Origin of the sequence: Pseudomonas fragi, assembly GCF_002269505.1 — a bacterium.
GTDB lineage: Bacteria > Pseudomonadota > Gammaproteobacteria > Pseudomonadales > Pseudomonadaceae > Aquipseudomonas > Aquipseudomonas fragi_D.
This window is the reverse complement of the sequence record NZ_NQKQ01000009.1, coordinates 56,909-112,692: the sequence shown is the minus strand read 5'-3', so window position 1 is coordinate 112,692 and position 55,784 is coordinate 56,909. Positions and strand designations below refer to the sequence as shown.

Annotated in this window: 56 protein-coding genes, 1 tRNA gene and 4 pseudogenes (2 of these 61 running past the window's edge); 25 read left to right on the top strand and 36 right to left on the bottom strand. The window is 59.0% G+C overall.

Translation table 11 applies throughout. The features are described from left to right. A protein-coding gene (locus tag CJU81_RS10470) for a DUF4174 domain-containing protein (protein WP_095036523.1) crosses the window boundary here: on the bottom strand, positions 1-474 show its 5' portion. The gene continues 63 nt to the left of window position 1, outside the view; 474 of the gene's 537 nt are visible here — the first part of the coding sequence; its start codon is at positions 472-474; the stop codon falls past the left edge of the window. A gap of 226 nt (positions 475-700) precedes the next feature. Between CJU81_RS10470 and CJU81_RS10465 the strand changes: the two genes are divergently transcribed. The 3 genes from CJU81_RS10465 (at position 701) to CJU81_RS10455 (ending at position 2,603) form a co-directional block, all read left to right on the top strand. Beyond that, positions 701-1,240 (top strand): DUF3455 domain-containing protein, encoded by a 540-nt coding sequence (locus CJU81_RS10465; RefSeq protein ID WP_095036522.1) that lies wholly within the window; start codon positions 701-703, stop codon positions 1,238-1,240. A gap of 77 nt (positions 1,241-1,317) precedes the next feature. Next, positions 1,318-1,884 (top strand): sigma-70 family RNA polymerase sigma factor, encoded by a 567-nt coding sequence (locus CJU81_RS10460; protein ID WP_176464823.1) that lies wholly within the window; start codon positions 1,318-1,320, stop codon positions 1,882-1,884. After that, entirely contained in the window at positions 1,881-2,603 is a 723-nt protein-coding gene (locus CJU81_RS10455) for an anti-sigma factor (RefSeq protein ID WP_095036520.1), read from the top strand. Before CJU81_RS10460 ends, CJU81_RS10455 begins: the two co-directional genes overlap by 4 nt. On the opposite strand, the gene CJU81_RS10450 is transcribed toward CJU81_RS10455, so the two are convergent. Together CJU81_RS10450 and CJU81_RS10445 are read right to left on the bottom strand one after the other, a co-directional pair. Then, positions 2,590-3,174, bottom strand: coding sequence for a DedA family protein (locus tag CJU81_RS10450; RefSeq protein ID WP_095036519.1), 585 nt, complete (start codon positions 3,172-3,174; stop codon positions 2,590-2,592). The genes CJU81_RS10455 and CJU81_RS10450 overlap by 14 nt on opposite strands. 46 nt (positions 3,175-3,220) lie before the next feature. Next, positions 3,221-4,267, bottom strand: a complete 1,047-nt coding sequence (locus tag CJU81_RS10445) for an EamA family transporter (RefSeq protein ID WP_095036518.1) — start codon at positions 4,265-4,267, stop codon at positions 3,221-3,223. Between the two features lie 279 nt (positions 4,268-4,546). Here CJU81_RS10445 and CJU81_RS10440 point away from each other — a divergent pair. Then, positions 4,547-4,633 (top strand) — tRNA-Leu (locus CJU81_RS10440). A 544-nt stretch (positions 4,634-5,177) separates the two neighbouring features. On the opposite strand, the gene CJU81_RS10430 is transcribed toward CJU81_RS10440, so the two are convergent. The 3 genes and pseudogenes from CJU81_RS10430 to CJU81_RS23765 form a co-directional block, all read right to left on the bottom strand. Continuing rightward, a complete protein-coding gene (locus CJU81_RS10430; protein ID WP_254924858.1) occupies positions 5,178-6,386 on the bottom strand; it encodes a CyaA/EF/ExoY family adenylyl cyclase toxin in 1,209 nt (402 codons plus the stop codon). A 31-nt stretch (positions 6,387-6,417) separates the two neighbouring features. Continuing rightward, positions 6,418-6,708: pseudogene (locus tag CJU81_RS10425) on the bottom strand (transposase); the annotation flags it as partial. A 180-nt stretch (positions 6,709-6,888) separates the two neighbouring features. Beyond that, a complete protein-coding gene (locus CJU81_RS23765; protein ID WP_141232591.1) occupies positions 6,889-7,299 on the bottom strand; it encodes a hypothetical protein in 411 nt (136 codons plus the stop codon). 645 nt (positions 7,300-7,944) lie between these two features. Between CJU81_RS23765 and CJU81_RS10420 the strand changes: the two genes are divergently transcribed. Both CJU81_RS10420 and CJU81_RS10415 read left to right on the top strand, forming a co-directional pair. Then, positions 7,945-8,691: an outer membrane beta-barrel protein gene (locus CJU81_RS10420; protein ID WP_095036517.1), complete on the top strand. Its 747-nt coding sequence runs from the start codon at positions 7,945-7,947 to the stop codon at positions 8,689-8,691. Between the two features lie 199 nt (positions 8,692-8,890). Then, positions 8,891-9,307 carry a hypothetical protein gene (locus CJU81_RS10415; RefSeq protein WP_095036516.1) on the top strand — a complete coding sequence of 139 codons (417 nt, stop codon included), beginning with the start codon at positions 8,891-8,893 and terminating at the stop codon, positions 9,305-9,307. Positions 9,308-9,663: 356 nt separating this feature from the next. Here the strand turns inward: CJU81_RS10415 and CJU81_RS10410 are convergent, their stop codons facing one another. From CJU81_RS10410 to CJU81_RS10380, 7 genes are all read right to left on the bottom strand, one after another. Further along, on the bottom strand, positions 9,664-11,877 hold the full coding sequence (locus CJU81_RS10410; RefSeq protein WP_095036515.1) for a TonB-dependent receptor: 2,214 nt from the start codon (positions 11,875-11,877) through the stop codon (positions 9,664-9,666). Positions 11,878-11,988: 111 nt separating this feature from the next. After that, positions 11,989-12,975, bottom strand: coding sequence for a siderophore ABC transporter substrate-binding protein (locus tag CJU81_RS10405; protein ID WP_095036514.1), 987 nt, complete (start codon positions 12,973-12,975; stop codon positions 11,989-11,991). An 11-nt stretch (positions 12,976-12,986) separates the two neighbouring features. Beyond that, a complete protein-coding gene (locus CJU81_RS10400) occupies positions 12,987-13,748 on the bottom strand; it encodes an iron ABC transporter ATP-binding protein (protein ID WP_095036513.1) in 762 nt (253 codons plus the stop codon). Beyond that, positions 13,745-14,695 (bottom strand): iron chelate uptake ABC transporter family permease subunit, encoded by a 951-nt coding sequence (locus CJU81_RS10395; RefSeq protein ID WP_095036512.1) that lies wholly within the window; start codon positions 14,693-14,695, stop codon positions 13,745-13,747. The genes CJU81_RS10400 and CJU81_RS10395 overlap by 4 nt, the downstream gene beginning before the upstream one ends. Beyond that, positions 14,692-15,633: an ABC transporter permease gene (locus CJU81_RS10390; protein WP_095036585.1), complete on the bottom strand. Its 942-nt coding sequence runs from the start codon at positions 15,631-15,633 to the stop codon at positions 14,692-14,694. Before CJU81_RS10390 ends, CJU81_RS10395 begins: the two co-directional genes overlap by 4 nt. Beyond that, positions 15,633-17,399, bottom strand: a complete 1,767-nt coding sequence (locus CJU81_RS10385) for an ABC transporter ATP-binding protein (protein ID WP_095036511.1) — start codon at positions 17,397-17,399, stop codon at positions 15,633-15,635. The genes CJU81_RS10390 and CJU81_RS10385 overlap by 1 nt, the downstream gene beginning before the upstream one ends. Continuing rightward, positions 17,393-19,180: an ABC transporter ATP-binding protein gene (locus tag CJU81_RS10380; protein WP_095036510.1), complete on the bottom strand. Its 1,788-nt coding sequence runs from the start codon at positions 19,178-19,180 to the stop codon at positions 17,393-17,395. The genes CJU81_RS10385 and CJU81_RS10380 overlap by 7 nt, the downstream gene beginning before the upstream one ends. Positions 19,181-19,373: 193 nt before the next feature. Here CJU81_RS10380 and CJU81_RS10375 point away from each other — a divergent pair, with 193 nt between their 5' ends. From CJU81_RS10375 to CJU81_RS10360, 5 genes are all read left to right on the top strand, one after another. Further along, positions 19,374-19,997 carry a TetR/AcrR family transcriptional regulator gene (locus CJU81_RS10375; RefSeq protein WP_095036509.1) on the top strand — a complete coding sequence of 208 codons (624 nt, stop codon included), beginning with the start codon at positions 19,374-19,376 and terminating at the stop codon, positions 19,995-19,997. Positions 19,998-20,148: 151 nt separating this feature from the next. Then, a complete protein-coding gene (locus tag CJU81_RS24035) occupies positions 20,149-20,316 on the top strand; it encodes a hypothetical protein (protein WP_176464822.1) in 168 nt (55 codons plus the stop codon). Positions 20,317-20,536: 220 nt separating this feature from the next. Next, entirely contained in the window at positions 20,537-20,806 is a 270-nt protein-coding gene (locus CJU81_RS10370) for a hypothetical protein (RefSeq protein ID WP_095036508.1), read from the top strand. A gap of 177 nt (positions 20,807-20,983) precedes the next feature. Beyond that, entirely contained in the window at positions 20,984-21,193 is a 210-nt protein-coding gene (locus CJU81_RS10365; RefSeq protein WP_095030710.1) for a hypothetical protein, read from the top strand. A 91-nt stretch (positions 21,194-21,284) separates the two neighbouring features. Next, positions 21,285-21,830, top strand: coding sequence for a DUF4410 domain-containing protein (locus tag CJU81_RS10360; protein WP_095036507.1), 546 nt, complete (start codon positions 21,285-21,287; stop codon positions 21,828-21,830). A gap of 24 nt (positions 21,831-21,854) precedes the next feature. Here CJU81_RS10360 and CJU81_RS10355 read toward each other — a convergent pair whose 3' ends face one another. Both CJU81_RS10355 and CJU81_RS10350 read right to left on the bottom strand, forming a co-directional pair. Continuing rightward, a complete protein-coding gene (locus CJU81_RS10355) occupies positions 21,855-22,670 on the bottom strand; it encodes an alpha/beta fold hydrolase (protein ID WP_095036506.1) in 816 nt (271 codons plus the stop codon). A 110-nt stretch (positions 22,671-22,780) separates the two neighbouring features. Further along, a complete protein-coding gene (locus tag CJU81_RS10350; RefSeq protein WP_095036505.1) occupies positions 22,781-23,674 on the bottom strand; it encodes a LysR family transcriptional regulator in 894 nt (297 codons plus the stop codon). A gap of 105 nt (positions 23,675-23,779) precedes the next feature. Between CJU81_RS10350 and CJU81_RS10345 the strand changes: the two genes are divergently transcribed. Genes CJU81_RS10345 through CJU81_RS10330 form a run of 4 tightly spaced genes read left to right on the top strand, consistent with a single transcriptional unit; the run spans position 23,780 to position 26,971 of the window. Then, positions 23,780-24,460 carry an RraA family protein gene (locus CJU81_RS10345; RefSeq protein ID WP_095036504.1) on the top strand — a complete coding sequence of 227 codons (681 nt, stop codon included), beginning with the start codon at positions 23,780-23,782 and terminating at the stop codon, positions 24,458-24,460. Next, entirely contained in the window at positions 24,460-25,122 is a 663-nt protein-coding gene (locus tag CJU81_RS10340; protein WP_095036503.1) for an RraA family protein, read from the top strand. The genes CJU81_RS10345 and CJU81_RS10340 overlap by 1 nt, the downstream gene beginning before the upstream one ends. Next, positions 25,122-25,760, top strand: a complete 639-nt coding sequence (locus tag CJU81_RS10335; RefSeq protein ID WP_095036502.1) for an RraA family protein — start codon at positions 25,122-25,124, stop codon at positions 25,758-25,760. The genes CJU81_RS10340 and CJU81_RS10335 overlap by 1 nt, the downstream gene beginning before the upstream one ends. Then, a complete protein-coding gene (locus CJU81_RS10330; RefSeq protein ID WP_095036501.1) occupies positions 25,757-26,971 on the top strand; it encodes a pyridoxal phosphate-dependent aminotransferase in 1,215 nt (404 codons plus the stop codon). The genes CJU81_RS10335 and CJU81_RS10330 overlap by 4 nt, the downstream gene beginning before the upstream one ends. A 135-nt stretch (positions 26,972-27,106) precedes the next feature. Here the strand turns inward: CJU81_RS10330 and CJU81_RS10325 are convergent, their stop codons facing one another. The 9 genes from CJU81_RS10325 to CJU81_RS10285 all read right to left on the bottom strand — a co-directional run bounded on the left by CJU81_RS10325 (position 27,107) and on the right by CJU81_RS10285 (position 35,273). Next, on the bottom strand, positions 27,107-28,510 hold the full coding sequence (locus tag CJU81_RS10325; protein WP_254924863.1) for an efflux transporter outer membrane subunit: 1,404 nt from the start codon (positions 28,508-28,510) through the stop codon (positions 27,107-27,109). Positions 28,511-28,632: 122 nt separating this feature from the next. After that, positions 28,633-30,672, bottom strand: a complete 2,040-nt coding sequence (locus CJU81_RS10320) for a MacB family efflux pump subunit (RefSeq protein ID WP_095036499.1) — start codon at positions 30,670-30,672, stop codon at positions 28,633-28,635. A 58-nt stretch (positions 30,673-30,730) separates the two neighbouring features. Continuing rightward, positions 30,731-31,858: an efflux RND transporter periplasmic adaptor subunit gene (locus CJU81_RS10315; RefSeq protein WP_095036498.1), complete on the bottom strand. Its 1,128-nt coding sequence runs from the start codon at positions 31,856-31,858 to the stop codon at positions 30,731-30,733. A 228-nt stretch (positions 31,859-32,086) separates the two neighbouring features. Next, entirely contained in the window at positions 32,087-32,581 is a 495-nt protein-coding gene (locus CJU81_RS24235) for a DUF4113 domain-containing protein (RefSeq protein WP_254924855.1), read from the bottom strand. A gap of 176 nt (positions 32,582-32,757) precedes the next feature. After that, on the bottom strand, positions 32,758-33,243 hold the full coding sequence (locus tag CJU81_RS10305) for a GNAT family N-acetyltransferase (protein ID WP_176464820.1): 486 nt from the start codon (positions 33,241-33,243) through the stop codon (positions 32,758-32,760). A gap of 11 nt (positions 33,244-33,254) precedes the next feature. After that, a complete protein-coding gene (locus CJU81_RS10300) occupies positions 33,255-33,692 on the bottom strand; it encodes a GNAT family N-acetyltransferase (protein WP_095036497.1) in 438 nt (145 codons plus the stop codon). 4 nt (positions 33,693-33,696) lie between these two features. Further along, complete coding sequence (locus tag CJU81_RS10295; protein ID WP_095036496.1) at positions 33,697-34,182, bottom strand: DUF2867 domain-containing protein; 486 nt, start codon at positions 34,180-34,182, stop codon at positions 33,697-33,699. Positions 34,183-34,227: 45 nt separating this feature from the next. After that, complete coding sequence (locus CJU81_RS10290; RefSeq protein WP_095036495.1) at positions 34,228-34,623, bottom strand: GFA family protein; 396 nt, start codon at positions 34,621-34,623, stop codon at positions 34,228-34,230. Beyond that, positions 34,620-35,273 carry a class I SAM-dependent methyltransferase gene (locus CJU81_RS10285; protein WP_254924854.1) on the bottom strand — a complete coding sequence of 218 codons (654 nt, stop codon included), beginning with the start codon at positions 35,271-35,273 and terminating at the stop codon, positions 34,620-34,622. Before CJU81_RS10285 ends, CJU81_RS10290 begins: the two co-directional genes overlap by 4 nt. Positions 35,274-35,416: 143 nt before the next feature. Between CJU81_RS10285 and CJU81_RS10280 the strand changes: the two genes are divergently transcribed. The 3 genes from CJU81_RS10280 to CJU81_RS10270 are packed head-to-tail and all read left to right on the top strand — an operon-like array spanning position 35,417 to position 39,193. Next, on the top strand, positions 35,417-36,835 hold the full coding sequence (locus CJU81_RS10280) for an FAD-binding oxidoreductase (RefSeq protein WP_095036494.1): 1,419 nt from the start codon (positions 35,417-35,419) through the stop codon (positions 36,833-36,835). A gap of 52 nt (positions 36,836-36,887) precedes the next feature. Further along, positions 36,888-37,826 carry a LysR family transcriptional regulator gene (locus CJU81_RS10275; RefSeq protein WP_095036493.1) on the top strand — a complete coding sequence of 313 codons (939 nt, stop codon included), beginning with the start codon at positions 36,888-36,890 and terminating at the stop codon, positions 37,824-37,826. Between the two features lie 38 nt (positions 37,827-37,864). Then, positions 37,865-39,193, top strand: coding sequence for an MFS transporter (locus CJU81_RS10270; protein ID WP_095036492.1), 1,329 nt, complete (start codon positions 37,865-37,867; stop codon positions 39,191-39,193). 9 nt (positions 39,194-39,202) lie between these two features. On the opposite strand, the pseudogene CJU81_RS10265 reads toward CJU81_RS10270, so the two are convergent. Next, a pseudogene (locus tag CJU81_RS10265) lies at positions 39,203-40,232 on the bottom strand (LLM class oxidoreductase). Positions 40,233-40,246: 14 nt separating this feature from the next. After that, the gene (locus tag CJU81_RS10260; RefSeq protein ID WP_095036491.1) at positions 40,247-40,870 is read right to left on the bottom strand and encodes a glutathione S-transferase family protein; all 624 of its coding nucleotides are present in this window, start codon (positions 40,868-40,870) and stop codon (positions 40,247-40,249) included. A gap of 139 nt (positions 40,871-41,009) precedes the next feature. Here CJU81_RS10260 and CJU81_RS10255 point away from each other — a divergent pair, with 139 nt between their 5' ends. Continuing rightward, complete coding sequence (locus CJU81_RS10255) at positions 41,010-41,897, top strand: LysR substrate-binding domain-containing protein (protein WP_095036490.1); 888 nt, start codon at positions 41,010-41,012, stop codon at positions 41,895-41,897. On the opposite strand, the gene CJU81_RS10250 is transcribed toward CJU81_RS10255, so the two are convergent. The 6 genes and pseudogenes from CJU81_RS10250 to CJU81_RS10225 form a co-directional block, all read right to left on the bottom strand. After that, positions 41,872-42,366 carry an AAA family ATPase gene (locus CJU81_RS10250; protein ID WP_095036489.1) on the bottom strand — a complete coding sequence of 165 codons (495 nt, stop codon included), beginning with the start codon at positions 42,364-42,366 and terminating at the stop codon, positions 41,872-41,874. The two genes, CJU81_RS10255 and CJU81_RS10250, sit on opposite strands and share 26 nt — an antisense overlap. Positions 42,367-42,525: 159 nt before the next feature. Then, positions 42,526-43,725: a collagen-like triple helix repeat-containing protein gene (locus CJU81_RS10245; RefSeq protein WP_095036488.1), complete on the bottom strand. Its 1,200-nt coding sequence runs from the start codon at positions 43,723-43,725 to the stop codon at positions 42,526-42,528. A gap of 276 nt (positions 43,726-44,001) precedes the next feature. After that, complete coding sequence (locus CJU81_RS10240; protein ID WP_095036487.1) at positions 44,002-46,839, bottom strand: TonB-dependent receptor; 2,838 nt, start codon at positions 46,837-46,839, stop codon at positions 44,002-44,004. Positions 46,840-46,936: 97 nt separating this feature from the next. Then, positions 46,937-47,902, bottom strand: a pseudogene (locus CJU81_RS10235) (FecR domain-containing protein). Beyond that, positions 47,899-48,405, bottom strand: coding sequence for a sigma-70 family RNA polymerase sigma factor (locus CJU81_RS10230; RefSeq protein WP_095036486.1), 507 nt, complete (start codon positions 48,403-48,405; stop codon positions 47,899-47,901). The pseudogene CJU81_RS10235 and the gene CJU81_RS10230 overlap by 4 nt, the downstream one beginning before the upstream one ends. Positions 48,406-48,478: 73 nt before the next feature. Beyond that, positions 48,479-49,087 (bottom strand): LysE family translocator, encoded by a 609-nt coding sequence (locus CJU81_RS10225; protein WP_095036485.1) that lies wholly within the window; start codon positions 49,085-49,087, stop codon positions 48,479-48,481. A 66-nt stretch (positions 49,088-49,153) separates the two neighbouring features. Here CJU81_RS10225 and CJU81_RS10220 point away from each other — a divergent pair, with 66 nt between their 5' ends. After that, positions 49,154-50,077, top strand: coding sequence for a LysR family transcriptional regulator (locus tag CJU81_RS10220; RefSeq protein WP_095036484.1), 924 nt, complete (start codon positions 49,154-49,156; stop codon positions 50,075-50,077). Between the two features lie 16 nt (positions 50,078-50,093). Here CJU81_RS10220 and CJU81_RS10215 read toward each other — a convergent pair whose 3' ends face one another. Then, complete coding sequence (locus CJU81_RS10215; protein ID WP_095036582.1) at positions 50,094-50,789, bottom strand: tRNA (adenine(22)-N(1))-methyltransferase; 696 nt, start codon at positions 50,787-50,789, stop codon at positions 50,094-50,096. 277 nt (positions 50,790-51,066) lie between these two features. On the opposite strand from CJU81_RS10215, the gene CJU81_RS10210 reads away from it, so the two are divergent. The 4 genes and pseudogenes from CJU81_RS10210 (at position 51,067) to arsH (ending at position 53,527) form a co-directional block, all read left to right on the top strand. After that, positions 51,067-51,414, top strand: coding sequence for a metalloregulator ArsR/SmtB family transcription factor (locus CJU81_RS10210; protein WP_095036483.1), 348 nt, complete (start codon positions 51,067-51,069; stop codon positions 51,412-51,414). Between the two features lie 24 nt (positions 51,415-51,438). Further along, positions 51,439-52,722 carry an arsenic transporter gene (locus tag CJU81_RS10205; protein WP_095036482.1) on the top strand — a complete coding sequence of 428 codons (1,284 nt, stop codon included), beginning with the start codon at positions 51,439-51,441 and terminating at the stop codon, positions 52,720-52,722. Continuing rightward, a pseudogene (locus CJU81_RS24225) lies at positions 52,716-52,820 on the top strand (arsenate reductase ArsC); the annotation flags it as partial. The gene CJU81_RS10205 and the pseudogene CJU81_RS24225, both read left to right, overlap by 7 nt. Positions 52,821-52,831: 11 nt before the next feature. After that, positions 52,832-53,527, top strand: a complete 696-nt coding sequence (gene arsH / locus CJU81_RS10195) for an arsenical resistance protein ArsH (protein WP_095031030.1) — start codon at positions 52,832-52,834, stop codon at positions 53,525-53,527. A 56-nt stretch (positions 53,528-53,583) separates the two neighbouring features. Here arsH and CJU81_RS10190 read toward each other — a convergent pair whose 3' ends face one another. The 3 genes from CJU81_RS10190 to CJU81_RS10180 all read right to left on the bottom strand — a co-directional run bounded on the left by CJU81_RS10190 (position 53,584) and on the right by CJU81_RS10180 (position 55,048). Next, positions 53,584-53,892, bottom strand: coding sequence for an AzlD family protein (locus CJU81_RS10190; protein ID WP_095036481.1), 309 nt, complete (start codon positions 53,890-53,892; stop codon positions 53,584-53,586). Continuing rightward, on the bottom strand, positions 53,889-54,599 hold the full coding sequence (locus tag CJU81_RS10185) for an AzlC family ABC transporter permease (protein ID WP_095031056.1): 711 nt from the start codon (positions 54,597-54,599) through the stop codon (positions 53,889-53,891). Before CJU81_RS10185 ends, CJU81_RS10190 begins: the two co-directional genes overlap by 4 nt. 122 nt (positions 54,600-54,721) lie before the next feature. Next, on the bottom strand, positions 54,722-55,048 hold the full coding sequence (locus tag CJU81_RS10180; protein WP_095036480.1) for a DUF2834 domain-containing protein: 327 nt from the start codon (positions 55,046-55,048) through the stop codon (positions 54,722-54,724). Positions 55,049-55,161: 113 nt separating this feature from the next. Here CJU81_RS10180 and CJU81_RS10175 point away from each other — a divergent pair, with 113 nt between their 5' ends. Further along, on the top strand, positions 55,162-55,784 hold the 5' portion of the coding sequence (locus CJU81_RS10175; RefSeq protein ID WP_095036479.1) for a helix-turn-helix domain-containing protein. 247 nt of this gene lie beyond the right edge of the window; 623 of the gene's 870 nt are visible here — the first part of the coding sequence; its start codon is at positions 55,162-55,164; its stop codon lies beyond the right edge, outside the window.

Genomic DNA, 55,784 nt, shown 5'->3' with positions numbered 1-55,784 from the left:
GACGCCCTTCGCCGGGGGTTCCACGGCAACCGGTGCCTGGGTTTGCTGTTCGGCAACGGGCAAGGCATCAATGGTTTTAAACAGCTCGGCCAGGTCAACATCACCCACCGTCTCGACTTTCTTTTCACCATCCTTGCCGATCAGGATCACTTTGGCCTTGTCGATGATCATCCCCGGTTTGAGCCCGCGAATCAGCGACATGGTGCTCTGGGGTTCAAGGTCCTTGCCATCACGTTTGCCGGTAATGCCCACGATCGTATAAAGCACCATGTTGCGCTGCTCAAAAGCCTGCTTGTTGGCCGGCTCTTCAAGGGCTTTCTTGAGATTGACCAGGGTGGGGTCGGCGTCTGCACGGGCAACGATAACCAGCGGACGCAACTTGCCGCGATCCTGTTCAAGTGGATTGGGAACTTCAACGGCCTGCACGGTGCCAGCAACCAGCACAGTGGCAAGGATCAATAAACGGATAAACATCCAGATCTCCTTTTACTATCGGACCGGCTTCGCGAGCGTGTTACCAATGCCTTGAAACCCTTGGCGTTGAGCTTGTATTTCAGAGCTTAGGCCAAGGGATCAGTCACGCAACCGGGTTCCCGGACTTTGCCTTTCATGTTTATTTTTTGCAACTGCATCCAAATCCTCCTCCTGGGGGTAGTACCTGTAACAGCAGCGCGCTGTTATCCCATCAGGAGAAAGCAACATGAACGCAAAAACCTTGATCAGCCATGCCAGCCTGACACTTGCCGCCGCGATGATGATGACAGCCACCGGCGCCTGGGCACAGTCGAATTTGCCCGAAAACATTAGAGTTCCCGATGGCCACAAGATGGCGATGACGACAGTTGGTGTAGGTGAAATAACTTATGAATGTAAAGAAAAAGCCAATTCAGCAGGCGAAATGGAGTGGTTTTTTGTAGGCCCAAAGGCACAACTCAATGACACAAATGGTAAACAAGTAGGTACCTACTTTGGCCCTCCCGCGACCTGGCAAGCCCTGGACGGTTCCAGAGTCACAGGCACCCAGCTCGCAGTAGCTCCAGCCGGGGCTGGCAACCTGCCCTATCAACTGGTCAAGGCCAATCCGGCAGAGGGCAAAGGCGCCATGAACGGTGTGAGTTACATCCAGCGTGTGGCACTCAAGGGCGGTGCGGCACCTGCCAGCGCCTGCACTGCCGCCAACAATGGCCAGCGACAAATAGTGCCGTACCAGGCCGATTACATTTTCTGGGCCAGCCGCTAATGCGCTACATCGTCTACGCTGCTTCGATGGAGTCCGGGCAATGACCGGAGATGTCCCATCTGCAACGGCGGAACACTGTGACGCTACCTGAGCCAATTTTCGACTATGAAGCCTGCCTGCTGGCCTGCGCCCGCGGCGAGCAGCAGGCGCTTGTGGCCCTGTATGCCCAGGAAAGTGCCCGTTTGCTGGGGGTAGCCAAGCGCATTGCCCGCGACAGCGCACTGGCTGAAGACATCGTGCATGACGCCTTTATCAAAATCTGGCTGCGCGCCTCCAGCTTCGACCCCGGGCGCGGTTCTGCACGAGGCTGGATCTTCAGCCTGACCCGGCATATGGCCCTGAACGCTATGCGTGAAACTCGCCTGGAAATTCAAGTCAGCGAAAACAGCGAGCTGGCATTGCAACCCCTGGCCACACTCGATGGTCGCCTCCAGACGCAGGACCCATTGCACTGGCCAGACGGCTGCGAGCGCATATACGGCTGTCTTGAGCAACTCGACCCGGCCCGGCGCTCCTGCATTGTGCATGCCTATGTTGACGGCTATACCCATGCAGAAATCGCAAACAAACTGGACACCCCTCTGGGCACCGTAAAAGCCTGGATCAAACGCAGCCTGAGCGCCTTGCGCGAGTGCATGGGATGACTTCTACACCTGACAATAGCGACCCGGCCGATCTCGATGCCCTGGCGGGCGAATACGTGCTGGGCACGCTCAATGGGCTACAACGGCGTGCGCTTGAGCAACGCCTGCCCCATGAGCCCGATCTTCAGGCCGCAGTCGATCGCTGGGAAGCGCGACTGCTGCCCCTCAACGACCTTGCCCCGGCGCAACAGCCCTCAGAGCGACTGTGGCCGCGAATCGAGCGCAGCCTGAACGCCTTGAATGTCCCAGCCCCGCCAACACAGGCCAGTACCCGTTGGTGGAACCTTCTGCCGTTGTGGCGCGGCCTGACGGCCGCAGGCCTGGCTGCAACGCTGGCACTGGGCACGGCGTTGTGGTCCGCGACACCTGCCATCTCACCGCCCGCCTATGTGGTGGTTCTGGTGGCACCACAAAGTCAGACGCCAGGTTGGGTCATCCAGGCCAACGATCGTGAACATATCCAGCTGATCCCGCTTGGCGTCGCGCAAGTGCCTAGCGACAAGGCCCTGGAGTTCTGGACCAAGGGCGACGACTGGGCCGGCCCGGTATCCCTGGGGCTGGTCAAACCGGGGCAAGTATTGTCGCTGCCATTGGACCGCCTGCCGCCGCTGGCGTCCGATCAACTTTTTGAGCTGACCCTGGAAGGTCCCAACGGTTCGACAACAGGCAAGCCGACAGGACCGATCCAGTTTATCGGCCGTGCTGTCAAAGTGATTTAACGGCTTTGGTTTTCGCCCTGTAGTGACGGGCAACAGCCACCGCCACCATCAATGCGACCACGCCCAGGGCGATCGGCAAGCGATAGGGCTTGAGGTCGCCCAGCACGCCTTCGAGAAACTCCCCGGCCCAATATCCGCCACTGGCAAACAGCGTTGCCCAGACGGCCGCGCCCAAGGCATTGATGCAGAGAAACTTCAACGGCGAAACCTTGCTTGCACCGATCACCATGGGCCCGATCAGGCGCATGCCATACAAAAACCGCACTGAAAAAATCGACACCGTCGGATACTGGCCAATCAGTTGCGTCACCCGATCAATAGCGGCCTGCTGCCTGTGCAGGCGCGACAACAGGCGAGCACCGAAATAACGCCCGAGCCAAAACAGCAACTGATCACCCAGCATGCCCGCCAGGCTGGCATAACCAATCACCGGCAACAGCTTGAGTACATGCTGGTGTGCCGCCATGCCCCCGAGGATCAGGATGGTTTCACCTTCGAGCAAACAGCCGATAAAAATGGCCAGGTAGCCATAAGTTGCCAGCAGGTAATTGAAGTCGATGTGTTCAAACATGCGCGATCCATAGCTCCATTGAAATCAGGGTGTAAAACGTAATGACTCAGTGCCGGTGGCGATGATGGATATCCGGGAAATGCGGATGGTTATGGCTGATCACAGGATGCTGATGTGCATGGCTGTGAGCCTTGCCCGCCGGTATATCCCCGGCATGATCATGCTGGTGATGCTCATCGTGGGTATGGCGATGGGAGTGCTCCAGCGGCTGATGCACATGCTCATGCTCATGGCGTTCGGTAAGATGCAGCCAGACCCCGACAATCATGCAGGCCGCCGCCAGCCAGAACAGCAGCGATACCGACTCGCCCAACACCACAATGGAAATCGCCGCCCCCAGAAAAGGCGCCGTTGAAAAGTATGCCCCGGTGCGCGCGGCCCCCAGGCCACGTAACGCCAGGACAAAAAGGACCAGGCTCACACCGTAGCCTAAAAAACCGATCAGCAGGCTCGGGCTCAGCACCCCAAGCGCTGGGACCTTCGCCCCCAGAGCCAATGCAATCGTACAGTTTACCAGCCCCGCGAACAGGCCCTTGGCGCCCGCGATATACAGGGCATCAGAAGCAGACACCTTGCGCGTCAGATTGTTATCGACCGCCCAACAGAAACAGGCAAACGCCACCGCCAACGGCCCGAGCCAGGACAGTGACACTGCCGCAGATGCCCCGGAAGGCCAGGACAACACCACGCCGCCAGCAATGATGGCCAACATCCCCAGCACGATTCGCCGGTCTGCGTTTTCCTTGAACACCAGCCAGGCCAGTAGCGCAGTGAGCACCGGTTCAAGATTCAACATCAGCGAAGCCGTTGCACCGCTGGTGAGGCTCAAACCGAACATCAAGGCCACAGGCCCCAGGATCCCGCCAAACACAATCGCCCCGAGCAGCCAGGGCCATTCACCGGCACCCAGGCCCGAGCGCTTCCAGCCCCGATCGCGGGCACAGCGTACCAACAACAGCCCCAGGCCACTGCCCAGGTACAACAGCCCGGCCAGCATCACCGGCGATACCTCGGTGCCCAGCACCTTGGCCAGTGGCGTACTGGCCCCGAACAGCGCTGCCGCCGCCAATGCGTAAATCACACTTGTATTCATCAAGGCCACTCATGTCCCAGCTGTGCAAGCAGCCTAGCCTACTCGTGAATACGCGCAGGAGCAGCGCTGCAAATGCCCCAACAAACCCGGCCTGATGCATATACCTATGATTTTTCGACGGTTTTATCCAACTGCAGAGTAAAAAAATGTACACAAATGGACGTTATCGACCTTGCCTCATGGGCGCAGGCTCTATATATTCGTCCACCTGTTACGCAGGCTCTTGAGTACTTTGCTTGTTAAAGCACCTTCCTTCGTGACCCGCTTTATAGCGCTACCGCCCGAATGGCGAAATTGGTAGACGCATGGGACTTAAAATCCCCCGTTCGTAAGGACGTGCCGGTTCGATTCCGGCTTCGGGCACCAAACAAATCAAGGGCTTGCATGAGATTCTTCGTGCAGGCCCTTTGTTTTTTGCACCGCAAAAATTCAGACCGCTCCGCAATTCCCGATTTTAGCCCCTCCCCCTGGCGTCCTGCCAACATACCAAAATTCAAGGCACCCCGACCGCAGCCAAACCCCAGGCACCTCCGTTCAGAGTCTCTTCCCAAGCGTCCACCTCGATTAAACAGTTGCGCATCTGGGCCTCTTGGCTGATTTCGGTCAGCAGATCATGTACCGTTTTATCCAGTGTCTCATCGTTACGATATGGAATACTCAGCTCATAGTTGCCCCACTTCGGTGGCTTCATGCCATAGGGTTCAGGCTTTTTTTGGGGGGGCAAGGGAACAAAACCAACTTCTTATCCAAGGGACTTTTTGAATATATTTCCCGTTACTCGCTGTCAGTTGCAGCCCCTGTCTGAAAGACCATACGTGGTCACTTGCAACATAATTTGTCACGCCCAAGTCTTAAAATACGGGCCGAGCCTCACAGAATGTCCGCTATGTGGATCAGCCCGGGCCTGTTGTCAGATGCGATTGAGCAACCTCTGAAAGTTTGTGAAATCCGAGCGTCTGACGCTAGTTATTTCTGGCTCCCATAACGGGTTGAGCGGAATGTAGTATCCGCTGTTTTTCGCTTGCTGGACCAGTGCGGTCATTTGCTGAAGGTTCTCGATCACACAGATTTCATCAAATTTCTCCAGCTTGGTAGGCAAAAAGAACGTGGCAGGGTAGTTGGCAGTGGCTTCGCTGGCCGGACTACCTGAATCCGCGTTGTGATGAACCACCCGTTCCCCCTCGCCGACCAAGGCCGCATTGATTACAGGAATCATTGCGGCAATACGGCTCGTGGCATTGCCAATATCAGGGTCTTCCTTGTGGTAAAAGCTGCTGGCGCTTGCATAGTCTTCGCGCAGTTCGATTGCCAAGTTCCTGGGGCGCGAGTGCGTTGCCCGGTCGGTGTATCCGTTGATGCGAGCTTTGAATACATCGTGCGCGATATCCGGGACCGGCAGATTATCTTGCGGCCCCAGGTCGCTGATATGTGGTCCGACCAGATGCAAGTCATAGTCGGCCGTCAGTGCCTTGCCCTCCGGCGTTTTCGCAAGGACTTCCAGCGGCTGTCCTTGATGGTTAATTTGGTACAGGCCAGCGACCACACCGGGTGCGGGGATGGCTTCGAACTTGTAAAATACTCCGCTGGGCGCTTTTGCGCTGAAGCTGATTCTCCCCTGCGCATCCGCAGAATGCATGTCCGTGATGAGATCACCGGCCAGCAGCGTGCGCATGCGTTCGCGGGAAATTGCCAGCGGAACGGCAACGGCATGACCGCCTTCGATGCATTGACGATTCTTCCCGTTGAATTTCTCGATACGCGCCGGGTCGGATGTCAGGCAGCATTCCAGTTTGCTGAAAGCCTGATCGACACAGATCATCCCGGATTGGGGCCCCCAGTTGGCGCTCTTGCCTTTGATATGGAAGTCTTTGGTTGGGTGGCCATCTTCAATCAGCCCGGTCGCCACGGCTTCAACCGGACGGATACCAATAATGCAGTTTTTCTCTTTCGCGACGTTCTGCAAGGGCATTAAGTGGCTGGCAGCAATGCCTGTCCGATGTTGAACGTTTTCAATGACCTGCAACAGGTCTGGTGCAATGACGCGTCGATCTATTTGGCCCTCTAATGCCCGAAGGCTGGCGCCACAGGGTTGAATACAATGGAGCATAAAGATGTTCATTCCTGACTCCTTAATTTTACAAATACCAACGTTAGGTTCTGTACGAAAAGTCATGTCGTAAACATCCCATGGTGCAGGCCAGCGAGACCATCACCGCATAACTTTTCGCGAGCTTGTCGAAGCGCATAACGATACGGCGGTTCTCTATCCGCCAGCCAAACATACGCTCGATGATATTGCGCTGTCGGTGCTTGGGGCGATCAAACAGTCTCGGTAAGCCCGGCCTGTGTTTGAGCTTCATGCTGCACAAAGGAATCACCGACCACATCCGATACCGGTCGCAGTAACGACGCAACGCTTCGGCGTCATAGCCTTTGTCCGCTCTGTTAGTGACCTCCGCTGCAGCGAGGTTCATAAAAGATGTCTGCAACCAAATCCCAGGCTGCGTCGGGAAGTTCGTACCGTTTGGCCACCGTGGGTTGCTGCCTTAAATGATCGCGGACTTTACTGAATCTCGGTGTTTATGGGTTTCAAATTGGTTTTGGCTGATTTCGTACAGAACCTAGATGTATTTGCTCACACGAACTACATCAACCAAGTCAGCCTTCTTATTTCTGTGTTTCCCGGGATTCCATGAAGAACCTAAAACATGCGGACAACATCCCCCCAGATCCACCCCGCATGGCCAGTCGCACTGACTGGCGGGAACATCGTCAAATGGCCAACCAAAATCCCCCTTCTCAAATTCACCACCCTCGACAAACACCCTGTTGTCCAGTGATTGCATCACGGTACTCAGCAGCTTGTCGCGAGCTTCAGTAGAGCGTTTTGGGTATTTCTGCTCAATAGTCATTGCGATTTCAGCGACTCTATCAGGCGGGAGCTTCTGGCTGATGGGCAGAGCGGCTGATTGCGCTGTACAGCCTGCCAGCAGCAGTAAAGTGCAAAGAGGGAGTAAAGTTTGTGTTGCCACTGGAATGTCCTTACCCCTGAAAACCGGGGCTTAAAAAGCTACCATTGTTTGGCTACGCCTCATAAATCAAAACCAGTTTCCACGTGCTACAAACAAACAAGACATATTATAAACACTTGACCATTATTCGATGATGTAGCCGCATCATCGCTGGGCTTTTACGACTGAGCAAAATATCAGTGACAATTGACCAGTCAATTACTCCTGATACCGTTCGCAAATTGGCATCAAATTCATCCAGCGATGCAGATGCGATACATTGCCCAATGCACTATTGCAACTAACAAAGACATCAACTGAGCGAAATCATTGAGTTAAGCCTGGCATTCAATTCCGGCTTAGGGCACTAAATAAATCAATGACTTGCATAAGATTCTTCATGCAAGCTTTTTGATTTTTGTCCTGCAAAAATTCTGACCGCAGTACAATTCTGTTTTTTATCCCCTTCTGCAGCCAACACACACCCAACATAATTCAGAGCAAGCACAGCGGCTTCAGGACAGAAAAAGACTACTGCAGGCCGGCAGAATCAAAACTTGATTCGAGGCAGATTTTAGCTTTTTATGGGTTGTTTCTGAACTTTTCAGGGCCGTTATATCTAAACGCTCGTAAACATTTTTATCAACGTCATGGAGACATTCGCTAATGCTTACTGCAAAACTGCTGCGTCACACCTGTGCTCTGGCGCTGCTCAGCGCACCACTGGCAGTGATGGCCGCCCCTAGCACCGACCCACTCTTCACCATCGGTCTACTGGGTTCTTACAGCAATTTCAAGTTCGAAGGCGGTCGAGAGTCCGATAAGGAACATATGGGCCAGGGCGGTGTGTTCGCCAACTTTGGCAACAAGATGACCGAAGAATCGGGCTTCATCTACCAGATCGGTGGTGAAGCCAAATACAGCAAAAAAAATGACAACAAGCTCAAGGAAGCCCAAGCCGATCTCGACCTTGGCTGGCGCGCCGCACTGGATGCGCGCAACTTCGTCGACGTGATCGTCGGTGGTGGTTACAGCTGGACCCGTTTTGAGCCTGAGATCAATGATCTGGACACAACACTGACCCTGAAATCACCATTTGCCAAGGCAGCACTGGGCTACAACCACCAGTTCGACACCTCTACCCTGCGCGTGGAGGTGGGTGCCCGTCGCTCAATCGATGGGCGCGCACGCCTGAAGGTCGACGACTTCGGCAGCGATAGCGTCGACATGAAAGACCGCACCAACCCGTACGCAGAAGTTTCGCTGCTGATGAACCAGAAGGGTTCCATGCCGATCAATGCGGGGGTGTACTACACCCGTACGGAGTACAAAATCGACGGGGACTCGCCGGTTGCCGACAATACCAAACTCAAGCGTGACGAGTTCGGCGTGAAGGTCGGCCTGGCGTTCTGATCCCAACTGGCAGGCCCCTTCAATTGTAGGGGCCTGCATCGGTTGGACCGATAAGCACGGCAGGCAACAGGCTCTAGCAAAAGAGAAGGCGCCATACCGTTATCGAACTTAATGCCCGATAACCCGTCAAATCCAGTACAGGCAGGATTGTTACCCTCCTGCATACGTCTCTTTATCCTTTTCGATTGAGGTTAATGACATGCGAATTACATTACCCGCCCTGGTGCTGGGCATCGTGATCTCGCAGGGAGCAATGGCCGCTGGCGATGGATCTGCCGCTGTCGGAGGTGGTGTTGGCGGTGCTCTAGGCAATATTGTCGGTCAACAGCTGGGCGGCTCTTCGGGAGCAGCCATCGGCGCAGGTGTCGGCGCCGCCGCAGGCAGTGCAGTGGGGGCGCCCAGAGGCAGTAAAACCGAAGCCGCCATCGGTGGCGGAGTCGGTGGTGCTGGCGGCTCGCTTATCGGCGGTAAACTGGGCGGTTCCACCGGCTCGACCATTGGTGCCGGGCTGGGTGGTGCCGCTGGTGGTGCAGTCGGCAATAACCTTGGCGACGACGGCCACAGACACAGCTCGGGCGGCAAGGGTAAGCACAAGCACAAAAACAAGCACCGTTGACTAGCCAGCAGTCAATGGTCAAGAGCCCGACTTAGTGTCGGGCTTTTTTTTTGTGCAATCCATAATTTACCCTGCTGAAACCGGCCCTCTGAAACGCAACCTGCACCGACCCGGGGACTAGCGCGACACGACCTGACAGATCAAACAATCGCTCAGAAGAACAGCTCATGGAAACCTCATTGGTGTGGCCGGGATGGCCCTGTGCCCGAGCGCGATTCTTGTGCCGCTAGGGTCGATTCACTACGCCCGGTCAGACGATGAAACCAGGGGCCAGGGTCTGATCATCAGGGAGCAGGCAAGAGCCCTGGCCTGAGCTTTTAGCGGCACGCTGCCAGAAGCTCAGGCCCCCATCCTCCCTAGAAATCAACCGAAGCTGACAACTCGACCGTGCGCGGCGCACCCAGGCCCAAGCTGGACAACAGCGGTGTGCCCCAATAGGCCTTGTTGGTGACGTTGGTCACGCCGGCACGTAACGTCACCGGACGGCTGGCAAAACGGGTGCTGTAGCGTGTGCCCAGGTCGTAAACGGTGTAGCCAGGTATAGATTGCGCGTTGTCGGCGCTGATGTATTGCCTGGATACCGAGGTGGCGTTGGCCGTGAGCGTCAGGCCTTCGACCACCGGGGTGTCCCATTCCACACCCAGCTTGCCCTGCAGCTTGGGCTGGCCGATGGCGGTCTTGCCCTCGTTGGTGCCGCCTTGGGCTTTGGTGATCTTGGGGTCAACATGGGCCACGCCGCCCATCAGGCGTACGTTGTGCAGCGGCGAGCCGAAAAAGCCCCACTCGACACCACGGTTACGCTGCTCGCCGCCAAAGGAAAAGATATTGGTGTCCGGGTCCAGGTAGCTGCTGGGACGGGTGATTTCATACAGGCTCAGGGTGTGGGTGAAGTCGCCGAGGTCGACTTTGATGCCCACTTCCTTCTGCTTGGATTTGTAGGGGGCGAACACGTCACCGAAGTTTTTCGCCGTCATCGGGGCTGCTGCGCCCTCGCTCAGGCCTTCGATGTAGTTGGCATACACCGACACCTGATCGGTGATTTTGACCAGCAATGCCGCCGCCGGCGTGGTGGCGCCTTCGTCATAGCGGTTGGTGCGTGCCCCCGTGGACGTGCTGAAGCTGTCGGTGAGCACTTGCTGGCGACGCACGCCAAGGGTCAATTGCACCTGGTCTTCGAGCACTGACAGGGTATCGGCCAGGCCATAGCTGGTCAGGCGGCTCTCGGTGTGGGCAATGTACGGGAAGCTCTTGGCCGCAGCCGGCCCCCACTGCGGGTGGTAGATGTTGGTGATCCAGTCCGCACCCGGCACCGAACGGCGCCCGTAGTCCTTTTGTGTGTCGCCGTAGTGCGTGGCATTGAGGGTCCACTGATGCTTGATTGCGCCAGTCTGCAGGTTACCCTTGAGGCCGACTTCGCCGGAGGTTTTCTCCAGGTCCATTTTCAGTTGGCCCATGGAGGTCTCGAAGTCGCCCGCGTCGTTGAATACCTTGGCCAGCATGGTGCCGCTGTACTCATAGTGAGTCGTGCTCATGCCATAGGCGGCATAGGCCATCAGGTTGTCGCTCAGGTCGAACTCACCGCGTACGATCGCCCCGCGGTCTGTGGTCTGCACATAGGCCCAGTCAGGATTGAGCAGGGTATTGGCCTTGGGCGGTTTGGGCACAGCCACGCCTGAAGCCAGGTTGATGCCGCGGTTCTGCCCGCGCACACCGTCTTCACTCTGATACAGGTCGGCAGACAGGCGTACGCGCTCACCACGCCAGTCCAGGCCCAGGGACGTCAGCTCGGCTTTCTGGCGCTGATGGTTGATTGCGCCGTCACCGTCACGGTACACACCGTTGAAGCGCACGCCGAACTGCTGGTCTTCACCGAAGCGCCGGCCCACATCGAGATGGCCACCGAACTGCGCATCGGACATGTAGGTGCCCGTCAGCTGGGTCAGCGGCTCGTCGCCCGCGCGCTTGGGCACCAGGTTGACCGCCCCGCCTACCGAACCACCCGGCGGCATGCCATTGAGCAGGGCCGACGGGCCTTTGAGCACTTCGATGCGCTCATACATTTCCGGGGAAATCCGGTAATACGGAGCCACACCAAATAACCCGCCCATCATCACGTCGCTGATATTGCTGGCGAAGCCACGGATCGAATAGTTCTCGCTGAAGGTTCCGGTCAGGCCGTTGCTGAACACCGAGGGATCGGTCGCGGCAATCACCTGGGTGATGTTCTGCGCCTGACGATCAGCAATGTACTGCTCCGTGTAGCTGATGGTGCTGAACGGGGTTTCCATAAAGTCCTTGTTGCCCAGCAGGCCAACCCGACTGCCATAGGCCACCTGCCCGCCTGCATAGCTGGGCGGCAAATCAGCCGGTGTGGCCATGTGGCCCTCAACCATCGTGGCAGGCAGGGTTGATGCGCTCTGGTCCTGCTCGTCGGTCGTGCTCCCGGCATGGGCTGCCAGGCTCGTCATGGCCAGGGACAGCAACACCGCATGTACCGCCGCGGCAGTACGATTCAAGGCAAAAACTGCGCGCGGTGGCGCAATGCGAGTTTGAAAATGACAGTTACTCACGCGATGACTCCGTTAGGCTGAGAGGGATGATTTTTATTAATCTGAATCTAAGAAATGGCTTTAATGAGAATCACTAAGTCCTTGTGGCGACCTGGCAAAGCCCGCCAGGCGTTAGCCCTGATAGCCCTTGATGACGTCATCGATAATTTGCTTCAGGGCGCTCGGACTGGCGCCGGTGACGTACCAAGCCTGGGCATCGACCACGATCACCCGGCCGTTTTTCCAGGCATTGGTCTGGCGCAACAACGGGTTGCCCATGCTCTCGATAGCCACTGCCGGGCGGTGTTCCATCACAGCCGTGCGGTCCACGACGTAGATGATGTCGGGGTTGGCCTGCTGGATAAATTCGCTGGAAACCGGTTGGCCATGCAGCCCCGCTTCTGCCGTCGGGCTGGCGGGTTTGACCCCCAGGCCGGTGAAGATAAAGCCGTAGCGCGACTGCACGCCGAAGGAGCTGAACGCACCGTTGTTATGCAGCACCACCAGGGCTCGTTCGGGGCGCTCGCGGGTGATACCTCGCGCTTGCTCGACCCTGGCGTCCAGTGCCCGGGCTTTCTGCTCCGCTAGCACCGATTTGCCGAAAATCTGCCCCAGGGTCAGCAGGTGCTGCCTGATCACCTCGATATGGCGGGTCTCGCTGTCGCGGTAATCGACATCGAAATGAACGGTCGCGGCCATCTCGCTCAAGGCTTGATAGTGGTTGGCCTGCAGCGAAGTGATAAGGATCAGGTCCGGCCTGGCGGCATATACCCGCTCCAGATTGGGCTGCACAATCGAACCGAGATCCACGACGCTTGGTGCATCCCGATAGCGGGCAAGGAAGTGCGGGATAAAGTCCTTGGGCATGCCCGCCACCGGGATACCCAGTTGATCGAGGAAGTCCACCTCGTTCATGTCCAGCGCAACCACCCGCTGCGGTGCACGCTCGATCACCGTGGTGCCCAACTGGTGCTGCACCGTCACCGGCGCATAAGACGTTTGCGTCGCAGTGGCCACCCGTGGCGGTTGTGCCGGTTTGTCATTGCAGCCCTGCAGCGCCACGGCTGCGCCGAGCAGCAGGGCCAGCGGCCACAACCGGTATGTGTGATGGATCATCATTTCGCGTCTCTTTAGGGGTTGAAGTAATTGCACAGGCTCCCGCGAGGGCTGTGGGTGATCTCGAAATCGAGGCCGTAAAGTTCGCCCAGCCGCGCTTCGGTGATCACCTCGTCAACGCTGCCGGCGAACTGCACCGCGCCCGCCTTCATCGCCACGAAGTGGTCGCAGTAGCTGGCGGCGAAGTTAATGTCATGGACCACCAGAATCACCGTGCGCCCCTGTTCGTCGCACAGTCGGCGCAGCGCCCGCATGATCTGTACGGCGTGCTTGATGTCGAGGTTGTTGAGTGGTTCATCGAGCAGCAGGCAATCGGTTTGCTGGGCGATGGTCATTGCCAGGAACGCCATCTGCCGCTGCCCGCCGCTGAGTTCGTCGAGGTAGGCATGGCGTAGCCCCTGCAATGACAAAAAAGCGATGGCCTCGTCGATCTGTCGTTGATCTTCGCGGGTCAGCACGCCACGGCTGTAAGGAAAGCGGCCGAAGGCAACCAGTTCTTCAACCGTGAGGCGCAGGTTGAAGTCCGGTGACTGGCGCAAAGTGGCCACGCGCCTGGCGTAATCACCCACCGCAATGCTGGCAACTGCATGCCCCTCGAGGCGCACTTCACCGGCCGTGGGCTCCGTCAGCCGCGCGATCATCATCAACAGCGAGGTTTTACCCGCGCCATTGGGGCCTATCAACGCCGTCAGCCGGCGGGCCGGAAAACTCGCGTCGACACCACGTAGCACGGTGTTGTTGCCATAGATTTTATGGATGTCATGGACAGTAATCATGGTGCTCCTCGAGTGCGCACCATCAGCACCAGGAAATACCCGCCGCACACCAGGTTGACGAGGATGCCGACGGTGGTTTTGTAGTTGAAGACATGCTCGACCAGCAGTTGCGCGGCGATAAAAATACCGATGGCAATCACGCTGCCCAGCGCCAGCGTGGCCCTGTGCCTGAAGGTTGGGGCCAGCGCATAGGTGATATTCGCGACGAAGATGCCCATGAACGCGGTGGGCCCGAGCAGGCTGGTAGACACCGCCACCAGGGTCGCAATCAGCGCCAGGTGCAGACGCACGTTGCGGCGATAATCGACCCCCAGGGAAATCGCCTGGTCACGCCCCAGCGCCAGCACATCGAGGGTTGCCAGGGCTCTGCTGCCCGCCAGGCACACTGCACCCGCCACCAGCCCCGCCAACAGCAACTGCTGCGGTTGGGCGCGGTTGAACGAGGCCAGGCTGAAGCCCTGCAGGACCGAAAACTCGCCGGGGCTGACCTTGAGCTGGACAAACTGGGTGAAGGTGCCGATCACCATCGTCAGTACCAGCCCGATCAGCAGCAGGAAATACACGTTGTTCTTGCCGTTGCGCAGCAGGTAGCGATGGATAAGCCACGAGTAACCCAGCAACAGCAGCACTGACACCAGGAAGTTGCCGTTACTGCCCAGCAACACCACGCTGCCGGTGCCCAGCAACAACACCAGCATGGCTTGCAACAGCAGGTAAACGGCCTCGTAGCCCATGATCGCCGGGGTCAGTATCCGGTTGCCGGTGAGGGTCTGGAATATGATCGAAGACCACGCGATGCACACCCCGCCAATCACCATGGCCGTCAGCCGGGCGATCCGCTTGGGGATCACATAGTCAAAGTCCATGCCCGAGCGCAGGAACATGAAGGTCAGCGCCAGGGCCATCACCAGCACCCATACCCCATGCCGGGGTTGCAGGCGCCTCATCGGTGCCTCCAGATGATCAGCACCAGGAACAGCACACCGCCCACGCTGCCTGCCATCAGGCCGATGGGCACTTCGAACGGGTAGATCAGCAGCCGCCCGAGGATGTCGCACACCAGCAACATTGCTGCACCACCCAGCGCAACGATGGGCAGCGTGCGGCCCAGGTGGTCGCCGTAACGCAGCGCCACCAGGTTGGGAATGACCAGCCCGACAAAAGGAATCGCCCCCACCGTAATGACGCTGGCAGACACCGTCACAGCCACCAGCAGCAAGCCCAGGGCCACGGTTGCCGAATAGTTCAGGCCCAGGCTCGTGGCCATGCCCTCACCCATGCCCACCACGGTAAAACGGTGGGCATACAGATACGTCAGAGCAACAATCGGCAAGATCAGGTAGATGATCTCGTAGTTGCCCTGCACCACCCTGGAGAAATCCCCCAGCAGCCAGCCCTGCATGCTTTGCATGATGTTGTGCTGGTAGGCATAGAACTCGGCAATGGCGCTCAGCACGCCGCCATACATCAGGCCGATAACCGGCACCAGCACCGTGCTCTTGAAGCGGATACGGCGGATGATCAGGACAAATATCAGCCCCGAGGCGAAGCAAAATACCAGCGCAAACAGCATGCGCCCTGTGGTGCTGGCCCCGGGTACCAGTGCCAGCGATACGAGGATGCCAAGCTTGGCCGCGTCCAGTCCGCCCGAGGTGCCGGGCTCGACGAACTTGTTGCGCACGATGTGCTGCAGGATCACCCCGCACACCGCCAGGCCAACCCCGGTCAGCACCAGTGCCGCCAGGCGCGGCAAGCGGCTGGCCGTGAGCGTCAGCCAGGCATCGCCCGACATCGACAACAGCTGCGACCACTGCAGTTGCCGGGCCCCCACCAGCAATGAGGCGGCGCAGAGCATGGCAAACAACCCCAGCCATCGTGCCCGCATCATTGCAGCTCGCTGGCGCACGCATGCGCGACCCGCCAGCCCTTGGCAGCCCGGCGCTGTTCAAGAAACTGTGCGTAACGCCCATTGGCGCACAACAATGCAGCGGGCGTGCCCTGCTCGATCACACGGCCGTTATCCAGCACCACGATCCGGTCGGCCATCGATACCGTAGACAGCTGATGCGCAATCACTACCAGTGTGCGCTGCCCGCGCAACCTGGCCAGGGTCTGGGCGATCACTTGCTGGTTCTCGGCATCCAGCGCCGCAGTGGCTTCATCCACCAGCACAATGGCCGCATCCTTGATCAGTGCGCGGGCAATCGCGATACGCTGGCGCTCACCGCCCGACAGCCGTGCACCGCCCTCGCCCACCGGCGTGTCGAGGCCTTGCGGTAAACGCCCGAGCAGCTCGCCGAGCCCGGCCTGCTGCGCCGCAGCGAGGATTTCTGCAGCGCTGGCAGCAGGTTTGCCGATTCGAATGTTGTCGGCAATGCTGCCCTGAAACAGGTAACTGTCCTGGAATATCTGACTGATCTGACCCGCCAGGTGGCTGCCGGACATGTGACGCACATCCACCCCACCGACCAGCACACTGCCTTCGCGGGCATCAAAAAACCGCGCGATCAGCCTTACCAGTGTGGTCTTGCCCGAGCCCGATGCACCGACCAGTGCGGTCATGCTGCCCGGTTCAATACGCAGGCTGACGTCATGCAACACATCGGGCTGATCGGGTGCATAAGCCATGCTCACATTGCGCAGCTCAATCGAGCCATCCCGTGGCGGCTGCGGCTGCTCCGGCTCCGGCAAGGCCGCAACGGCAAGAATGGCCTGCACGGCATCAAGCTGGCCGCTGGCACTGCGCAGGATCTCGGCATAACTGGCCACGTCCAGCAACGGCTCGATATAGCGGCTGCTCAACAGCAGCGCAACGATCAGCGCAATCACCGCAGCGTGATCCAGCGTGCTGCCCAGCAGGCCGTTGAGCCACAGGGCGGCGGCGATCAGCAGGGCCGCAAAAATCACCTGCACGACCCAGGCATTGAGCACCACCGACAGTGATGACTGGTAGATCAGGCGCAGCCCGGACGTGCGCTGACGCTCAATCGCCTGCTCCAGCAACTGCGTGCCGCCACCCTCACCATTGAACGCGCGCAATACCGATTGCGCCTGGGCAAATTCGACCATGCGCTGGCTGGCATCAGCGAAGTGCCGGTGGAACGCCCGGTCAGTACGCTGCCCCAGGCGCGCACTCAACAGCAGCGCCACCGCCAGTACCGGCAGCCCCAGCAGCGCAATCAGCCCCAGTGGCCAATGCACGGCAAACAGCGCGACGACGATCACCAGGGGCGTCACCGCACCAGTGATCACCGGAGTAAACACGTGCGCCGGCAACTGCGCCACCGCCATCATGCCCTGGGTAATCACATGCCCCAGTTGGCCGGTGTTCTGCGCGCTAAACCAGCCCAGAGGCAGGCGCGCCACATGGTCGCCGATGCGCTGGCGTGCACCCTGCAAAATAGCCACGCCCACCGCCACACCGGCGCGCTCCACCCGGCGCCGGCAGGTCCAGCACACAGCCATGCCAGCCAGCGTCAACAGCAGCCACAACGCCGCGCCGCGCACATCACCGGCGAGCAAATGCCCCAGCACCGGCACCAGCGTGGTGAGGGTCAGCCCGCTGAGCAGGGCATAAAACACCGCCATGCAGACATAACGATGCAACACCGGCACATCGTCGCCCAACAGTTGTACAAGGGGCTTCAGCATGACGGCACCGCCTGTTCTTCAGAATGCTGGTAATCGCCCTGCGCCCACAAGCGGGCATAGAGCCCCTTGCGGGCAAGCAATTCGGTGTGGGAGCCCTGTTCGAAGACAGTGCCGTTGTCGAGCACGATGATCTGGTCGGCATGCATCACGGTGTCGAGCCGGTGTGCGATGACCAGCAAGGTGCGGCCTGCGGCAAAGCGCGAGAGCGCATCCTGGATGGCCACCTCACTTTCGGCATCGGCCGCCGCCGTGGCTTCGTCAAGCACCAGTACCGGAGGATCAAGCAAGACGGCGCGGGCAATGCTGACCCGTTGCAACTCACCGCCGGAAAACTGCGCATCCTCACCCACCACCGAGTCATAGCCGCGGGGCAAGGCAACAATGCGCGCGTGGATATTGGCAGTGCGTGCAGCGTCCTCAATCTGCTGGCGGGTGGCCGACGGTCTGCCCAGGGCAATGTTGTCGTGCACACTGGCGTGGATCAGCCGCACCTCCTGCAGAACGAAGCCGATATGCCGGTACAGGGTGGCCGTCTCAATCTGACGCAGATCCACGCCACCCAGGGTGATGCGCCCTTGCGTCGGGTCAAAAAAACGCAGCAGCAGGCGCGCCAGGGTTGACTTGCCCGCACCTGAGCACCCCACCACCGCTGTGGTCGTGCCGGGTTTGAGCACCAGGTTGATATCCGCCAGCCCCCGGCCCGCGCTTTCATAGCAGTAGCTAACGTGCTCAAAACGAATTTCGCTGCCCCGGGGCGTCTGCTGCATGCCCGCTGCCGGTTGCTCCAGTACCGGCGTATCGAGCAGGGCCTGAACACGCCGGGCCGCGCCCACAGCATTGTTAAGGTCATGGGTGATGTAGTGCAGCAACAGCAAGGGGCCGCACAAGCCCGGGGTCACCAGGGCGAACGGCAGCACATCCAGCGGGGCCAGCCAGCCCAGCGCAACGAACAAAGTGCCGAACGTCAGCACACCGCCCAGCACCGCGACCGGCGCAATCATTGCGTTGGCATTGGCCATCGATCCCACCAGCGGTCGGGTGAAACCGACAAAAGCCCGGGCGAAAGCATCAACGGCCTCACGGTAACTGGCGTGTGCCTTGCCGACAGCCCCGAACGACTTCACCACCGGGATGCCATTGACGAACTCGACCACGGCATTGTCGATACGCCCCATGCCCTCGACAAACGCCTGCATGTTGCTCTCGCTGGCCTTCATGGCCCGGGTGAAAAACAGGAAGAACCCCGGGAACGGCAGGATCGAGACAATTGCCATGCGCCAGTCCATCGCAAACAGGTAGACCAGCGAAAGCACAATGGCGCCGACCGCTCGCCCCACCGTGGTGTAGAAATGCGCCGTCAGGCTGTGCAGGGTATTGATGTCATCCTGTATCGCCTGCTTGACCTCGCCCGATGCCCGGCTGGTGAACCAGCCCAAAGGCACGCGGCTCAGACGCTGCACGATGGCCAGGCGCAGGTGATGGGTGATGCGGTTATCCGCCAGATGGGCCAGCAGCTCCCCGGCGGATATCAGCAGCATGCCCGCGCACAGGCTAGCCACGCCGGCGCCTACTGCCCACCACACCTCATGAGCAGTGAGTGCGTTGTCACCCATAACCCGCCCGGCGACATGCGCAATACCTGCCAGCGGCACCAGCGTCAGCATGGCGCCAACGCCTGCGAGCAACGCGGCAATCAGCAGCCGCCCACGAATCGGGTCAAGTACCTGGCTGACAGGGCCACGCATCTTGGGTTTGGCCGCAGCCGTGTGAGGAGTTCCCATGCAAATCCAGCATCCGCAATTTCAAAGGAAAGGAATGCCTCAGGCATTCCAGTTAGGCGCAAACAAGGGGGGTGTCTGCGCATCTGATAGTGGCTCGCAAATGAGAACCTTAATTAGTTGCATGACTATAAACTAATTTGCGAAATGCTGACAAGACAGCTACAAGACACTCCTCACCGATCAAGGAACGGCCATGAAAGCGTCACCACCACCCGCGACCCGCGGGCGCCCTCGCACCATCACCCGCGAGCGCATCGTCGAAGCAGGCATTGAGATCGGCTTGCCGGGTATCACTTTTGTCGGCGTTGCTGCAGCGTTGGGGGTCAGCCATATGGCGCTGTACAAACACGTTGCCAACCTGGAGGCGCTGAAAAATCTGGTTGCCGAAGAAATCTTCACCCGCTGGCAGATACCGCGGGTCGACGCCGGTCAGCGTGGTGAACTCAAGGAATACCTGACGGTGTTTGCCACCTCGGTGCGCCTGTTTGTAAAGGCCCACCCTGGCCTGACGCCCTACGTGATTCGCCGGCTGGCGGCGACCCAGCCGATGCTCGCCAAGATCGACGAGCATCAGAGCCATATCGCCCAGGTCTACGGCATTACCAAGGCACAGGCTCGCTGGCTGCTGGCAACCGTGGCCTTTCACGGTATTGCCGTGGCCGACACGGTGTATTCAGTCACCGGCCAGCCCGTTGAAGAAGCGCAGCGCCTGGCCGAAGAAACCGAGATGGAGGCCGAACTGGACCGCGGCATGCGCGCACTGATCGTTGGCGCTCTGGTGCTGATGGATGAAGAGGACATCAACGCAAAGCCATAGGTTTGACATCATCTAAATCAATGACTTGCATAAGACTCTTCATGCAAATCATTGTGTTTGCGCAGTCATTTCCAGGGAACTACTGAGCGAAATCGAGTCCAATCAGGTTCATGTCGTTCAGGATGTAGATGATGAAAGCGCAGGCACACCGATGAGCAGTAAAACCAACCACGGCTGGGCCTGGGCGTACCACAAGATCCGCGGCCTGCAGTGCACACGGGTGACGGCGGCCTTCAGGGCCACCCTGTATGTGCTGCGGGGCGATACGGGGACCTTCCACAGCGATGCCAGCTGGCAAAAAAACCGTATCCGCCGCTGATGGCAGCATGCCGTCCAGCGGCTGAGCCATCGTGCTGGCAGGTGCACTGCTAAGCTCGATTATGCAGTGCCTAATGGTAGTTTTTTGCCATCTCCCCCTGTGCGGTTCACTGGGGTGGCGGGTAAAAACATTCAGGAATGGATTCCGGAAACCATCGAATATACGGGGCGCATTCCGAAAAGCCAGACGAGTAGGAACTTGAAATAGGGAGATTTAAAGTATGTCGGCTCAAGAGAATCTGGTAGGTGGCTGGACTGCCTACAGCAAACTGACTCCAAAGGATGAGGAAGTATTCAAGCAAGCCCTGGCCGGGTTCGTGGGGGTCAATTACACCCCTGAACGGGTGTCGAGCCAGCTCGTCAATGGCACCAACTATCGATTCCAGTGCAAGGCAACGTTGCCTGGCTCGACAAGCACCTGGCAGGCGATAGTGGAAATCTACGCGCCCATCAACGGCAAACCGCACATCACCCAGATCCACCGGATCTAAGCGCGCGTAAAGCCTTCGGGGCCTGCCTGCGAGCATGCCTCGAAGGTCACTCTGCGGCCCATGCCTTTCAAGCAAAGGTTTGGATCGCTGAGCAAATCCCCGTAACCTGTCTGCTGAATAAACCCCTGAGCACCGCCCCTCTAGCCAGGCTAACTGGCGCAGCAGAAGTTTTTCACCATGCCCAAGAAACAAGCCGTACAAAGCCCGACAGCGACTGCTGCAGATATCGAAAAATCCATCCAGGCCCTGAACAAAATGGCCGAACGCCTGTGGGGCGACGGCCGCGAAGCCGAGGCCAAAGCTCTGCTCGATGCACTGGACGCTCTAAACCGGGCTCTGGACCGAATTAGGATCGGCGAAATTGGCCGGGCAGCGACGTTGCACTGATAAAGAGGCAGTTTTTTTGCCTGTTCAGGTCGTGAAATATTCGAGGCGTTGAGGTATAGATGGCGCTTCTCCCTCTGAATATGGACATTCAATGAACACCTCAAGACTCTCGTTTGCCCTGTCCTGTGCGGTTGCCATCTCACTATTGAGTGGTTGCGCTGCGTCGGTAAAAAGTGGCGGCAGCCAGACCCTGTCTATCGAGGAAGCGGCCAAACAGAATCTGGTCGTCAACTATGCGGGCAACAGCATGGTTCAACGAAACGAGGACTGGGCCCTCCTGAAACAGGACTGGAGCCAGGCATTGCAAAACGAAGCTGACGCCGCCGGGTATCGCCTCGCCTACACAGGGGCGCTCAAACCTGATGGCAAAGACGGTGTGGGCATCAAGATCAACGTGAGCAATTTTCGCTACATCACGCCGGGTGCCCGCTACGGGGCCGGGATGATGGTGGGCAATGCCTGGGTCAACTCAAGTGCGGACTTTCTCGATTTGAAGACGGGCCGGTTGATCGGAACCCGAACCTACGATACCTCGTCATCGGCCTGGGAAGGCGTCATGTCGGCCATGACTCAAGAGCAGGTCGAGGCCATCGCCAGACAGATAATTGCCGATATCAAAAGCGCCAAGGCCATGTGACTCAAGGACTGAGACCGAGCTGCCTCAACCGTTGCAGGACGTATGGAAATCGGCGATCTGCTGCCACATCGCGCCGGGATTGGAATACATCGGAAAGTGACCGCAAGCCGGAATCTGCGCCAGACGCACACCGTGATCCTGAATATGCGGCAGATAGGACAGTGACCGGTTTTGTTCGCCGTACATAAACATTGTCGGGCACGGGAGACCGAGAAAGCTGCCCATCAGATCGGCGTTATCGGACAGTTCGACCATTGAACGAAAGATCCCGCCGACAGCGCCGGCACGCACCTTGTGCCTCAGGCTCGCCGAATACAATGCGCTGGCATAGGCCGGTGCGTGGCGGGCGCGCTCGATAAAATCGGCAAAAAACGCCTCGGGGTCATCACTGGGGTAGTCGACGATCTGGCGGCTGAGAAAGCAGTCCTCGGGGGCGATATTGCCTTCTATGTCGACAAAACTTATCACCCGTTGCGGGAACTGATCAGCCAGCATCAGCGCGGTCAATCCGCCCATGGAATGGCCCACCAGATGGAAACGCCGGATCTTGAAATGTTCCAGCATATGCAGCGCCGTCTGCATTAAAAAATTGATGGATATTGCGTCCAGGTCGCTGCAGCGGCTTTCACCGCACCCCGGTGCGTCGTAAGCGAGAAAAGGATGACCAGCGAACTCTTCACGCAGCGTGATATCGGCATAGTCCTCTTTGCTTGAACCAAACCCGTGCAAGAAAACAATCGGCGCCAGCTCACCCTCACGGTGAATGGCGGCGACGTTCAGTTGCACCCCCGCGATCGTCAGGGGCACTTGGGTATGGGTGAAAGTTGGGGATGCGGGCACGGTTCTGATTCCTGAAGCCTTAAGGTGACGGGGCTAATTTCAGGCAGATTGATCCTTATGTAAATGCCCAAGAGCAGAACGTTTTCATAGGTCAAACCTATCGATACCGCTCAGGGCTTGTCGCGCAACCGGACGATAATTTCATCTATCAGCGGGTTCGAGCGAGCGGCATTCCACGCCACGGCGGTGGTCACCACGTTGAGCTTCTGGCTCAATGAGCGGAATACCACATTGGCGGGGGCCAGCTTTTTCAACGACGCCGGCACCAGCGCGATGCCCTGGCCATAACTGACAAAGGCGATTTGCGAGGCCACGGAACGTACCTCGTGCAATACCCGCGGGGAAAAACCGTTGGCCCGGCAGGTGGCAATCAGATTGTCGAAATACACCGGGCTGACCCTGCGCGAAAACATCACCAGCGGCTCATTGGCCAGACTGCTCAGGCTGATGCGCGTGCGCGCTGCCAGCCGGTGATCACTAGGCAGGGCCAGCACCAGACGGTCCTCCAGCAACGGCAGTGACTGGATTGAGTCCCCCAGATCACCGTCCAGACGGGCGAAAGCCAGATCAATATCACCCGCCTCCAGCGCCGGTACCGCCTCGACGCTGTCAATTTCCCGGACCGAAACGGTCAAGTGCGGGTAATCCTCCTTCAACTGTTCGATCAGGCCCGGCAGCACATCGAACATGGCCGTGGAAATTGCGCCAATGGTCAGCATCCCCGACTGCCCCGCCAGTGCTTCATCAACTGCCAGTTCCAGACGCTCCAGCTGCTCGGCGAACTTGCGCACTGCCGGCAGGATCGCCGCCCCCACCGGCGTCAGCTTGGCACCGCGCCGCGAGCGCTCGAACAGCTTGACCTTGAGTGCTTGCTCCAGCACCTGGATCTGCTCGCTCAGCGGCGGTTGGGACATGCCAAGGCGCTTGGCGGCACGGCCAAAATTCTGCTCTTCGGCGACGGCCAGAAAAAGCCAGAGGTGACGGATCAGACGAAAATTGATCATGGTTTTACCATAGGTTTAACGTATCCAAAGCTTACGTGAACAGGAATATACCTATCAAACAACCTCGCTGACACTGAGCATCTCCAACACAACAGGGGCTGCGCGATGACACTCAAAAGCACGACCGACAGGACTGTACTCCAACGTCTGGCGGCACTGGACAGCAATACGGTGTCCGATGCGCTGGATTTTCTTGGCCTGGCAGGAGCCACCGTAGGGCTGCGGCCGCTGTGGAACTGCCCGCCGATCGTTGGCCGTGCCAGTACCGTGCTGCTGGCAGCAAAGACCGACACGGCTCCCTGCGCCCATCTGATCACCCCGGTGGTCGAACAGATCAACACCGATGACCGGGTGCTGGTAATCGCCGGCGGTATCGAAGGCATCTCATGCTGGGGCGATATCCTTGCCAATGCGGCGCTCGCCAAACAGGTGCGCGGCTCCATCCTTGACGGGTACAGCCGCGACATTGATGGCAGTGCGGCAATCGGTTATCCGGTTTACGGTCGTGGCGTCACCATGATCAGTGCGCGCAACCGCGTGATGCAAATAGCCGCTGCCGTGACCATCGAGGTGGCTGGCGTCAATGTCAGCCAGGACGACTATGTGATCGCTGACAACTGCGGCACGGTGTTTGTGCCCCAGGCCCATATCGCTCAGGTCGTCGATCTTGGCGAGCGTATTGCCCGGCGTCAGCAAGCCATGCTGGACGCAGTACGCAGCGGCCGCTCCGTGGCCGAGGTGATGCATGACAGTCAGTTTGAAGCCATCCACACGGAGCACGCCTGATGAACCCTGAAGATCAAGCACTGGTCGCCCTGTTTGAAGGCCTGGACACCCCGGGGGTTTCCGATGCCCTGGACAAACTCGGCCTGCCTGGCCAATGTCTGGGCGTGGCACCGCTGGGCAATTACAGCACAGTCATTGTCGGCCCGGCGTTCACGGTGCAGTACGTATCGGCCAGTGTGCCTGCCGGAACCGTGGGCGACTTTATCGAAGCAGTACTGCCCGGCGACGTGGTGGTAATCGACAACGCAGGGCGCACCGACTGCACCGTATGGGGCGATCTCATGACCCAGTACGCCGGCAGCCGCAACATCGCCGCCACAGTTATCGACGGCGTTTGCCGTGACGTCAACAAGGCGCTGGGTGACGGCTATCCGATCTTCAGCAAGGGCCGGTTTATGCGCACCGGCAAGGACCGTGTCCAGGTGCAGTCGATCAACCAGCCCGTGTCCATTGGCACCGCCCGGGTCTGTGCCCGCGACATTGTGGTGGCCGACGCCAATGGCGTAGTGATCGTCCCCCGTGCCCATGCCGCACAAGTGGCCGCCTGCGCACGGCAGATCGAAGCCATCGAAGCGCAAATCCGTACCTTGATCAGTCAAGGCCAGACCCTTGCAAGCGCCCGCGCTGCTCTGGGCTACCACAGCCTGCAGAGGAAAGCCTGATGAACACACTCGACCTGCCCCTCAACTACCACGAACGGGCCAAAATCCTCGGCAGCTCGACCCTGTATGAGGCCTCACACCTGGCCTGTGCCGTAGACAGCGGCATCCGCCCGATCTGGGATGGCGCCTTTATCGCCGCCCCGGCGTACCCGCTGCAATGCTCACCGGGTGACAACCTGGCCCTGCATCTGGCCCTGGAACAAGTACCGCGCGGTAGCGTGCTGGTAGTGGGTACCGGTAATTACATCGCCGGTTACTGGGGCGAAGTGCTCACCGTTGCCGCGCAGGCAGCCGGTGTGGCCGGCCTGGTCATCGACGGCGGTGTGCGTGATATCGCGGCCCTGAAAACACGTCGGTTCCCGGTATTCGCCCGCGGCATCTCGGTCAGGGGCACCGTCAAGGCCAGCGCCCTCTCTGTGGGTCAGGCTTTCAATTTCAACGGTGCAGAGGTGGAGCCGGGTGATCTGCTGGTGGCTGACGATGATGGTGTGATCATCATCCCCAAGGCGCACGCAGCGCGCACCCTGGCCGAAGGCGAAGCCCGTGCCGGCAAGGAAGCCCATATGATGCAGGCACTGACTGAAGGCCGCTCGACGCTCGAACTGATGAACCTGACCCACTGGAGAGATCGCCCATGAGCCGTGATATCCAGCGGCTCAACCAGCGCCTGGCCAGCGCCCTGCCCTCGGCGACCTATCGGATCATCGACAGAGTTGCCGAGCGCCGCGCCCAAGGCGCCACGGTCATTTCACTGTGCGCCGGCGAACCGGACTTCGATACGCCCGAGCATGTGCGCGAGGCTGCAATCCGCGCCATTGGCCAGGGCCACACCCGCTACACCCAGGTCGCTGGCGCACATTCTGTGCGAGAAGCGGTAGCGGCCAAGTTCCGCCGCGAAAACGGCCTGGATGTAGGCTGGCAGGACACCCTGGTCTGCAACGGCGGCAAACAGGTGATTTTCAACGCTCTGGCCGCGACCCTCAATGAGGGGGATCAGGTCATCATACCGGCGCCGTATTGGGTCAGCTATCCCGAGATGGTTCAGTTATGCGGCGCGCAGGCCTGCATCGTGACCTGCCACGCAGCGTCCGGTTTCAAGTTGACCGCTGCGGCACTGGCGGCTGCAATCACTCCGCAAACGCGCTGGCTGATCCTCAACTCGCCCTCCAATCCGACGGGGGCGGTGTACAGCCGCGACGAGCTGGCGGCCCTGGCCGAGGTGCTGCTGGCCCATCCCCATGTTTTGATTCTGGCGGATGATATCTACGAACACCTGATCTTCGATGATCAGCAGTTCCATACCCTGGCCCAGGTTGAACCACGCCTGGCCGAGCGCACCCTGACCATGAACGGCGTGTCCAAGGCCTACGCCATGACCGGCTGGCGCATCGGGTTTGCCACCGGCCCGCGCTGGTTGCTGCAAGCCATGGAAAAACTGCAAGGCCAGCAGACGTCGGGAGCCGGTTCGATCTCTCAGCAGGCTGCACTCGCCGCACTGGAAGGCCCCAAGGACTTTATTCACAGCAGCCGTGCCGCGTTCCAGAAGCGCCGCGACCTGATGGTCGAACTGCTCAACGCCATACCGGGCCTTGAATGCACCAGCCCGGCAGGCGCCTTCTACGCGTTCGCCTGCTGCGCCGGATTGATCGGCCGCACTTCGCCCGCAGGCAGGGTGCTGCACACTGATGAAGACGTTGCCCTCGCCCTGCTCGACGAGGCCGACGTGGCCGTGGTGCATGGCAGCGCCTTTGGCCTGGGGCCCTATATCCGTATTGCCTATGCCCTGGATGATGCAGCATTGCGCCAGGCCTGCGAGGCGATCATGAGGTTTTGCACGGCCGTGCATTGACGTGCAACAAAGCTGTTGCCAGGGCCAAAAGACCTTAAAACCCATTAACTGCATGGCCTGAGTTGAAACTTACACATCAACCAGGCCTGCGTGCATAAAAGTCAGTGAGCCGGCAAATGAACCTGAAGCGACCCTTTATGGCAGAGCCGCAGCGCATTGATCAGCGCAGCCGCCACCAATAGCTTGATAAAACTTGACCATGGCAACCAACTGATCAGTACGATTTTTAACCAGGCGCAATTCGATTCTGCGCTTCACATCCTGTTGCTCCAGCCACTCTTGTATATTCGACTGTCCAAGGCGATAGCGTATTTCAACAACTTTTTCTGCCCGGGATGAAGACTCATGGGCACGGGACAGATACAGAGCCTCATCGGCAAACTGCTTATAGGCCGACAGTGAGTTCTCAACATCTGCCAATGCGTCAAATAACGTTTTCTTGAATAACTCGACACTTTCCAGGTAGGTTGCTTCAGCGCTGGCAACTCGCAGCTTGCCTTTATTGAACTCGAAAAACGGAAGCAGTAAACCCGCCGTAAATACCCCCAGCGGATTACGGAGAATATCCGACAACTCGCGGGTCCCTCCCCCATTGATACCAGCAGTAAGACTCACAGCTGGATAGAGGCTTTTTTGTTGCACTTCTATATTGCCAAAGCTGGCGCGCAATCTAAGCTCTGCTGCCCTCATGTCAGGTCGCTGCCCCAAAACATGGGCAGGTATACCAGAGCGCAGCGGCCTTGATATACGCATTGGAATTGGGCTTATTTTGATCTCGTCACTCCATCCCATAGGGGATGCCAGCAGAACCAACAGGGCATTGCGGCTTTCTTCGCGCCGTTGCAGCAGTACTGGTTTATCGGCCAGCAGCACATTCAACTGTTGCTCTGCCTGAATCGACTGAAAACGTCCCTCCTGCCCAACGGATTCTCGTACACGAGCCAACTCGAGGATTGAACGGGCGTTGGCAATGCTGGTGTCATTGATTGCAATACTTTCATTCAGCAACCCTAACTGCCAGTACAGCTCCATTGTTGTACCCATCAGTTGCATCGCAATGTGCTCACGATCTTCCTGGGTCGCCATGGCCTCCCACGCGGATATATCGCGCGCTTTTGAAAGACGCCCCCATAAATCCGGCTCGTAGCTCAAGGAGAATGTACTGGTAAAAGACCTTTGCCCCGAACCTCCTCCGCTCAATCCCTTGGTTATGCTTTGCTTGAACTCACTTGATATACCAGGCGTCAGATCCGCCCTTACAATACCCGCTTGTGCCTCTGCCTTTTTTACCCTGTATGCTGCAGCTGCCAGATCATTGTTATTACTTAGTACACGTTCCACAAGGGCGTCCAGGTCAGGGTCTTGAAATGAGCGCCACCAAGGACTTGTGTACTTTCTATCCTTGCCCTCAGTTATCGCACTACGCCAATGTGCAGGCAGTGTCAGTTGCGTTTTGAGGGTGTCAACATCGGGCATGCTTGTACTGCAACCTGCCAACAGTAGCAATATACAAAACAACGCAGGATAATGTCTTATCATCACAATGATATTCTCAAAAACACTGCAGCGCAGTATTGGCATCGTGCATCAAGGTATCGACGTCATGCTGAATGACCACGGTGGCAAACCAATGCAAATTGGCACATTGATTACCCACTGACTTACGCCCTGGACAGAGCCTCGACAGGATCCAGTATCGCGGCGTTTCGGGCAGGTATATAGCCAAATACAAGACCAACAAGGGTAGAGCTTGTAAACGCGACCATAACCGACCAAAAAGAAAATTTAAGCTGAAAATCAGCCTGTAGTCTGCCTAAGACTTCTCCAGCAAGAAGGGATAGCAAAAGCCCAAAACCGCCTCCAATAATGCACAGCAAGCAGGACTCGCTTAAAAATTGCTGCATGATATCTCGTCTACGGGCACCGAACGCCATTCGAACGCCTACTTCATAGGTCCGCTCTGCCACTGAGTAAAGCATCATATTCATCAAGCCAATCCCTCCAACCAGAAGAGAAATTGATGCGACCGTAATGATCAGCAAATTCAAGACTCTGGTGGCTCTCGCCACCGAGCGAATTATTGAGTCCGAGGAACTTGTGAAAAAGTCTTTACTGCCGTGCTTGAGTTCCAAAAGACGATTGACATTACTTTCGGCCAGTTCATTTGAAACCCTGTCAGCAACGCGTAATACAATGCTGTCAAGGAACTGCTGACCCGAAATACGTGACATCAATGTGCTGTAAGGCATAAACACCTGCAGTACAGGCGGCCCACCAAATGACGTCTGTGCATTTTTGATGACCCCGACAACGATTGCCGGCATCGGGCCCACCAATATAACTTTTCCGATGGGATCCTCCCAGCTTGGGAAAAGTTGTTTACGCATGTTTTCATCAATAATCGCAACTTGCGCCTGCCGCCCAACATCATCACTGGAAAAAAACGCACCTTGAGCAAGTACTTGGCCTCTTACCCTGATATACGCTTCACCGACCCCCAATACCTGAGCTGAAAGGTTGGCGCTTTTTGATGTGATCGTGGCTGTCGCTGAAGTGACCGGGGAAATACTGTCAACATAAGGCAGTGATCGCAGATAGCCCACATCAGACTCATGCAGCTTCTTGCTTGAGCCATTGTACAGATCACCCCAGTCCTTTCCGGAGTAAATATCTATGGTGTCAGTACCCATGGAGTTGATGTCTTGCACGATGCGGTCACGTGCGCCCTCACCCAGGGCAATCACCGATGAAACCGCAGCAATGCCAATGACGATTCCCAGTACCGTCAATCCCGCATGCAAGGGCTTTCTGACCAGCCACGAAAAAGCAATCTTCATTGCCTCCGGCCAGCCTGATAGCATATTTGTCGATAAGCTCTGCGCAGCCCTCGATCGGGGCACACTGGGTGGCTCTGCCGCTGACGATGCACTGCGATCGACTGTATCTGAAGTGATGCAACCATCCTGAATATGAATCAACCGCGGCGCATACGAGGCAATATCATTATTGTGCGTCACAATAATGACGGTATGCCCTTTTGCGTTCAAATCACACAAGGCTGCCATCACCTCTTCACCGCTTTTGCTATCCAGCGCACCGGTCGGCTCATCGGCCAATATGACGTCGCCGCCATTCATCAATGCACGCGCAATACTGACACGCTGCTGTTGCCCACCTGACAATTGCCCCGGAAAGAAGCGCAAGCGGTCGCTTAACCCCAGACTTTCCAACAGCCCTTGTGCGCGTGCCCGAAGTGGTTTCTTCTCCCCCTCGACATAAAGACCCGGGGCCATAACATTTTCTTGCGCATTCAGATGGCCCAGCAAGTGGTAGCGCTGAAATACGAAACCGAAAGTGCCCCTGCGCAAGTCGGCCAGTTCGTCACTGGTCAGACTGGTTACACTGCGCCCGCGCAGGATGTACTGCCCTTGCGAAGGAGGGACAAGGCACCCCAGAATATTGAGAAGGGTCGACTTTCCCGAACCCGATGTCCCGACAATGGCGACCATTTCACCCGCATGAATATTCAGGTTAATGTTTCGTAAAGCATCTGTACAGGAATGACCATTGGAATAGCTTCTGCAGACATTTATCAACTGGAATAATGGAACGGGTGAGCTCGGACTTTCCCCTGATGCGTTGCCTGCCTTTAAGGTATCAGTGGGCAGAACTCGAAGTTTTATTTCCCTTGGACGTTTCATACACAACCCGGCAAGCAAGCATTATAAATGGGCAAGGCAATATGATTCCGATCAACGTCTACTCAAGAATGACACTGTCGCCAAGTTCAAGCCCTGAAACAATTTGCACGTGAGTATTGTTGCGCAGGCCAATTGCAACTGACCTGACAACCACCTCCCTCTTGGGCGACAATATACGAACCTCATACAGGTTGTTCGCCGACTGTTTTTTTTCGAGAGCGCCTATTGGAATTGCCATCACCTGCCCCACGCTTTCCTGAATGATTTTGATATTAGCCGTCATCAAAGGTTTGAGCAGGCGATCATGATTATCCACTTCAAAAATCGCATTGTAATAAACAGGCACATTGGACGTCGGGTCGGGTTTGGTTAACTCCTTACTGTCAGTAACGACGGACTCCGGCAGGAGTTCAACGGCAAGAATTTTCGATTCATAAGACCGCTCCGGTGCGCCAGTCACGGTAAAAACAACCTTTTGATCAACCCTTACACGTACAATATCCGACTCGGAGATCCTTGCCTTGACTGTCATTCTGTCCATATTGCCCATAATCAGAATGGTCGGTGATGTCTGGGCGGAAACAATAGTCTGGCCCTCCTTCGTCACAATGGCGATGATTTCGCCATCGGCAGGCGCCTTGATTTTCGTATAACCCAGATTGGCCACAGCGCTATCCATCTCGATTTGAGCCAAATGTATCTGGCTTCTTAGAACGGAGACTTCAGCACGGGCATTTTCCAGCTCCACTTCGGCTTGTTCAAGATCTCTTTTGGCACTGGCATCAGCCAGGAGCAGCGTTTGCTGGCGGGCAAATACGCTCTCTGCACGCTTGAGAGCTTTATTTCTGGCCTGTTGCTGTGCAAGTAGAAGGTCCCGACCGGCCTTTGCCTTGTTCAAGGCATTTTCCTGGAGTTGCGGATCAATCTCCACCAATACCTGCCCTTTTTTAACCTTCTCCCCCAGCCTGACATGGACTGTTTTAACTTGACCATTAACCTGCGCACCGACATCGACCAGACCTGTTGCGACTATCGGGCCAGTCGCCAAAACCAGACTCTCCATATCCATGTTAATTACCGGCGCAACGATATGATTCACCTCATCAGATCGTTTTGACAGACTGTAAAATGCAAAAGAAGACAGCACGACAAGCCCGACAATAAAAATAATCCATTTATAACGCATCTGTAATAATCACTATTCAACCCAAACCTTAATTGCTTGACCTTGATTATTTCACCCTGATCACTTAACAGACCCTATCAGCTGCCGAGTGACAGGGCAGCGCTATTAATGCAGCACCCGGCCATATATTCAACACACAAAACTATTGCGAGAAATATTCTGCTATTGATTCCGAAAAGCCCTACTTGAGATCTCCTTAAGTCTTCAAGAGCAATACAGGGTCTGCTTTTACTTACACGAAACCTGCCAAAGCTGATCCACCCGCGTTGTATAGCTCTGGCTCATCATGTCCCGGCGCATCCCCCAGTCGGGTTTGCCCGGCACACTGGCAGCCCGTAGCGTGCCGCGGCCCCAGCGGCCATTGATGGCGTCCAGTACCGCCATCACCCGTGATGCTTCTGCCGGTTGGTTGACGGCAAACAGATCATCGGAAAACTCGCCGGGCTGGCGCAGGTCGAGCAGCTGCACCTCGGCCTTGCTGTATCTGAAGCCGGGCTGGAACACGGCCAGATCCCCGGAATAAATCCCCACACCCTGCATGCTGTCGCCATCGATGCGCACCAGGTACACATGGGGCGCACGTATACCGAGCAGCTCATCAAGGGAAATCTCCTTCTCGATATGATCCGCCGCCGGGGACGGAAACCCGGCGGGGACTCTGAAGGAGCAAAGTGGCAGGCGAACACCATCTTCAGCAATGGGACCGAGGGAAGTGAAGCTCATGACGCACGCCTTACGATAACTGTATGAACATACAGTTAACTGTGTAGGACCATTCTGGTCAATTTTTCTGACAGATATTTCGACGAGAGGCGTTCATGAGCTGGCTCAGGCTGGTTTTTTGCAGCGCGACAGCGAGCGCAACCGGGCCGCCCCCGTCTCTGTCCCTACAGCACAATTCAGCCGACCACGTCCCAGCGCATCGTCTGCACCCTGATATGGGGGTGGCTGGCCAAGGGCTCCCATTCGTCCATAAAGACGAAACCCTGATTCAGATAGAAGCCGCAAGCTCTGCCATTGTCCGGGGATACGTCCAGATACACACTGTCATGACCACTCTGCCGCGCCCGGGCTTTTACTGCGCCCACCAGTCGGGCAGCTGCACCGGCGCCCCGCCATTGAGGCGCAACCCACATGCCGATCAGGTTATAGCGGGCCGCCTGGCTGATCCCCGCGCCTATCATGCCGACCGGCTTGCCGCCCTCGAAGGCCAGCCAGAACTGCGTACCGATCTGCGACGAGGCGCGCTCCTGCCATTGTTCATCGGTGTCGCTGGCCGCCGTTTGATAGCTCACGCCAAATGCCGTCGGGGCATCCTGAAGTGCCGCCAGACGAACCTGCTTCAACAACATCCAGTCACTGGTTTGCGTCAATCGAATGTCCATACCCGTCCCTGCTAGGTCCGTGATTTTTCAAAGCGAATATCACCTTCAGGCAAATTCGCCACCGCCTGCCAGCCAAGGGTCCGATAAAAACCGCTGGCACGGCTGTTTTCAGCGGTTTCCAGCCAAATCGTGGGGTGATGCTGAAACAGAAACGCCTCGGCCCTGGCCATCAGGCTGCGACCCAGTCCGAGCCCCTCAAATTCGGCCAGGACAAAAGCGGCAAATACACAGCCATCCTCAGCATCTGCCATGGCAAACCCCACCGCAACACCATCGACCTCGGCCACCCAGATGCAGGGAGCAGCTTCCATCGCCTGGCATATGGCGTCGGGGGTAATGCCCATTTCAGTTAACTGTTGATGAGAAAGATGATTTTCCCTGACGCTGGTGCGAATGGCAAAAATGGCCGGGATATCGGCTTGATCGGCAAGTCTTATGGTTGTGTTCATGAATTCAGGGCTCCATCCCTTGCAGTTTGCGCTTCAGGCGCTTGAGATAGTTATTGACGATAAGTTTGTGTGCCGGCCCCACCGGCAGCATATAGAGGCGACCAAAGGTGTTATGGGTGACCACAGAAGAGGTGATCGTCAACACACAATCAGCCATCGACACACAGGTCATGACATCCAGATGCCGGTCACGCTCGGTCAGCACCAGTACCTCGGGAGCGCTGTGCTCCACCAGGAAGAAATCCAGATAGTCGCCTGCCTGCACGGCCTCGCGCCGGGTACCGGAGAAGCCGCCGATGCGCTTTACGCCAAATAACGATGAAACCCCGTCCCTGGCCCGAAAAGCTAAACGCATCAGCGGCCCCTGCCCGGCCGTCATCAGGTTCCAGGCTTGCAGAGCCGTGATCTGCACAGGCAGCAGCACCGATCTGCTGTCATGGTAATCAAGCTCGGGCAGCGGGCGCAGGGTATGAATAGATGCACGGGTCACTAACGGTTATCTCCCTGATAAAAGTTAAATAATGCCACTGAAACCTTAGCGCCCCGGCTGCCACTGCGGGTAAACCGCAAGGTCCTGATGTTCAAGCCATGGGGCATCCTGCTCAGCCCAGATATGGTATTGCGGGCGATCGCCCGGGTCCTCGTCCAGGGTCGCAACACGAACAATCACAGCCGCTGCTCCATCACGTTCAGCCACAAGGTGGCAACCGCACAGCGAGCAAAAGCGCCGCAGCTTGCCGGGGGAAGACTCGTAGTTGCTGAGTTTTTCCTGGCCCCTCGTCCAATGGAAGTGCTCACGCAATACACCGGCCGTGGTGACAAATGCAGCAGCATGTGTTTTGCGGCACGACTGGCAATGACAATGGCTTACAGGCATGTCGATACGGTCAACTTCATAGCCAACGGCACCGCAGGCGCAACTTCCCTTCATGACAGGCTCCTTTGTTCAGTACGGTATTTATCGTCGCCTTGCGGCTTGCTGGCAATGATATCGAAGCGGTGCCAGGCCATGTCCCCCTGCAAAGTGGCACCCGGCTGTTCGAATTCGCGGAACAGATGCAGCTCAAGATTACCGCACAGCAAGCGCGCCTGCGCTTCGGTCTGAAAAGTCATATGGGCAAGTGCCGCCCAGCCGTGCCGCTCGCCAAACAGATGGCCGACAAATACACCGCCCGGTTCAAGCGCCGCAGTCACAAGCCGCCAAAGGGTCTCAAAATATTCTGGCCGACAGAACGGCAAGGCGAGACCGGCATGGATCAATCTGGATGCGGGTAACTGCGTCAGCTGTTCAAAATCGCAGGCCAGGGTCGCCAGCCGCCCACCGCTGACACCTTGTGACAATGCAGATGTTCGCGCAATAGCGCCGGTTTCGCGGTCAATGGCCAGTACGTCCCAGCCTGCGGCCAACAATTGCCGGGTTTCCATTCCGGCCCCGCAACCCAGATCCACAGCCTGACGTGAACCCTCATTCGCGCTGATAAAGCTCAAGGCCCTACTCAGCAAGGGCGATTGCCCGCGCTGTTCACTTGCCTGGTAATAGGCTTCCCAGTCACTCAACTCAAGTTCCTTCTTGATAATCACGCCTGTCACATGCCATCTCAAAAACAGATGGCTCCATCTAAAATCAGCACTACGAGTGTGTACCAAAGGCTGCCTAAGATAAGCCATAACTCCCCACACATGCCGCCTGCCACATGCGGCGCAGAAAAAATGGAGATTGCCTGATGAGCCTTTCTGCTGCCTGTGAGCATCCGCCCCTGGCCGAATCCTTGCGCGAGGAACTGGGTCAATTGCTCGGCACCCGCTTCTCCACCTCGGCCAGCGTGCGCGAACACCACGGCAGCGATATTTCCGCACTGGACCCCATGCCCCCGGATGCCGTGGCCTACGCCAACAGCCTTGAGGATATCGTCAGTATCAGCAGTGCCTGTTATCGCCACGATACGCCGATGATCGCCTATGGCAGCGGGACCTCACTGGAAGGCTGGCTGCAGGCCGCTCATGGTGGCGTGAGCATTGATGTATCGGGCATGAACCAGGTGCTTGCCATTCGCGTTGACGATATGGACGCCACTGTACAACCGGGGGTAACCCGCAAACAGTTGAATGCGGCGTTGCACGGTACCGGGCTGTTTTTCCCCATCGACCCCGGTGCCGATGCGTCCCTGGGCGGCATGGCGGCGACCCGTGCCTCCGGGACCAACGCCGTGCGCTACGGCACTATGCGCGAAAACGTACTGGCCATGACGGCGGTGCTGGCCGACGGCCGGGTAATCAACACCGGCGGGCGGGCGCGCAAGTCTTCTGCTGGCTATGACTTGACCCATTTACTGGTCGGATCGGGCGGGACGCTGGCGACCATCGCCGAGCTGACCGTCAAGTTACACCCGATTCCTGAAGCCATTTCAGCTGCCGTGTGCCGCTTTCCCAGCGTGGATCTGGCCGTGCGCGCGGTGATCCAGATCATCCAGCTCGGTGTGCCGGTCGCCCGCATTGAACTGCTCGATGCCCTGACCATGCGCGCCCTCAATACCTACAGCAGCACGCAGTTGCGCGAGGCGCCTTCGCTGCTCTTTGAACTGCATGGCTCTGAAGCCGGCGTGAAAGAACAGATCGAGACCGTGCGCATGGTCGCCGATGAACATCAGGGCATGGACTTCGAATGGGCGGTGCATCCGGAGGATCGCAGCCGTCTGTGGCAGGCCCGGCATGACGGCTACTTCGCCGCGCTGGCCCTGCGCCCCGGCTGCCGTGCCCTGACCACCGATGCCGTGGTACCGATTTCGCGGCTGGCCGAGTGCATTGATGCCACGGCGGCAGACCTTGCGCAAAACGGCTTTGTCGCGCCGATTTTCGGCCATGTGGGCGATGGTAATTTCCATGCCGTGATCCTGGTCGACCCGCTCAATCCCGACGAAATCCAACGGGCCGAAGCCGTCGCCCATCGTCTGGCCGAGCGGGCCATTGCCCTGCAGGGCAGTTGCACCGGCGAGCACGGCATCGGTTTGACCAAACAGCACTTTATGGCCGTTGAACACGGGCAAAACGCCGTGGACGTCATGCAGTCGATCAAGGCGGCGCTCGATCCCAAGCAATTGATGAACCCCGGCAAGATTTTCCCTCGCGCACGCTCCGCAGGCTGACCCGCGCTACCATCATCGGCCCGTATAGCCGAGTCCTGCAGGAAGCACCGCAATGGAAATCCGCCAGATCAAATACTTTGTCGCCGTGATCGATTGCGGCAGCCTGTCCAAAGCCGCCCGCCAGGTGCATGTGGCGCAATCGGCGTTGAGCAAGCAGATGTCGGCGCTGGAGGATGATCTGGGGGTACAGCTGTTCCATCGCAGCCACAACGGCGTGGTCGCCAGTGAGGCCGGCAAGGTCTTCTACGAATACGCCCAGGGCATGCTCAAGCATCTGGGCGATGCCCGGGCGGCGGTCAGCAGCAGTCAGGAAGAGGTCAGCGGCTCGATTATCGTGGCGTTGCCGCAAAGTGTCGCGACCATCCTCGCCATGCCGTTGATGCGCGCCGTGGCCAGCCGCTACCCGCGGGTGGCGTTCCATCTCAACGAAGAGCTGACCGGCAATGTCATGGACCAACTGTTGCACGGGCGCATTGATCTGGCCCTGTTCAGCTCCCTGGACCTGCCTGCGCAAGTGCTGTTCAGTCAATTGATCGAAGAGGATTTTCACCTGATCCACCGCGCCAATGCGCCCGACGCGCCAGCGGCAGGTGAGGTTTCCCTGCAACAGGCGCTGGCCCGGCCGCTGGTGTTTCCCAGCCAGGCCCATGGTCACTGTACCCGTACCCTGGTCGAGCACGCGGTTAAACAGCACGGCCTGGCCGTGGGCGAAATCGCCATGGAGGTCAATTCCGTACACATCCTCAAAAGTGCAGTCGAGGCCGGCATCGGTCACACCATCATGCCGCTGAACCTGGCCATGCGCGAAATTGAAGACGGCCGTCTGGTTGCCCAACGCATTGCGGCTGACGGTCTATCGCGCACCCTGGGCATTTGCAGTTGTGCCTCGATGCCTGCCAGCCACCTGAAAACCCTGATCAGTGAGTTGATCCGCGAAGTCGTGCACGACATGTGCAAGTGCGGCGACTGGCCGGGAGGCCGTGCGCTCTGATCCTGACCGCCCCTACAACAACAAGAAAGAGGCTCCAGATGAACACCCTACCGCCGCTCCCCGCAGACATGCCGGACCACGCCCTGCATTCGGCCTACCGCAAAACCGCGTGGCGGGTCATTCCGTTGCTGATGGTCTGTTATCTGGTCGCCTACCTGGACCGGGTCAATGTGGGCTTTGCCAAACTGCAGATGCTTGATGACCTCAAGTTCAGCGAGGCGGTCTACGGGCTTGGTGCCGGGGTGTTTTTTGTCGGCTACCTGATGTTCGAGATCCCGAGCAATATCGCCTTACACAAGTTTGGCGCACGACGCTGGATTGCCCGGATCATGATGACCTGGGGCCTGCTGTCGGCAGCCATGATGTTTGTCGAAACGCCTGTGAGCTTCTACCTGCTGCGCTTTTTGATCGGGATTGCCGAAGCAGGCTTTTTCCCCGGGATCATTTTCTATCTCACCACCTGGTTTCCGAGCCATCGCCGGGGGGTGATGATTTCCCTCTTTATCGCCGCCCTGCCGATCTCCAGCATGCTGGGTTCACTGATTTCCGGTTTGATCATGCAGACCCTCGATGGCGTGGCGGGTTACGCCGGCTGGCAATGGCTGTTCGTGATCGAAGGCTTGCCGGCCGTGGCCCTGGGCGCCGCCGTGTTCTTCCTTCTGCGCGACCGGATTGCCGACGCCCGCTGGCTCAGCCCTGAAGAAAAGCGCGGCATGCAGGCGGCGCTGGATCGCGAAGCCCGTGCCAAGGCCCATCATTCTGTGCGCGATGGTCTGCTCAACCCGAAAATCTGGCTGCTGGGCGCGGTGTATTTTTGCCTGGTGCTGGGCCAGTACGTGATCAGTTTCTGGATGCCGACCATAATCCGCAACAGCGGTGTCGCCGAACCCTGGGCCATCGGCGTGCTGAGTGCGATTCCCTACTCAGTGGCAACCGTGTGCATGGTGCTGGTGGGGCGCAGCAGCGACCGGGTTCGCGAGTATCGCTGGCACCTGGCGATCTGCGCCTTTATCGGCGCTGGCGGGGTGATTTTCGGCACCCTGTTCGGCGCCAGCCTGTGGTTGTCGATGCTCGGCCTGACCATCGGCACTGCGGCGATGATCAGCAGCTTGCCGGTGTTCTGGGGCATGCCCACCGCCGTGGTCGGCGGTGCGGCCGCTGCTGCGGGAATCGCGCTGATCAACTCCCTGGGCAATGTCGCCGGCTTTTTCAGCACCATTGTGGTCGGCTGGCTGACCCAACTGACCGGCAACACCCAGGCGGCCATGTACTTTATGGCCGGCGCGCTGGTGCTCGGCGGGCTGCTGGGCCTGAGCGTGTCACGCACACGCAGCGTGCCGGTTGTGGAGATGAAAACGGTAAGCTGATCGTTGTCTTCACCATGCCAGCCTGGCCCCCTCCGGCACCTGATGTGATGGGAAATGCGGCAGTACGTCTTCAGCCAGTTCCTGGATGACGTCTGCCGTAGGCCCGGGCCGAAAACTGCAGCCCCAGGGCCGCATGGTTCACACCAGCCGCTTGCCATTCACGCAGCAGGTCAATCAAGCCATTGCGTCCGGTGCGCAACACATAACCGCCCTGTAAAGGCGTGCGGGGATAATCGGGATCATCAACAAGGTCGAGCCATTCATTAGTCATATGCGGCCTGAACCCGCCGTCCGGGATCAACTGGCGCCAGGCCTGGATCTTCTCGGCCAGACGCTGCGGCCCTGCGCGGTCGTGGGTCGATTCGGGGAAGGTCAGCCAGCCGTCGGCGTGCTCGCCGATCCAGGCCAGCGACTGCCGGGATGAACCGGTGACCATCAGGGGAATGGCTCCCGCCACGGGCCGGGGCAAAAATTCGGCTCCGGCCATATGCCCCAGTGCAGAATCGATAACAGGCGCACGGGCCTGCATCAGTTGACGGAAATACGTCACGCTCTGGGCAAACCGCTCACCCCGCCGGGCGTGCTCAAGACCATAGGCGGGAAATTCAATGGCCCGGTCTCCCGAGGCGATCCCCATGACCAGGCGCCCGTTGGATAACTGATCTATGGTGGCACTGGCCTTGGCCAGGTCAATGGGATGGCGCAACGAAAAGATCGCACTGCCGGTGGCCAGCGCAATGTGCTTAGTGTGCGCTGCCAGAAAAGCCAGGTAGGTAAAGGGGTCGAATACTTGCCCCGCATCACCGAACGCCGGATCGAACAGCGGTACGTCGCGCACCCAGACTGCGGCAAAACCATACCGGTCGATGTCGCGAACCCGCTCGGCCTGCCCGGCCAGTACCGCCATGTCGCCCTTGTAAAAGCGCAATGGCAGAAAAATCCCGAGGGTCAGCTGATTGGCCGCGAACATGCGCCGATAACCGCGGTGGCTGGCAAATGCGGGCGACGACTGGCCTGTGGCCTGATCGGTAGTGTTCATATTGATCCCCTGGTTCAAGCGCCTGTGGCGCGAGCAGGCAGAGCGATGCCGCGCTGCACGGCGGGTCTGGCGCCAATGCGCTGGTACCAGGCGCTCAGGTGCTTATAGGCGCGGAAATCGAAGTCGATGACTTGCGCGATATGGGTCCAGCCAAACTGGGCAATATCGGCAATCGAATACTCGTCACCGGCCAGATAGGGATGCTCGGCCAGGCGGTTGTCCAGGGTGGTAAAGGCTTCATCCATCAGGCGCCGGTAGCGTGAAATGGCCTGGGGATTTTTGTCTGCGGCAAACAGCTCGAAGTGAACGCGCTGGCCCATCACAGGCCCCACGCTGGCAGCATGAAACATCAGCCACTGGATGGCTTGCCAGCGTTTGTCGGGTTCGACGGGCAAGAGTCGACCCGTGATATCGGCCAGATACAGCAGGATAGCTGCCGATTCAAACAATGTGATGCCATTGCTAGCGTCGACCAGCACCGGGATGCGTCCGTGGGGGTTGAGGCGCAAAAACGCCGGGCTGCGGTTCTCGCCCTGGTCAATGTTTACGTGCCGCAGGTGGTAGGTTAAACCGAGTTCCTCCAGAGCAATGGTGATCTTGAAACCATTGGACGAGCTGTCGGTATACAACGTGATCATGGGGTTCATGCAGGGCGTCCGGTTAGATATAGTTTTACTGAACTTGCACAGCATCTCTAAACTCGGGACATCATCGCTTTCGCTGTGTGTCAGCGGAAACGATCATTTCTGCACACCCGATTCAGGAAAACTAAAGCCTATGGCCACTTCACTGCCCCTTCTCGCCTTGCGAGCCTTTGTCGAAGTTGGCCAGCAAGGCAGCATCAAAGCGGCCGCGCAGGCGCTGAATGTCACCTCAGGTGCAGTCAGCCAGCAGATCCGCCTGCTGGAAGACCGGGTCGGCATGCCGCTGTTTACCCGCGAACGCAGCGGCTTGCGGCTCACAGAGGCCGGCGCCGGTGTGCACCCGGCCCTGCTTGAGGCCTTCGGGCAAATCGAGCAGGCCATGCTGTCACTGCAACAAAGCACTGCGCGCCAGACCCTGACGATCAGCACAGTGGCAACATTTGCCGCCTCATGGCTGGTGCCGCGCCTGGGGCGATTCAACCGCCTGCATCCAGATATCGAGGTGCGTGTCGAGGCCACTTCCGCGCTGGTGGACATGCACCGCGGGCGTGTCGATATTGCCTTGCGCCACGGCCTTGGGGTCTATCCCGGCCTGCAGGTAACCCGCCTGATGGCGCCCGTGCTGATCCCCGTTGCCAGCCCCGCATTGCTGGCCGACAACCCGCAGCTGGCGCAGCCGCAGGACTGCCTCCACCTCCCCCTGCTGCACGACGCTGACCGTGCCGACTGGCTTTTGTGGCTCAGCGCCCATGGCGTGGGCAAAGACCCGCGCGCAGAACGCGGGACTGCTTTCGAGGACGACTTTTTATTGATCCGCGCAGCCGAAGCCGGCCAGGGGCTGGCCTTGGTACCCCAGGAGTACGCAACCGAAGAAATTGCTGCAGGCCGACTGGTGCAAGTCATGGACAAGCCGTGGCCGGCGCGCTTTGCCTACTACGCCGTCACGCGCACCGAGGCCATGCAACGGGATGAGGTCAGGGCATTTATGCACTGGATCATGCAAGAGGCTGAGGGTAAGTGACAAGCACCAGCCCCTCGTCTGCGACCGGGGCACGGAAGTAGCTGGTGATCAGATCAAACTCGGCATCCGACGCGGCGAAGTCATGCTCGGCAAGCTCATTGCGCACATGCAGCCGCGCACGACACACCTCATCGTCCACATCGAGATAGTGCAGGCAGTGCGTCATCCGTGCTGTTTCTGCCAGGCCCAGCAACCACTCGCGGCTGGCGATGGTATTGGCGGGGAAATCCAGCACCACACTCACACCGGACTCCAGCATGTCGACCACCAGAGGCCCCAGCACAGCGCGAATCCTCAGGCTGTAGCCTGCGTAGTCAGTGACCGAATTGATCGCCCCGGGATAAAGTGAGGCGAGCCATTTATCCTCGCTCAGCAAAATCGCGCTGTGTTGCACAGCAAGGGTTTTGGCCAGGGTTGATTTGCCTGATGCAATCTTGCCGCACATCAGATGCAGTGTCGCAGTAACCATGGGAAAGCTTCCTTGAGTGCGGACATGGATGATGCCCAGCGCTGGCAGAGGACGCAATTGCCAATTAAACAGGCCCTAGGTGAACGAAAAACAGTCCGGTCTGCACCTGAACAACAGGGGTACAGACCGAACCGTACAACACCGTCCGCGCGCGGCCAGTCAGTTTTTGTTGAGCAGACCGCCAAGCAGGCCACCAAGACCCCCTGAAGCGCTTGCCCCACCCGAGGCGCCGGTGTTTGTCTGCGTACCGGCAGTACCGCCCAGGCTGCCAAGCAAGCCAGTGCTGCCACCCAATAAACCACCTGAGCCGCCGGTGTTGGTCTGGGTGTCGGTTGAACCTGTGGCCGCACCCAGTCCGCCCAGCAAACCGCCCAGCCCGCCGGTCGTTGTGCCAGTGCCAGTGCCGGTGGTGGTTGTCGGGTTCAGGTAACCACCGGATTTATCCAGTGCCCCACCCACACCGCCAAGCACTCCGCCCACCACATTGGTGAGCGGGTTCTTGCCGGTATCGACCACCTTGTCACCCAGCCCGCCGACCACGCCGCCAACCTTCGTCAACAACCCGTCCACTGGCTGGCCCAGCCCGGTGGTGGTGCCCACCTTGCCTGTGACGTTTTCCACCATTGAGATCACGGGCACCACGACCTTGTCATTCAAGCCGCCGGTAGCCTTGCCCAATTGCCCGCTGGTCACGTTGGTGGTCAGGGTATTGCCGAGCATGGTGACGGTGGTGCCGACCTTGTCCACCAGCCCACCTGCGGTGTCGGTGACCTTGCCCACAACACCGCCCACCAGCGGCACCTGACTGATCGGTGTGTTGTCGACCAGAGTGCTGACACCGGTACCGAGTGATGAAACCCCTTTGCCAATATCACTGACCCCGTTGGTGACACCGGCAACGGTGATCCCCAGGGAGTTTTTGTCCGTGCCCAACGAACCCAGACCGTTGGTGACGCCATCGGTAACCGACGTCACGGCATTGCCGGTATTGACCACCAGCCCGCCCGCCGCGCCGACCACCGGGACCTGGGTCAAGGTGCTGCCCACACCACTGACCAGCGTGCCGACACCGCCCAGGCCTGCGCCGACTTCACCGACTACCTGGCCGGTGACCAAAGGCGCAGTGACTGACGGGTTAGTCGGCGTGGTGGGATTGGTCGGGGTGGTTGGGTCCGTCGGCGTAGTCGGGTCAGTTGGGGTGGTTGGGTCCGTCGGCGTGGTCGGGTCAGTAGGCGCGGTCGGGGTGCTTGCAGTGTCATTGTTGTGATGGCCCCCGCCGCCACCGTGGCAGCCCGCCAGGCTGGCGGTCATTACCAACAACAGGGCCGTGCTTGTTTTCAACCAGAGTTGCGAGTTCATGATCAGCTCCCTTGAATCTGTTATGCCAGAGTTAGAAAGCCCCCTGCACAGTTATCAAAGGGAGGTTCCACCCGTCAGCACATAACAGCGCCGCGCGCTTGATCGCACAACTCACAACTTGGTATTAACACTCTTGTTAGGGAGGCCCTGATTCAACTTGATGACTAATGCTCAAGGATTAAAAACCCCTTCAAATCCGCTTGTACAGGAGCTATTGCAAGCCTCATGCATAGCCTCCTCTACCAAAGTGATAAGCACAATTAACCAGCCGTTGCCCTAGAATTTGGTCTGCAAGCCCACGCGCAACGTACGCCCCGGCGCGGGCATGAAACTTTGCGCCAGCGGGTCCAGATAATAACGGTCAGTCAGGTTCTGCAGCGACACATTGAGCTGTGTGTGGTCCTGCAACTTGTAGTTGAGGAACAGATCGAACAATGCGACCTGGTGATAGACCAACTGCGGTGTGGTGGCGCCGGTTTGCCATTCCTTGTCGGCCTTGACCGTTGGGCCGGAGGTATAGGTGGCACGGCCGCCAACAGTCAGGGTCTGGTCAAAAAAGCGCAGCCCCGAGGTCAGGTTCGCCGCGAAGCGTGGCGGGTTCTGGGTGTTGGAATAAGACCCCATAAAGCTGCCCGGCGTGCAATCGGGCGTCTGGCTCAAGTCCTGGTAACGGTTGGAACTGGCCCGCAAGCGCGCCGCGAAGGTCGAGTCGCAGGTTTCAGTTTTCAGGTAGTAGGTGGACGAGAAGTCAGCAAACACACGGCCCGCGTCATAGCGCGACTGCAACTCCAGGCCGCTGGTTTTGAAACTGTCGGTATTGCTGAACTGCATCAGGCCCATCAACCCCGGGCTCGGGTCGTAATAGCGGGTGATGTAGTTCTTGATGTTGTTGTTGAAGTAGGCAACCTTGATCGCCGCCGAGTCGCTGTCGGTCAGCAGGCCTTTTTGCAGGGTGCTGGCACCGATCTCCCAGTTGCTCGAACGCTCGGGCTTGAGGCTCTTGCCGGGCATGGTCTGCAATACGCCCTGGCTGGTCTCGAACAATGACGGCATGCGCAGGCCCTGGGTATAGGAGGCGTAGAAAAACGTGTCTGGCGCCAGTTCGATATTGAAACCGATGGCAGGCGCGAACGCCCCGCCGCTGTCACTCTGCTTGCCGGAGTACTCATAGCCGCTGACCACCTCGCCCACCTGGGAGGGGTAGACCGTCGATGTGGTAGCGCCAAAGTCGTTGTAACGGGTGCCCTCGAAAGGAAAGTTGGTGTTGTTGAAGACGATGCCGTTGTTCAGGCGCGGGTCCGTGGCGTCGGTGTACTGGCCGTTCTGATCCGGGAACCACATCATGTTGCCGTAGCTTTGCGGGCTGAACACGCGCAGATAGCGCAACTCACGTTCCTCACGTACGGCCGTGGAGTGCGCGACATGATCCTGGGTACGGTAATAGGTATAGCGCCCCCCGCCCCACAACGTCAGACGGTCAACCGGCTGGTATTCAAGCTTGCTGTGCAGGCTGAACTCCTGCCGGGAGCCATCGCGCAGGCTGCGGTTGGCGTTGATGTCATCCTGATTGATGACCACGCCTTTTTGCGGGCGCAGGTCCTCGACCTGGAACGCCCCTCCCACGTCCAGTTTGAACCCGCCGTAGTTCGTCTCGAACAACGAGGTGTTGGCCAGGTCGCCACCAATGCGCCGGTCGGCCTGGCGGGTCCAGTTTCGGTCCGACCGGTAGGCCTGCGACACAGGCGCGAGTACCGAGGTCAGGTTGCTGGTTTGCGCATCCGTCATCCACAGGCTGGCCGTCAGATCCACCAACGGATTGGCGCCGGGCAGATAGTTGTAGCGGGCAGTCCAGGTATCGATTTGGGTGTGGCTCAGCGGGTACTGATAGATGCCGCCGGTACCGAAGCGGAAAATATCCGAGGGCATGATCTCGCCGATATGGCCGTCGTAACGACGATAGCCCAGCTCCAGCGTGTGATCGTCCGCCGGGCGAATGGTCGTCTTGATCAGGTAGGAGTCGGTCTCTGCCGACGAGTTGAGCACCTCCTCGCCGGGGTTATAGGTAGTGGCGACGGTCATGTCTTCATAACCGTAGCGGTCGAAGGTGCGATAACGGTCCTGGCCCTTTTTGCCGGCGAAGTAATTACCCTGGTTGCGATGTGCATACGCCGCGACCACGTCGAAGTACTCATGGCTATAGGCGAACGCGGCACTGCCGGACTCGGCCCTGGAACCAAACAGCCCGCCGCGCTCACGGTGCGGCTCGGAATAGAGTGTTTCGGTCGCCGAATGACCGTCGCGTGAAGCTGGCGCCACGCCGTTGTTCCACACATCCCCCTTAAGCCGCAAGCCAAAACTCTGGCCGTCGCGCAAAATGTCGTCGACGCCGATGGTGCGCATTTTCACCGTGCCGCCGATGGCACTTGAAGTCAGGCTCGGGCCCTTGTCGATGGTGATGTCGCTGATCAGGTCAGGGTCGATATAGCTGCGTTGCTGAGTACCGGCATAGCCGCGATACACATCCAGTGCCTGCTGCGAACCATCGACCGTGACCGCCACCCGGCTCTGCCCCTGGATGCCGCGAATGTTGACGTCCAGGCCGCCGCCATTGCGGCTGTCGCCCACCTGTACACCCGGCTGGCCCTTGAGCACATCCCCCACCGAGACCACGCCAAACCGCTGCATGTCTTCGCTGGAGATGTACACGCTGGAACGTGGCGCGGTGTAAACCTGCTCAACGGCCGGGTCTTGCCCCGTGACTTTCTGCGAGGGCAGCACCACCGCCCCGGCCCCCTGGAACAACTCGACGCTGCCGTCAGCACGGCGCTGATAGCTCAGGCCGGTGCCTGACAACAATCGGGTCAGGCCTGCCTCGGTGCTGAAATCGCCCTGCAGCCCCTTGCTGCTCTTGCCCTCGGTCAGCGTTGCACTGCCTGCCATGTTGATGTGCGCCTGCACACCGAAGCGCGAGAGCGCCTGATCCAGCGGCCCGGCCTCAATATTGAAATACTGTCGCTGATCCGCAGCGAACACCGCGGCGCTGCAAAGCGGTTGCAGGCCCAGAACAATCAGGCCAAAGGTGCGGGCGCATAAAACACTTGCGGGGGAAATCATGCAGGGCTCCTGGAGGTCAAGACCCACCTGTTTCGGTGGGTTATTTCCATAGGCCCGGCGAGTTGCAAAAAACTGTCGTGCCGAACAAAAAATATTTTCAGGCCGCCACCACGGTGACCCAATAACGTGTGCGCCGCTCGATGCGCACGGGCAAGGCACGGGCCACCAGCGCCAGCGCGGCGTCGGTGTCATCCAGTTCAAAGCTGCCCGTTACGCGCAATGCCGCAACCTGTTCGCTGCACCGTAAAACACCCGGCCGATAACGCGATAGCTCGGCCAGCAGCCTGTCCAGGCGCATGCGCTCGGCCGGTAAAATCCCGCGCAACCAGGCCTGCGCCAGAAACAGGTCCGTGCGCCGTGGCGGATGAATGCCTTGGCTGTCGACCCGCGCTCGCCAGCCGTTTTCCAGTAACAGCGGCGCGTGTTGATGCTGCGAATTGATCTGCACCAGGCCGCGCAGCACGGTGACTTCGGTCCCCTGGCGGTCATGACGCACCAGCAGATGGGCGCCACGGCTGCGCAATACGGCATCGGCAGTAACCAGTTGCAACGAACCCGATTGATCGCCGGCATCCAGCGCCAGCTCGCCTTCGACCAGTTGCACCTGGCTTGCGTCTGCGCGGCCCTGCACGTTGGCCGCGCTGGCCGTGTTCAACCATAACGAAGTGCTGTCGGCCAGGCGCCATTGGCGGCGCTCGCCGGTGGCTGTGCGATAGCTGGCCAGGGCTGAACGCACCAGCGTCGAGTCCGCCCCCTGCCACGCCATCCCGCCCAGCAGGCTGATGGCCAACAGGCACTTGAGCACCTGCCGGCGGCGCTGCGGGTCAACCCCGGCAGCCTCCAGCGCCCGGCGTGCCGCCGGGTCAACCAGCAGGCTGGCGCCCGGTTGCAGCAACAACGGCAGGCTGCTGACCCGCTGCCAGGCGAATTCATGCTAGGCACACGCCTGACGCCAGTGCTGCAAGGCCAGGTGGTCTGCCGCAGACATCAGCCCGGACTGCATGCGGACAATCCAGTCGATGGCAGTATCACGAACACCGGGGGTAACAGGCACACCGCTCATTCAAAACAGCTCGCGTAACAAACCCCGAACGCCTTGCCCATCGCACGCTGCACTTGAGCCACGCTGAGCCCCAGTTGCGCGGCGATCTGCGGGTAGGTCAGACCGTCGAGCTGGGATAAAAAGAATATCTGCCGCACACGGGTTGAGAGCCCGAACAGCAGAGAGTCGAGTTGCAACAGGGTTTCGATCGTCAAGTAGCGCTCTTCGGGCGAAGGTTCCTGAGCCACGGGCCGCGCCGCCAGCGCCTCAAGATAGGCGCGCTCGATGGCCTGGCGACGCCAGCGGTTGATCAGCAGGCCATTGGCAATCGTGGCCAGAAAGGCCATGGGCTGGCGCAGTTCGTGGGCCTCATGCTTGGAGCGCAGCACGCGGATAAACGTGTCGTGAGCCAGATCCTCGGCATCGGCACTGTGCCCCAGGCGCCGGTGCAACCAGCCTCGCAGCCAACTGTGGTGGTTGGCATACAACTGCTCGACGGGCGAGACGATCCTGTCGTGAGACATGAGAAGTTCACTTGATGCTAATGATAATTCTTCTCATTTTATTGCTTATACCAGACGCTTGTACAGCGTCGACTCAACGTACAACCGCCAGCAACACCCCAAACCCCACCAGCAACCCGCCAAAAACCCGATCGATCCAGTGGCGCGCAGCCAGCAACCGGCCCCGTATGGCGGTCGCCGAGAAGCACATTGCCACCAACCCGAACCAGACCATGTGCGCCACCGCAATGAAACCGCCATAAGCAATTTGCACAGCTAACGGCGTGCCGGGCTGCAGCACTTGCATAAACAGGCTGACGATAAAAATCGTGGTTTTCGGGTTCAGTACGTTGGTCAAAAAGCCCGTACGCAGAGCCGCCAGATCAGACAATGGCGCCACCGTGACATCCCCAGCAGCAGCGTCGGGGCTGGCACGCAACATCTTCACCCCCAGCCAGACCAGGTAGATCGCGCCGACCAGCTTGAGGCCGCTGAACAACCATTGCGACTGCTGCAGCAGCACCCCCAGCCCCACCAGGGTGTAGGTCACATGCACCAGCACCGCCATACCGATGCCCAGGGCAGTAAACACCCCGGCGCGACGCGACAGCAGCACACTATTGCGCGCGACCATCGCAAAGTCCGGGCCGGGGCTGATAATGGCCAGCAAGGTTATGGTGATTACAGCTAACAGTTGAGTCATGACGTATCCTGTCGATTATTAACGAACAGGCGCCATGCTATGGCCCAAAAAGCCAGATGAATAACGATGAAATCTGACAACAATAGTGACCTCAACTCACCATCAAGTCAGGCACGCCTGCCCTCGCTGATGGCCCTGCGCTGCTTCGAGGCAGCCGCGCGACTGGAGAACTTCAGCCATGCCGCCGCCGAGCTGCATCTGACCCCCGGCGCGGTCAGCCGTGCTGTGCGCTTGCTCGAAGATGAACTGGGTGTGGATTTGTTCGAACGCCGCAGCCGCCGGGTATTTCTGACCGATGCCGGGCGCTTGCTGGCCAAAGCCGTGGCGGATGGCCTGGGGCTGATGGCCCGGGCCAGCGATACCTTGCGTGCCAGTGCCCGCCAGAAACGGGTCTGGGTGCTGTCATGCGAACCGACACTGTTGATGCGCTGGCTGATTCCGCGCTGGCCGGACTTCCAGGCCCGGCATCCGGGGGTTGATGTACATCTGGTCGCTGGCGGCGGGCCGTTCAGCTTTGGCAGCGATATCGATCTGGCGATCCGCCGCGACGATTTCCCCTGGGCCGACAGCTACCATGCCGAGCCTTTGTTCGTCGAAAAAACCGGCCCGGTTTGTCGCCCGGACAAAGTGGCCCACTGGTTTTGCACTGACGAAGGAGCGGCGCAACTACAGGCCGAAGCACCGCGGCTGCACACTCGCACACGACCGGGCGCCTGGCAGGAATGGGCTATGGCCACCGGCCTGAGCTTGCCCGATGCGCCAGAGCAAACCTTCGAACACTTCTATTTCAGCCTGCAGGCCGCTGTTGCCGGGCTGGGCGTGGCGATCGGGCCGTGGCATCTGGTACGCGACGATCTGGACAACGGTGTGCTGTGCGCCCCGTCGGGATTTGTCGAGGATGGTTCCGGCTACTGCCTGCTCTCGCCCCGACCTTTGCTTGCCGGCAGCCCGCAAGCCCGGTTGCTGGCGTGGCTGCGCACCCTGGCCTGAACTCAATGGCGCAAGGTCAGGCCAGCAATTGGCTGATCCAGCGGGCCTGGCGGGCAATTTCCTGCACCTTGACCTCGGGTACGGCCTGACGGGCCCGGGCAAAGCTGGTGAGGACTTTTTGCTTCTGCTGCAGCATGCGCTGCCACTTGCCCAGAAACACCGGGCTGCGGGCCTGCATCTGCAGCGGGCCGAAATACAGTTCCCGAGCGGTGTAGACCTGAGGCCCGGCTCGTTCGGCGACGATAATTTCGTAATAGAAGCCGTTTTCCTCCAGCAACTCTTCACAGAGGATGCGGTAGTCATGCTCCATCAGCCATTGACGCAGGGGCTCCTCGCCACCGTTGGGCTGCAGAATCAGGCGCTCCCGGCCATTCAAGCGCGCCTTGCCACTGTCAAGGATGTCGCGAATGGTTTCACCCCCCATGCCGCAGATACTGATGGCCGTGATCCCGTCTGCCGCCTCGATGGCCTCCAGGCCATTGGCCTGGCGCACGCTGATGTGCTGCTCCAGTTCGTTATCGCGCACAGTGCGCCGGGCCGCATTGAACGGCGTCAGCGCCACTTCCCCGGCCACTGCGCTGGCAATGGCACCGCGACGCATCAACGCCACCGGCAGGTAGCCGTGATCCGAGCCGATATCGGCCAGACGCGCACCGGCTGGCATATGGGCTGCCACGCGCTCCAGGCGCATGGACAATGTGTGTTCGTTCAACTGCAGTTCCTCATTACCACGAATGCCCGCCAGTGTGGGGGCCGGCACATGATGCGGGGTGAGCAGGCCCGGGTAAAGCGCCGGCACACGCTGCCTCTGTGGGAGCGGGCTGGCTCGCGATACAGCTGGCACGGTGGCTCAGTCAAACCGCGTCGACGCCATCGCGGGCAAGCTCGGCTCCCCCCTTTACCGAGCACGTCTTGCGGGAGACCGGGGTTGCCTAAACATATGGATATCCGTATATTCGAATTTTCATATATACATACAGCGAGTCACCATGCTCAGTCCCGCCGCCCTGTTCAAATGCCTGTCTGATGAAACCCGTGCCAGGGCCACCCTGCTGATCGCCCGCGAGGGCGAGCTCTGTGTCTGTGAACTGGTCTGCGCCCTTGACGACAGCCAGCCGAAAGTTTCACGCCATCTGGCCCAGCTTCGTGGCTGCGGGCTGCTGCTCGACCGCCGCCAGGGGCAGTGGGTCTATTACCGGCTTAACCCGCAACTGCCGGACTGGGTACGCACTGTCATCGACACAACCCTGAACGCCAATACCGACTGGCTGGCCCATGACAGCGCACGACTGGCTGCCATGGGCGACCGCCCGCTCAGTACGCCGGCCTGCTGCTGACCCTATAACCAGCCGAGATTTATCATGCTCAGCGCTTTCGCTATTTTTTTAGTCACTCTGGTTCTGGTCATCTGGCAACCCAAAGGCCTGGGCGTAGGCTGGAGCGCATCCCTGGGTGCGGGCCTGGCATTGCTGGCAGGTGTGGTCTCGCTCAGCGATGTTGCCCTGGTGTGGGCCATTGTCTGGAATGCCACTGCCACGTTTATCGCCGTGATCATTATCAGCCTGCTGCTCGACGAGGCCGGTTTTTTCCAGTGGGCAGCCTTGCATGTCGCACGCTGGGCCAAAGGTGACGGCCGGCGCCTGTTTGTATTTATCGTACTGTTGGGGGCCGGGGTATCAGCACTGTTCGCCAATGACGGCGCCGCACTGATTCTGACCCCGATCGTTATCTCGATACTGCTCGCACTGCGATTCAGTGCCGCATCGACCCTGGCATTCGTCATGGCTGCAGGGTTTATTGCCGATACGGCCAGCCTGCCGCTGGTGGTCTCGAACCTCGTCAATATCGTATCGGCAGACTACTTCCAGCTGGGCTTTAGCGAATATGCCGCGGTCATGGTGCCGGTCAATCTGGTTGCCATCGCCAGCACACTGCTGGTGCTGTACGTTTTTTTCCGTCGGGACATTCCGCGTCACTACTCGCTGGACCAACTGCCCGAGCCACGCAGCGCCATACGCGATCCACTGACCTTCAAGGTGGGCTGGGCAGTGTTGATCTTGCTGCTCACGGGTCTGTTTGCGCTGGAGCCGCTGGGCATACCGGTCAGCGCGATTGCCGCCGTGTGCGCCGCCCTGCTGTTCGCTGTGGCTGCCCGTGGCCACATTATTTCAACCCGGCGGGTGTTGCGCGAAGCGCCCTGGCAGGTGGTGACGTTCTCTCTGGGCATGTATCTGGTGGTCTACGGCATGAACAATGCCGGACTCACAACCTGGCTGACGCTGGCCCTCAACCAGTTGGCCGGATACGGCCTCTGGAGCGCAACCCTGGGCACGGGGCTGCTGGCCGCGCTGCTGTCTTCGGTCATGAACAACATGCCCGGGGTGCTGCTGGGTGCGTTGTCGATTCAAGCCAGTGATGCCGACGCGGTGATTCGCGAGGCCATGATCTACGCCAATGTCATCGGCTCTGACCTGGGCCCCAAAATCACCCCCATCGGCAGCCTGGCCACGCTGCTCTGGCTGCACATCCTGCAACGCAAGGGCATTCGCATTACCTGGGGTTACTACTTCAGAACCGGGGTGATTCTCACCCTGCCCATTCTGCTGCTCACCCTGTGTGCCCTGGCCTTGCGCCTGAGCTATTAGAAATCGAAGCACGTTGCCGGGCGTTCCTGGCCCTGCCCTTTGCCCGACTTGACCCTGCGGCACTGAAGCATGAACTCGACCGCATAAGCACCTTGTAACCGGAGCCAACATGACACTGACACTGCCCAACCTCGACACGACGCTGACTCATGACCAGAGCGGTCAAGGCGATGATCGGCACAAACCACGAATTCTGTTGTTGTACGGTTCCACCCGGGAGCGTTCATTCAGCCGTCTGCTGGTTGAAGAAGCGGCCAGGCTGCTAGAGCACTTCGGTGCGCAAACGCGGATCTTCAACCCCTCAGGCCTGCCTCTGCCCGATGATGCGCCGGGCGATCACCCCAAGGTCCAGGAGCTGCTCGAACTGATGCAGTGGTCTGAAGGGCAAGTGTGGTGTTCGCCAGAACGTCATGGCGCGATGTCGGCCGTGTTCAAGGCGCAAATCGACTGGGTGCCTCTGGCATTGGGCGCGGTACGCCCGACTCAGGGCAAAACCCTCGCGGTGATGCAAGTGAGCGGCGGCTCCCAGTCATTCAATGTGGTCAACCAGTTACGCGTGCTGGGCCGCTGGATGCGGATGTTCACCATCCCCAACCAGTCATCCGTACCCAAGGCCTATCTGGAGTTTGACGAACACAACCGCATGCTGCCTTCTGCACTGTATGACCGCGTAGTGGACGTCATGGAAGAACTGGTCAAGTTCACCGTATTGCTGCGCGATCGGCCCGATCTGGTTGACCGCTACTCGGAGCGCAAGGAGTCGGCGCAAGCACTGAGCCAGCGGGTCAATCAGCGCTCAATTTGAACCGTAACGGCGGGTGAAGAAGTCGCCACGCGCCTCAACTTCTTCACCCCGGTCATTTACAGATGCCTGAACACCGCCGCCATAACCACCCCGGCGGCAATCGCCGGCAAGGGCTTCTTGAGCAGCAACATGACCACGGCCGTGGTCAGCAGTGCCAGGCGCGCGCCGTTGTCGCCGTTCAGCGCCAGGGGCGCCAGCAACGCCACCAGCACCGAACCCGACATGGCACTGATAAATTGCTGCACACGGTAGTTGATGGGCACGAAGGACATGACAAACACGCCACCCAGGCGCGTCACCAGCGTGACGAGGGCCATGATCAGAATGATGATAAAGGAGCCGTAACCGGCACTGTCGATACTCATTTCTTCTTCTCCATCCACACGGCACCCAGCACGCCACCGGCCAATGCGCCGACCACAACATGGCTGTTTTCAGGCAAGTAGCGGTGCGCCAGCAATGACGACACGGCGGCCACGCCCCAAATCACCAGCATGCGCAGGTTTTTTTGCCCGCCGATCACCATTGCCAGCAAAAAGCAGCCCATCACCATGTCCAGCCCCAGGCTGACCGGGTCCTGGATTTCACTGCCAAAATACACCCCCAGCCAGCTGCCCAGCACCCAGGCCGCCCACAGTGCAAGGCCACCGCCCAGAATCAGGCCGATACCCGGCTTGCCGCTGTTGAATGCCTGCATCGACATCGCCCAGTTGGCATCCGAGATCACCATCATCACCCCGTAGCGCTTGGCCGCAGGCAACTCGCGCAGCCAGGGATACAAGGTCGCGCCCATCAGCAGATGGCGGGCATTGATCGCAAACACCGTGACGATCAGGGGCACTACCGGGACCTGCGCGCCCCAAAGATCAAGGGCACCAAACTGCGAGGCCCCGGCAAATACCAAAGCGCTCATCAACAAACTGGCGCTGTTGTCCAGGCCGGTCTGGGCCGCAGCCAAACCGAAGGCCACACCGAATACCACCACAAACATGGAAATGGGCAGCAGCTGCTTGAAACCATCCCCTACCTCGGCCCAGTTCAGCTCGACCACGCTTTTATCACTGCTCGACAACACACCACCCCTTCTGCGCTACGCCACACTGTTTTTATGCCCGCATTATGCGGGGCAGAATCTAATCCACAACAGCGTGCAGGTGTAAAAGGTGTCGCAATATCATCCTTTACAGGGCGTAGTCAGGCATTAGCGGTGCTTTTGACGGGCCGACTGAACCCGTTGACCACAATATAGAGCAGCGGTCCCAGGGACACAAAAACAGCGGTAACCAGCAGATAGGGCAACACGGCGGTCAGCGAACGGCCTCTGGCCCGTGCATCCCGGTACATCCAGACGCAGGCCAGCACCGCAAGCAGATAAAGGTCGATCACCACCTGGGCCGTATCGGGGCTGGACATCAACCCCATGCCAAAGGCCATCAGCGATTGCTGCGCCGTCCACATCGTGTAGCCCGTGTAGGCGGCAAAACCGAGCAGTGCGGCTAGTGCGAGATAGGGTCGGTTCATGGGGTTTCCTGCAAGGGGCGGCTGATGGAGGGCCAGTTAGTGATACTTTTGCCCGATCAGCAATGACCTCACAGGTCATGGACACCCGCCCTTGCCACTGCCAGAGTTGATCCATGAACAGCCAACCTTTCCCCCGTGCCACGGCCCCGACCAGCGCCGGCCCGCAACTGCGCTTGCTGCGGCGTCAGGCCGGTTTGAGCCAGCTCGACCTGGCCATGGTCGCGGGCATTTCCCAACGCCATTTGAGCTGCATTGAAACCGGCCGCGCCCGGCCCGGCCCCGGTACCCTGCACAACCTGCTGATGGCTCTGGAGATACCGCTGGAGCAGTGCAACAGCCTGTTCCTGGCCTCGGGTTATGCACCCCGTTACGAAACCACTCCGTTGTCTTCACCGGCAATGGACGCCGTGCGTGACGCCATCAGCCATGTACTGCACGCCAACAATCCGGCTCCGGCGATCGTGCTGGGCAGCCATTGGGAGGTGCTGGCAGCCAACGCCAGTACCGCAGTCCTGTTCAATCTGCTCGGGTTGCCCGCAGACGCGGCCCAGGGTTTGAACCTGCTGACCACCCTGTTGCAACCCGGTGGCCTGGGCGATCACCTGATCAACCCCGGGCAAATCCGCAGCATTGCCTGGCAACGGGCGACCCGCGAGGCGCTGGACAATCCGGCCCTGGCCGAACTGCTGCAAACCCTCACGCCACCACAGGCTTGCGAATCCGTCAGCAACGAGCT

Bases quoted from the DNA above. Each gene is read 5' to 3' on its own strand.
- CJU81_RS10465 (WP_095036522.1), top strand. From the start codon at position 701: ATGAACGCAAAAACCTTGATCAGCCATGCCAGCCTGACACTTGCCGCC.
- CJU81_RS10455 (WP_095036520.1), top strand. From the start codon at position 1,881: ATGACTTCTACACCTGACAATAGCGACCCGGCCGATCTCGATGCCCTG.
- CJU81_RS10450 (WP_095036519.1), bottom strand. From the start codon at position 3,174: ATGTTTGAACACATCGACTTCAATTACCTGCTGGCAACTTATGGCTAC.
- CJU81_RS10445 (WP_095036518.1), bottom strand. From the start codon at position 4,267: ATGAATACAAGTGTGATTTACGCATTGGCGGCGGCAGCGCTGTTCGGG.
- CJU81_RS10430 (WP_254924858.1), bottom strand. From the start codon at position 6,386: ATGAACATCTTTATGCTCCATTGTATTCAACCCTGTGGCGCCAGCCTT.
- CJU81_RS10420 (WP_095036517.1), top strand. From the start codon at position 7,945: ATGCTTACTGCAAAACTGCTGCGTCACACCTGTGCTCTGGCGCTGCTC.
- CJU81_RS10415 (WP_095036516.1), top strand. From the start codon at position 8,891: ATGCGAATTACATTACCCGCCCTGGTGCTGGGCATCGTGATCTCGCAG.
- CJU81_RS10405 (WP_095036514.1), bottom strand. From the start codon at position 12,975: ATGATGATCCATCACACATACCGGTTGTGGCCGCTGGCCCTGCTGCTC.
- CJU81_RS10400 (WP_095036513.1), bottom strand. From the start codon at position 13,748: ATGATTACTGTCCATGACATCCATAAAATCTATGGCAACAACACCGTG.
- CJU81_RS10395 (WP_095036512.1), bottom strand. From the start codon at position 14,695: ATGAGGCGCCTGCAACCCCGGCATGGGGTATGGGTGCTGGTGATGGCC.
- CJU81_RS10390 (WP_095036585.1), bottom strand. From the start codon at position 15,633: ATGCGGGCACGATGGCTGGGGTTGTTTGCCATGCTCTGCGCCGCCTCA.
- CJU81_RS10385 (WP_095036511.1), bottom strand. From the start codon at position 17,399: ATGCTGAAGCCCCTTGTACAACTGTTGGGCGACGATGTGCCGGTGTTG.
- CJU81_RS10380 (WP_095036510.1), bottom strand. From the start codon at position 19,180: ATGGGAACTCCTCACACGGCTGCGGCCAAACCCAAGATGCGTGGCCCT.
- CJU81_RS10375 (WP_095036509.1), top strand. From the start codon at position 19,374: ATGAAAGCGTCACCACCACCCGCGACCCGCGGGCGCCCTCGCACCATC.
- CJU81_RS24035 (WP_176464822.1), top strand. From the start codon at position 20,149: ATGAGCAGTAAAACCAACCACGGCTGGGCCTGGGCGTACCACAAGATC.
- CJU81_RS10370 (WP_095036508.1), top strand. From the start codon at position 20,537: ATGTCGGCTCAAGAGAATCTGGTAGGTGGCTGGACTGCCTACAGCAAA.
- CJU81_RS10365 (WP_095030710.1), top strand. From the start codon at position 20,984: ATGCCCAAGAAACAAGCCGTACAAAGCCCGACAGCGACTGCTGCAGAT.
- CJU81_RS10360 (WP_095036507.1), top strand. From the start codon at position 21,285: ATGAACACCTCAAGACTCTCGTTTGCCCTGTCCTGTGCGGTTGCCATC.
- CJU81_RS10350 (WP_095036505.1), bottom strand. From the start codon at position 23,674: ATGATCAATTTTCGTCTGATCCGTCACCTCTGGCTTTTTCTGGCCGTC.
- CJU81_RS10345 (WP_095036504.1), top strand. From the start codon at position 23,780: ATGACACTCAAAAGCACGACCGACAGGACTGTACTCCAACGTCTGGCG.
- CJU81_RS10340 (WP_095036503.1), top strand. From the start codon at position 24,460: ATGAACCCTGAAGATCAAGCACTGGTCGCCCTGTTTGAAGGCCTGGAC.
- CJU81_RS10335 (WP_095036502.1), top strand. From the start codon at position 25,122: ATGAACACACTCGACCTGCCCCTCAACTACCACGAACGGGCCAAAATC.
- CJU81_RS10330 (WP_095036501.1), top strand. From the start codon at position 25,757: ATGAGCCGTGATATCCAGCGGCTCAACCAGCGCCTGGCCAGCGCCCTG.
- CJU81_RS10325 (WP_254924863.1), bottom strand. From the start codon at position 28,510: ATGATAAGACATTATCCTGCGTTGTTTTGTATATTGCTACTGTTGGCA.
- CJU81_RS10320 (WP_095036499.1), bottom strand. From the start codon at position 30,672: ATGAAACGTCCAAGGGAAATAAAACTTCGAGTTCTGCCCACTGATACC.
- CJU81_RS10315 (WP_095036498.1), bottom strand. From the start codon at position 31,858: ATGCGTTATAAATGGATTATTTTTATTGTCGGGCTTGTCGTGCTGTCT.
- CJU81_RS24235 (WP_254924855.1), bottom strand. From the start codon at position 32,581: ATGAGCTTCACTTCCCTCGGTCCCATTGCTGAAGATGGTGTTCGCCTG.
- CJU81_RS10305 (WP_176464820.1), bottom strand. From the start codon at position 33,243: ATGGACATTCGATTGACGCAAACCAGTGACTGGATGTTGTTGAAGCAG.
- CJU81_RS10300 (WP_095036497.1), bottom strand. From the start codon at position 33,692: ATGAACACAACCATAAGACTTGCCGATCAAGCCGATATCCCGGCCATT.
- CJU81_RS10290 (WP_095036495.1), bottom strand. From the start codon at position 34,623: ATGAAGGGAAGTTGCGCCTGCGGTGCCGTTGGCTATGAAGTTGACCGT.
- CJU81_RS10280 (WP_095036494.1), top strand. From the start codon at position 35,417: ATGAGCCTTTCTGCTGCCTGTGAGCATCCGCCCCTGGCCGAATCCTTG.
- CJU81_RS10275 (WP_095036493.1), top strand. From the start codon at position 36,888: ATGGAAATCCGCCAGATCAAATACTTTGTCGCCGTGATCGATTGCGGC.
- CJU81_RS10270 (WP_095036492.1), top strand. From the start codon at position 37,865: ATGAACACCCTACCGCCGCTCCCCGCAGACATGCCGGACCACGCCCTG.
- CJU81_RS10260 (WP_095036491.1), bottom strand. From the start codon at position 40,870: ATGATCACGTTGTATACCGACAGCTCGTCCAATGGTTTCAAGATCACC.
- CJU81_RS10255 (WP_095036490.1), top strand. From the start codon at position 41,010: ATGGCCACTTCACTGCCCCTTCTCGCCTTGCGAGCCTTTGTCGAAGTT.
- CJU81_RS10250 (WP_095036489.1), bottom strand. From the start codon at position 42,366: ATGGTTACTGCGACACTGCATCTGATGTGCGGCAAGATTGCATCAGGC.
- CJU81_RS10245 (WP_095036488.1), bottom strand. From the start codon at position 43,725: ATGAACTCGCAACTCTGGTTGAAAACAAGCACGGCCCTGTTGTTGGTA.
- CJU81_RS10240 (WP_095036487.1), bottom strand. From the start codon at position 46,839: ATGATTTCCCCCGCAAGTGTTTTATGCGCCCGCACCTTTGGCCTGATT.
- CJU81_RS10230 (WP_095036486.1), bottom strand. From the start codon at position 48,405: ATGTCTCACGACAGGATCGTCTCGCCCGTCGAGCAGTTGTATGCCAAC.
- CJU81_RS10225 (WP_095036485.1), bottom strand. From the start codon at position 49,087: ATGACTCAACTGTTAGCTGTAATCACCATAACCTTGCTGGCCATTATC.
- CJU81_RS10220 (WP_095036484.1), top strand. From the start codon at position 49,154: ATGAAATCTGACAACAATAGTGACCTCAACTCACCATCAAGTCAGGCA.
- CJU81_RS10210 (WP_095036483.1), top strand. From the start codon at position 51,067: ATGCTCAGTCCCGCCGCCCTGTTCAAATGCCTGTCTGATGAAACCCGT.
- CJU81_RS10205 (WP_095036482.1), top strand. From the start codon at position 51,439: ATGCTCAGCGCTTTCGCTATTTTTTTAGTCACTCTGGTTCTGGTCATC.
- arsH (WP_095031030.1), top strand. From the start codon at position 52,832: ATGACACTGACACTGCCCAACCTCGACACGACGCTGACTCATGACCAG.
- CJU81_RS10190 (WP_095036481.1), bottom strand. From the start codon at position 53,892: ATGAGTATCGACAGTGCCGGTTACGGCTCCTTTATCATCATTCTGATC.
- CJU81_RS10180 (WP_095036480.1), bottom strand. From the start codon at position 55,048: ATGAACCGACCCTATCTCGCACTAGCCGCACTGCTCGGTTTTGCCGCC.